A 57,671-nucleotide genomic window follows, 5' to 3' on the forward strand; every position below is an offset into this window, starting at 1 on the left:
AAATATTTTTATTGGAGCATTTATTGCCGGAGTAATTAGTACTATTTTAATTAATTTAATTAGGACGCGATCGCCAATCAAAGAAGATGCAGCAATGGGGATAGTTTTTTCTGCTTTCTTTGCACTAGGAATTACACTAATTACAATTATTCAGAAAGACAATAAAATTGACCTAAATCATTTTCTATTTGGCAATATTCTCGGCGTAACTATTGGGGATGTGCGAGATACATTAATTATTGCTTTGATTGTTTTATTAGTAGTAGTATTGCTGTACAAAGAACTATTATTTTACACATTTGATCCCCTCGGCGCTCAAGCAGTAGGTTTACCCGTAAATTTATTAAACTTGGGGCTAATGATGTTAATTGGTTTGACAATTGTAGCCAGTCTTAAAGCAGTAGGAGTAGTGTTAGTTTTGTCTTTATTAATTACACCAGCAGCCACAGCTTATCTATTAGTTAAAAGATTGTATCAAGTAATGATTTGGGGGGTAGGAATAGGGGTTTTATCGAGTATTAGTGGAATGTATATTAGCTACTTCTATAATTTACCATCAGGTCCAGCAATTGTATTAGTATCATTTGGGTTATTTATATTAGCTTTTTTATTCAGTCCGACTCAAGGAATTTTAACTTATCCAACATCAATTTCTAGTCAACCCTCTATTTGGCGGGAGTTGAAAAATTTAATTAAGTAAATTTGATTTCTCCTATAGCAAGGAACGAGTTGGTTAGGACATAGATTAATGATGAACTTTAGACACAGAAATACTTTTCCCACTATTGCCTCTCTTAGTCCGCTACTAGGTGCGTCTGTCGGCGACACGGGGTCGCACCGCTTTTGCCTGTTCCCTGCTATAACTACTGACTACTAAAAACATCTTAAGTATTTGTAGCAAACATTTATAAAAATGATATTATTCATAACATTTATTAGTGGCATTTTTATGGGAATGACCACAGCACCAGTAAACGCATGGTTTCTCGGATGGGTAGCTCTAGCTCCTCTGTGGGTGTTAGTAATTCAACAAGAAAAATACTTTGATAAATTTTTATTAGGTTTAGTTTGGGGAATAGGTTATCACGGTGTAGCTTTATTTTGGATAACCGGAATTCATCCCATGACCTGGTTAGGAGTTCCTTGGTTAGCTAGTTTAGCGATCGCTATATTTTGTTGGATTTTTATCACTCTTTGGGGAGCAATTTTAGTTGCTATTTGGGCTTATTTATTTGGAGTTTTAACTCCTACATCTTCCTCAGAGAAAATATTCTCATTCGCCAGAGTTTTATTAGGTATAACTTTATGGTGTTGTTTAGAGAAAATCTGGAGTTTAGGAAGTCTTTGGTGGACTTCTTTATCTTTGACTCAGAGCAACTATAATTTAGTAATTTTACACCTTAGTCAATTATCAGGACCAATTACAGTTACGGCAGCTATTATTACGGTAAATGCTTTATTTGGGGAAGCTTTTATTCAAGCAAAATCACAGGGAAACTCAGAAGTTTTTCAATCAATTAAATTTTGGAAAAAACAAAATAATTCAGATAAACTTAACCTATTTTTTAAACCTTCATTATTCATTATTAATTATTCATTATTAATTATTCATTATTCCTTCTTCCTTCCGATCGCAACCTTACTATTTTTCCACATCGTAGGATTTAGTCTATATAATATTCCTTTAAATCCCGATTCAGAAACAGCATTAAAAGTGGGAATTATTCAAGGAAATATTCCTAATGAAATTAAGTTTAATTCTACAGGTTGGTATCGTGCTGTGGAAGGTTATACCACAGGATATAAAAAGTTAGCAGACCAAAATGTTGATGCTGTATTAACACCAGAAACAGCTTTACCTTTTTTGTGGACAAATCAAAATAATCGTAGATTCCTTTCTTTTTATCAAGCAATTTTAGACAAAGAAGTAGTAGCTTGGGTCGGTGGTTATGGCAAACAAGATAATAATCTGACTAACAGTTTATTTACTATAGATAATACAGGAGAAATTTTTAGTCGTTACGACAAGATTAAATTAGTACCTTTAGGAGAATTTATTCCTTTCAATGAAGTCTTAGGAAAACTAATAGATAGACTCTCACCTTTAGACGCTCATTTAGTACCTGGAAAAACAGACCAAATATTTGAGACACCCTTTGGCAAAGCAATAGTTGGAATTTGTTATGATTCAGCTTTTTCCCAAGTATTTCAAAGACAAACCGCAGCAGGGGGAGAATTTATTTTAACAGCAGCGAATAACGCTCATTATAGTCCCACAATGCCAGCTCAACATCATGCTCAAGATGTAATGCGGGCAATTGAAAATGATAGATGGACGGTACGAGCAACTAATACAGGTTATTCTGCAATAGTAGACCCTCACGGTAGAACAATTTGGCTATCTGGAATTAATACTTATGAAACTTATTCAACCACAATTTATCGGCGAAATACCCAAACTTTATATGTAAAATGGGGTGATTTGTTAACACCAGTATTAGTGATGGCAGGAATTTTAATAAAAATAATTATCTGGTCAAAAATATAGCAGAAGTAAGAAGGAAGAAGACATTTAGTTATCTAGAAGAGAAGGAGGAAGGTTGATTATTGATATTCCGGTAGTGCGTCAAGGAAGTGTGGGGAGGGTGGGAAGTATGGGGAGGGTGGGAAGTAGAAGAAATAACTGTAGCTGTATCTTTTTGTGCAAGTCTGCCACTGATCATAGCTTTTATGGTCTGATCTCAAATCCGGTTAAACAGTTATAGATTGGTTAACTCAACCATGAGACAGTCCTCACTCCTCAGGAGGAGAAAGAATCACAAACATTTATTAGTGATGACGATTCGAGATTTTTTTGATGTCCAATTAAACGGATTTGATATTAAAGGCTGAAAAATTTGCACTTTTTTCCCGACAAAAATCCGAAAAACTCACTCCTGACAGTGCTTTTAGATGATTATTAGCCCTACTTACTTATCCCACACTTTACGCTCTGCACAACCGATATTCCGTTATTTTAGATATTCTATAGAACCTCCGATCGTATCTTCATAAATTTAGCAAGGAGTCAGGAGACAGGAGACAGGAGACAGGAGACAGGAGGTAAGAGGGAAGATGTGGGGAGAAATAATACAAAAAATTCAACACTCCTTGCTGATGATTTTTCCTCAAAATTGATGCGCGAAAAGACTTGACTACATAATTGTGTAGTTCTCAAATGGGTTCTATAAGTCAACAGCAGTAATGGCAGTTGCTTTAACGAAGTCAGAAGTCAGATAGGGGAGCTGTCGGATTGGCGACGTACAGAAGTTATATCATGTCCGTTGGTATCGTTTGTGTAAAAGTTAGCGTGGATATCTACAGGAAATTTAAGTTTTTTCTTGCCTGTTGCCTGTTGCCTGTTGCCTGTTGCCTATTTACTATACAAGACCGATGCTACCGGACATGATATTAACTCACCCCTAGACCCTCCCCCGACCGTGGAGGGGAAGTAGGGGATTTGAGCAACTCTCCAAAAACCCGATCGCCTTAAAAGGCGGGGTTGCGCGACCCATGTTATTTTGATAAAACAATAATTAATCAAAACAAATGAATAAAAAATTGTTGATATATATATTTTTTCTGGTCAGTTTATTCTTCGTAACCTGTGCCAAACAACCTTCTAAATTAGACTCTCAAAAAACACCTTTAACAGAAACAACTCCATTAACAATTTGGTGGACAAAAGGTTTCTATCCAGAAGAGGATGAAGCGATTCAACAAATAGTTAGTAATTGGGAGAAAAAAAACGGTTATCCCGCTCAACTTATTTTATTACAAGATGATAAAAATTTAGAAATGGCTCTTGAGTCTGTAGCAGCAGGAAATCCTCCAGACATTGTTTACAATCGTAGGGTGGAATTTGCCATGAGTCCCCGTCTTGCGTGGGAAGGTAAATTAGCAGATGTTTCTGATGTGATTGAACCTGTTAAATCTCTCTACAGTCAAGCGGCTCTTGCCTCTGTTTATCTCAATAATAATGTAACTAAAAAACGCAGTTATTATGCAGTGCCAATTCAGCAACAAGCTCTACACATTCATTACTGGCAAGACTTGCTCAAAGAGATTAATTTAAAAGCATCAGATATCCCTAATGAATGGGATGAATTTTGGCAGTTTTGGCAAAATGCTCAAGATATAATCCCCCATAAAAATCAATCACAAATATATGGTATTGGTTTAGCTATGTCTGCAGCTTCTAATGATACCTTTTACGAGTTTGAACAAATATTAGCAGCTTATGATATTAATTTATTAGATAAAAATGGAAAACTTCTAGTAAATGAACCCAAAGTTCGCCAAGGAATAATTAGAGCATTAAATTGGATTATTAATCTTTATAAAGATGGATATATACCGCCAGATGCAGTTAAATGGTTGCCAGTAGATAATAACGTTAATTTCCTCAATCGTAACTTGTTAATGGTAGTTAATCCTACTTTATCAATTCCTGCTTCTCAAAAAGAAGATAGAGAAATTTATCATAATCAAATTAAAACAATAAAAATTCCTAATGATCCGGATGGAGAACCACCAGAATATCTTGTATCTATTAAACAAATACTTACTTTTGTATCATCTCCTAATTTACAGAAAGCAAAGAATTTTTTATCCTTTTTAATTCTCCCAGAAAACATAGGTAAATATCTGAAACTTTCAGGAGGAAGATATTTTCCAGTAATGCCACAATTATTATCAGATAAATTTTGGCAAGACAAAAAAGATCCTCATATTTCTGTAGCAGTTAAACAATACCAAGAAGGCGGAAATCGACCATTGAATTATGTACTTAATCCGGCTTACTCTCAAGTATTCTCAGAAAATGTTTGGGGTCAGGCAATTGAAAGAGTAATTGTTGATGGATTATCAACAACAGATGCCGCCAATGAAGCAATTGCTAAAATACAAAAAATATTTGCTCAATGGTAAAGCAGTCAATAAGTTTAGAGTGAGAATTTTAATTGAAGTATCTGAGAAAAGAATAATAATTATGAGACGTAAATTATTTTCTGTAATTTGGCTATTTATACTCAGTTTAATATTAGTTACTTGTAGTGTAAATCAACCTCAAAATTCTCTCCAACCAGAGCCATCAGAGGCAGTTTTAAGCATTTGGTGGAACCGGGGATACTACCTAGAGGAAGATGAGGCTTTACAAAAAGTTGTTACTGAGTGGCAAGAAAAAACTAACCACAAAGTTGAACTTCTATTTTTTTGTGAGGATGATATTTTACAAGTAGGTATTGATGCCTTAGCAAAAGGTAAACCACCTGATATTTTTTTCTCTGAAAGAGCAGAGTATACTTTAATTCCCCAATGGGCATCAGAAGGAAAATTATTAGATGTTTCAGATGTAATTAAACCTATAAAAAATTTGTACGGAGATGCTGCTCTAAACTCTGTTTATTTATACAATAATTTTGAGTCTAAATCTTCTTATTATGCTGTACCAATAATGCAAGGAAGTGTCCATATTCACTACTGGCATGATTTAATTAGTGATGCTGGTCTAGGTGAAGAAATACCAAAACAATGGGATGATTTTTGGCAATTTTGGCAGAATGCACAAAAAATTTTGCGTCAACAAAATGACAGTAATATTTATGCTTTGGGTTTGCCCATGTCTATCGATGCTTCAGATACTTATATTATATTTGAACAAATTTTGGAGGCTAACAATGTACAGATAGTAGATAAACAGGGAAAATTACAAATAGATAAACCAGCTATAAGACAAAAAATCATTGAGATTTTAGACTGGTATACTAGCTTTTATAAAAATGGATATGTGCCACCTAACGCAATGAATTGGCTAAATTCTGATAATAATACTAATTTCCTCAATCGTGAAACTTTAATGGCAATTAATCCAACTATGTCAATTCCTGGTTCTCAACAAGAAGATGAAGAAATTTACTTAAATCAAATGAGAACTATAGAATTTCCCAATAATCCAAATGGAGACAAACCTAGATATTTAGTATCTATTAAACAACCTATAGTTTTTACATCTTCTGCTCATCCCCACCTCGCGAAAGAATTTTTATCATTTTTAATACAACCAGAAAATTTAGGACCTTACATTAAAGGTAGTAAAGGTCGCTATTTTCCAATTATGCCTCAACTATGGGAAGACCCATTTTTGCATGATACAAAAAACCCTCATATTTCCGTCGCATCTCAACAATTTACAGAACATCAAACCCACTTATTTGATAGTTCTATAAACCATGTTTATGCTCAGGTCTATATAGAACATATTTGGAGTAAGGCGATGCAGCAAATTTTAATTGATGGTTTATCACCAACTGAGGCAACAGATCGAGCTATTAAACGAATTAAAGAAATATTCGAGCAGTGAGAAACTAAAGAAACATAATAATTTTATAAGCAGATGATCATTGTGAAACATAAATTTTTGGCTATAATTTTGTTGTTTATAATCAGTTTTATCTTAGTTACTTGTAGTGTAAATAAACCTAACAATTATCTCCAACAATTTCCGTCAGAGGCAGTTTTAACAATTTGGTGGAATCGGGGATATTACCTAGAGCAGGATGAGGCTTTGAAAGAAATTATTACTAAGTGGCAAGAAAAAACTAATAACAAAGTTGAACTTTTATTTTTTAGTGAGGATAATATATTACAAGCCACTATTGATGCTTTAGCAAAAGGTAAACCACCCGATATTCTCTTCTCTGAAAGAGCAGAATATACTTTAACTCCCCAATGGGCGTGGGAAGGAAAATTAGTAGATGTTTCAGACATAATTGAATATGTAAATAATTTATACAGCGATACTGCTCTGAAATCTGCTTATTTGTACAATAATATTGAGTCTAAATCTTCTTATTATGCTGTACCAATAATGCAGCAAAGTATTCATATTCACTACTGGCATGATTTAATTCGTGATGCAGGTTTAGGTGAAGAAATACCAAAACAATGGGATGATTTTTGGCAATTTTGGCAGAATGCACAAAAAGTTTTATCTCAACAAAATAATAGTGAGATTTACGCTTTGGGTTTGCCTATGTCTATTTATAGTACAGATACTTATGTTATATTTGAACAAATATTGGAGGCCAACAATGTACAAATATTAGATAAACAAGGCAAATTACAAATAGATAAACCAGCTATAAGACAAAAAATAATTGAGATTTTAGACTGGTATACTAGCTTTTATAAAAATGGATATGTACCACCTAATGCAGTTAATTGGCTAAATTCTGATAATAATACTAATTTCCTCAATCGCAAAACTTTAATGACAATTAATGTAACTATGTCAATTCCTGGTTCTCAACAAGAAGACGAAGAAATTTACTTAAATCAAATGAGAACTATTAAGTTTCCAAATAATCCAAATGGAGCAGAACCTAGATATTTAGTATCTGTCAAAAAACCTTTAATTTTTACATCTTCTGCTCATCCAAAGCTGGCGAAAGAATTTTTATCATATTTAATACAACCAGAGAATTTAGGAGCTTATATTAAAGGTAGTAAAGGTCGCTATTTTCCGATTATGTCTCAACTATGGGAAGACCCATTTTGGCATGATACAAAAGATCCCCATATTTCTGTAGCATCTCAACAATTTACTAAATATAAGACTCACTTATTTGAGAATTCGATTAACCCTGCTTATTCTCAAGTAGATTCAGAAAATATTTGGACTAAAGCTATGCAAAAAGTGTTAATTGATGGTTTATCATCAACTGAGGCAACAGATCGAGCTATTCAACTAATTAAAGAAATATTTGATCGGTGGAAAACTAGAGAAGCATTCATTAATGGATAATGGATAATTGATAATTGATAATTACCTCTGGTTAAAACCGTCCTTGATTGAATATCAGGAGATATTATTTATTTTCTTGGTCAATTGGATATGGCGAGGAGACCCGTTCTTGCAGACCCGCTCCGAAGATCGCCATCCCACCCTTCGGGAAGCTGCGAAGATCGACCGCTTTTTCCCCTTTTAAGGGGATAATAAAAAAAAATTTTCATGAATTTGTCAATCCTCTTCTTTTCAAGGAGAGGTAATTATTCATTATTCATTATTCATTATTAATTGTTGAAGATAAGCATAATAATTTTAGAACCAGATGATAATGATGAGAAATAAATTTTTGGCTATAATTTTGTTGCCGATAATCAGTACATTAAAGGCTTCAAAGATCGCTATTTTTAGATAATTTATCAACTATGGGAAGACATTGTTTGGAGCGAGATAAAAGACCTCTCTATTTCTCTAGCATCTCAACAGTTTACTGAAGGTCATTTCAGTTATAAGTATTTCCTGCAATAGGGAGGCGAGAAAATGCCTGATTTTCTTTTTTACCCCCTTAAAATGGGAAGCTTGAGAGCTTATTTTTTTTGTAAAACTCGTTGATTTAATAATTCGATTAATCATGCTCATTCTCAAATATATTCAGAAAACATTTGGGGTCAAGCAATGCAAAAAATTTTAATTGAAGATTTATCCCCAACTTAAATAATTAATGTAGCTATTAACCAAATTAAAGAAATATTCGATCTTTTACCTTATGGGTTTAATACCCCACCGTCTACAGGCCGTTAATACAGTTAGTGGAGTTTAAATCCCCATTAACCCTATTCTCAGTCCTACTTTCAGCAAATGGCAATTTGCGATGTTAGAGCTTCTGCTAATGCTCTGTATGTAGCCCTATCGACAGCTCCCCTAACTAATACCATTTCTCAAAAACTTTTCTACATTTTCTTGAGTAGAGGAGTAGAGTAGTAGGGGAGTGGAGGAGAAGTAAACATAAGAATAATTAACATTAACTTGACTCAAATTAACAAAAAAAATATTTTACCTGTGTTAATTACTTAATGGCTGAAATATTACCTAAGTATAGCATTACTTTTAGGAATTGGTATAACTACTTCTTGAAACAGAGAAAAATTTTAGATGAAAAAATGAGGATCTAGAATCATGTATTTCTGGAAAAAAAGCCTCCTAATTCAGATTGTAGGTTCTTTTTTAATATTGTCGCTAATGACAATATCAATTGTCGGATATACAACCTTTAGTCAAGCAAGAGCATCTTTAAAAGAATCAGTATTTGAACGCCTTAGCTTTGCTGCCAAACTTAAAGAAAATGAACTTAATCGTTGGATTTTAGACCAACGTAAAAATATCTTAGCGATTGCCGAATTACCAGAAATTAGTAACCGAGCAAAAATCCTACTAACAACCAAAAAATCTACATCAGAATATAAATATGCTCAAACCTCACTGCAAACTTCTTTAACATCTTTTACCACTAATATTGGTAGTTTACAAGAAATTTTTATCTTAACCAGAGGTGGTAGAATTTTAGTTTCTAGTAATCCTAATAAAATCGGCAAATATCAACCTCTAGTACAATATAGCGAAGTTACAAAAACTCCCAAAGATAACTTAATATCAAATTTTTACCCCTCTGTTGAAATAGGTCAACCAATGATTACTTTTGCTACTCCTATTCTCAGTAAAAATGGTAAGCAATTAGGAATGTTAGCTAGCCACCTTAACTTGGAAAGAATTGATAGTATTATTCGCAAACAATCAGAGTTAGGAGAGACAGTTGAAACCTATTTAGTGGGGAATATTGGTAGTAGTTTATCGAGGAGATATGCATTAGTTTCAGCCACAAAATTTGGTTCTGAAGAATTTCCTGATAGTATTGAAAGTGATGCTATTAATGCTGCGATGAATGGCAATAATGGCAAAGGGTTATATAGAAATTATAAAGGTGTGCCAGTTATTGGTGTTTATCGGTGGCTAAAAGAACACAATTTAGCATTACTAGCAGAAATACATCAAACAGAAGCATTTGCACCTGCTCGTCATCTAGCTACTTCGATTTTATTAGTAGGTTTGATATTAGCTTTAGTAATGGCAGTGGTTATGTTGTTATTAGGCCATCAAATTGTACGACCAATTTTAGCGATCGCTCAGACAGCTAAATTAGTAAGTGCAGGGGATCTAACCCAGAAAGTACCAGTAATAACTAAAAATGAAATTGGTTTCCTTGCCCAAACTTTTAATCAAATGATTCAACAGTTAAAAAATTCATATCAACAATTATCTGATTACAGTCATGTTTTAGAAACTAAAGTTGAGGAAAGAACCCAAGAATTAACAGAAAAAAATGCCGATCTAGAACAAACTCTTCAAAAATTAAAAGAAACTCAAGCTCAATTAATTCAGAATGAAAAAATGGTGAGTTTAGGTCAGTTAGTTGCTGGAGTTGCCCATGAAATAAATAACCCTGTTAACTTTATTTACGGCAATATTCAACCTGCTAAAAATTATGCTGAAAATTTACTAGATTTACTCAAGCTTTATCATCAATATTATCCAGAACCAGGAGATGAAATTACAGAGAAACAAGATATAATAGACCTGGAATTTATCCAAGAAGACTTTCCTGATTTGCTTATTTCCATGGAAGAAGGTTCTAAAAGGATTAAACAAATAGTTTTATCCCTACGAAAATTTTCCCGTCACGATGAATCTCAGCAAAAACAAGTTGATATTCACGAAGGTATTGATAGTACTTTACTAATTTTGCAAAGTCGCCTCAAGCCCAAGGTAGGATTTCCCAGAATTAATATTATTAAAGAATATGGTTATTTGCCATTATTCAGATGTTTGGCAGGTCAAGTAAATCAAGTTTTTATGAATATTATAGCTAATGGTATTGATGCTTTAGAAATGTCTTGGGAACAATCAAATTCTCTATTTTGTAATATTCAACCCTATATTAAAATTAAGACTAAAGTTATCAATAAAGATTGGATAGCTATCCATATTACTGATAATGGAATGGGAATACCAGAAGAAGAGAAAAACCGAATATTTGACCCTTTTTATACAACAAAACCTGTGGGTAAAGGCACGGGTTTAGGATTATCTTTAAGTTATCAAATTATAGTGGAAAAACACCAGGGAAAACTTTACTGTAATTCCGTAGTCGGTCAGGGGATAGGATTTGTGATAGAGTTGGAGGGTGTGGATTGTAGGGGAAAGGGAGTGTGGGAAGGGTGGGGGGTGGGGGGAGTGTGGGGAGTGTGTGGAGTGTGGGGAGTGTGGGGAGGGTGGGGAGGGTGGGGAGTGTGGGAAGGGTGGGGAGTGTGGGAAGGGTGGGGAGATGGGGAGATCAAGAAATATTTGGTAATGGTTGAAGATGGAACATTTTTTTATACCGAATTAAACAGATTTGATATAATTAGTGATAAAAAAACTTTCTCCTTCTCCTCCTCTTTGTTCTTCTTTATTTTCTCCTAACTTCCACTCCTGGGAGGGGGAAGGGCGAGGGGTGGGTTGACTCCTAAGAAATATCCTAGCTATTTGTAGCAAAAATTTATCAATTTGATATAACTTTGTACTATCCAGCTACAATAAAAAAAATTATAAATTCCATAAACTCTAAAAATTTAACTTTTTTCCATCTTTTTTATTATGTTTTTCTTTCCCTGTTCCCTATTCCCTATTCCCTGTTGCCTATAACATGACAAAACAAAAACGAGTGCTGATTTTGGGAGGCACTGGAAATGGATGGAAACTCGCAGCTTTAGCTACTACAATACCGGGGTTAGAGGTAATCAATTCTCTAGCTGGTCGCACTCGTCAACCTTCAATAAAATCTACCCATACGCGAATAGGGAATTTTGGTGGTGTACCAGGGTTAACAGAATATCTACGGGTACAACAAATAGACTTGCTAATTGATGCAACTCATCCTTTTGCAGTACAAATTTCTTGGAATGCAGCGATCGCCACTTCAGAATTGAATATTCCTCATTTGATGCTCATCTCCCCACCATGGAAAAAAACAGAAGGCGACCGCTGGGTGGAAGTTGAAAATAATGAAACTGTTGTCGAAATTTTACCAAAGTTAGCTCAAAGAATATTTCTGAGCATCGGTCGTCAAGAATTAGCAAGTTATGCTCATCTCCAAAACCTTTGGTTTTTAATGCGGACGATAGACCTACCTCCACTGAATACCTCAATACCCCCAGGAAAACTATTGACCAGACGTGGACCTTTTTCCTTATTAGAAGAGCGATCGCTTTTACAAAAATATAAGATTGAGGCGATCGTCAGTAAAAATAGTGGTGGCGATGCTACATATCCCAAAATTATAGCGGCGCGGGAATTAGGTATTCCAGTAGTAATGATCCAACGCCCTCCTCTTCCTGATGGAAAACAGGTAACTGATGTAGAAAGTGCAGTTTCTTGGCTCAGAAGTTATAGTGATTGAGTCTTTTCTGCTTCATTAAACTGATACAAAACGTCATTTTTTAATATCTTCTCAAACTAGAATTAAGGGCGTTGGTGAATTTAGCTATGATTTTCGTGGCTGTAGGAATAGGGAATAGGTAGGGACGTTGCATGCAACGTCCCTACATATCTTGATTACGGCTCGCCCAAATATCTTAATTCATAGTTTGATTCACCAACCCCGAATTAAGCATCCCTTTTGCTCTGACTAAAATGGTGAAAAGTAAACTTAGTATCATAAATTCAAAGCGTCCATCCCCGTGTCTGGTGTGTCTGGTGCGCCCCGTGTCTATCGAGAATGAAATATCCCTGCCTTTCACTCAGGGGGTAGGGGGGATACATAGCTGCTTTCCTTCCACCAAAGTCTAATTATTCAACCGGAAATGATATAAGTCCTGATATATTGGAAAATTATCAAAATAATATGAGTCGCGCAACCCCGCTTTGACTGGCGAAATATTTTTGGAGTGAAGCTCAAATCCCCGTTACAAAAATAACTTCTGTACCTCGCCAATCCGGCGGCTCCCCTATCTGACTTCTGACTTCTGACTTCGTTAAGCTGCATCTTTTGATGAAGATGTTTTTCTATTTTTCAAAACACCACTGCAACCCGCCGCACTTAAAGCTAATAAACTGAAAACAGCAGTTGGTTCAGGTGTAGATACTGGGGTATCTTGACGTAAAGTGTATGTGATATCTCCTGTACCAACTCCTTCTGGAGAATCGTATGCAAACCAAGCTTCACCAAGGTCAGAGAAACCTGCTATAAAAGAGAATTCCTCTGCGGAAAAACTCAGCCCTAAGAAGTCACCATCAAAAAATACAGCTTCAGGATCGGCTAAAACATTAGTTTCAGTGTAGTCAACACCCAGAAAATTGAAACCGAGTTCTGATACAGATAAAAATTCTTCATCACTTCCAATTAATGCAGAATCATCAAATTCAAAAAATCCAGAGTATGTTTCACCTACTAAAGGACCAAAATCTGGAGTAACTTCAAAATCATAAATAATTGAAGTTGCATTAACAGGATTAGTATTAATGACTGATAAGCTGAGAACTGTACTTGTAGCAACGAAAGATAATTTTTGAAAGATGTTAGTCATGGTTTTATTTAGTAAAAAGGAGCAAATATTTGTTGGTTGGGTAAATTTAAAAGTTCTTATGCACTCTATAGCTTCTAGACTGTGGCAGAAAAATTACAGGACTTACGCACAGACACGCTTATCGAGTGATATCCGAATGACGCCCCTACATATGGCGTTTTCAAAGGTTTTGCATGCGTAAGTCCTGAATTACTTGCTTTTTTACTATTGAGGGCGAATGGCATTTGCGTTCCGCATAGCTGCCGAATTGCGCCCCTACATATGGCGTTTTCAAGGGTTTTGCACGCGTAAGTCCTGAATTATATCATGTCCGGATAATTAGTTATAAAAAAACTTTCTCCTTCAACTCCAGTTCTTCTTCTTTCTTCCCTCTTTCCTCCTGACTCCTGACTCCTGACTCCTGAGGACTCCGTAGTTATTTATTTATCACTGTTCAACCGGACATGATATTACTTGCTTTTTTACTATTGTGGAAAACTTTACTAGCAATGGCAAGAGCGATCGTACTGATGTTTGAAAGAAAATTAAGATGCAGTAATTGAGTAAAACCACTTAAACTTTGAGTTTTTTTCCATAGTCTGAATATGTAAAGATTCAGGTGAGAACGATCACTTACCCAGGCGATCCGCATCATATTCACTAATCAATAAAACTGGAAAAAATGAAATTATCTGGATTATTCAATTCCGCAGGATTAACATCTTGCACTAACAAGAAAGAGCGAGCGCGACCATTACCAGCAGTACCATCAGGATCGATAGTCAGGATAGTATTTCCACGACGAGAACGGAAACCAACATAACCATCAGCAATGGGATCGAATCCAGCAAAACCAACACCATCCAATAATTCAGCTAGGTCAATTTTATCGCTGCCAACTTCAAAGTCAGTAATGATATCCCTTGCATCTATGATGCTAGTGTAGACAAATGTATCGTCACCACCGCCACCAGTGAGAACATCTCGACGTCGGAAACCAGTAATAGTATCATCGCCATCGGTTCCAATCAAATTATCCCGACGCCGAGTACCCTCAATCACCTCTCCAGGAGTAGAACTTTCCAAATTCAAACCAACTATTATCGGATCGTGGTCGCTTGCTCGCTGATTGGTTTCAGCAAATTCACTGTTCACATGAACAATGTCAAAATCAGCACCTTCATTCAAGCGATCGCTCACCAAAATATGATCCAGAGACTGAGAATTTCCTTGGAAGATGAAACTATAACGCTCATTCTCAGGTAGTGTTTCCGTTAAGTTTGTCAGATTTTGTTCCAGGGTATTCAGGGGAGAAACAAACTCAAACTCATTAAAATCTCCTAGCACTACAACATTTGCATTGGAGTCAGCAGTTAGAGTATCTGCAACAAATCCCTGGACTGCGTTTGCTTGAGCTTGTCGCTCATCAAGACTACCGTTAACGCTAGTGTCTTCCTGACGAGCATCAAAAGGTTGTTCGACACCCAGAATCGGCGCACTGCCTCCCTTGGAAGAGAAGTGGTTGCTAACAACACTGACTTCTTGACCATTAAACTCAAAGTCAGCAACCAGTGGTAGACGAGCGCCCTCGAAAGCACTACCAGAATCTTGGTCTCCAATAGTTTGAACAGAACCATCAACTAAACCAACACGATCGGGATTATACAGAAACGCAGTCCGGATATTTCCACCAGGTTGACCTCCGCTCGCACCATCTGTAATAAAAGTATTATCAATAAACTCGTAATCTGGACCACCAGCAGCAGCGATCGCATCGACCAAAGTCTGGAGAGTTTCGTCCGCAGCAATAGTACCATCATTTACAGAACCGCTATTATCCTGAACTTCTTGTAGTCCAATAATATCTGGTGTACTCAGGTTATTAATAATTTGGCTAGCAATAGTGTCAAAGCGACCATTGGCAACATCTGTATCCCCATCACTATCATTGGGGTCGAGATTGAGAACGTTGTAACTAGCAACTGTGAGTCGATCGTTTTCCGGTGTAATGTTGGTAACTTCAGCTTGAATAGTAGAACTACCAGCGGTAAATGACTGAGTGGGTTGAATTTGGAAATTACCAAAATCATAAGAAACCACCCCAGTAACATCTCCAAGTTCAGTGCCGACATCAACTTGAGGTAAGTTAAAACCTGGTAAAATTCCAGTATCTTCATCAATCTGGATTTTCTCTGGATTGAAGTCGTCAGGACTGATATTGAGCGTACCACGATCGCTAATTCCTGTAGCACCTACACCATTATCAACAACAGTAAAAATTTCACCGAAGCGGTTTGTAGGAGCAGTCGCAACTACATTTTGAGCAGTGACTCGCATTCCTTCTAAAGACTCGAAGAAGTCAATGCCATCGGTTGTCGGGTCAAAGCTGGCAAAAGCATCATCATCAATATTTTCCGTTGGAGGTACGCGACCACCTGAACCTATTATCACTGCATCAGGAAGAGTATTACCACTGGAAAGATTCGTGATTGTAGGACTACTAATTTGAGTAGTTGATAGGTTGCGAGTAGAAGTACCACCAGGAGTAAACTCAGAGACTGTACCATCAACTTGTAGTTCATCACCTACACTAACTCCAGGCGCTGAACCAGTGAAGACAAATATACCATCAGAGGTGGCATCATTACCATCTCCTGTTGGATCTTGTAGGTAGAAACCAATAGTATCTACTGCTGTGACAATACCTGTAGTAGTAACTGTTTGACCTTCTAAAGCGGAGGTGTGAGCTGCACCTTGAATTTCGTAGATAGGAGTTAAAGTTGGTTCTTCACCACCACCATTATCAAAAGTTCCAGCAGTAGGAGTATTATCAGGACCTAGGAAGAAGTCACTAATTACGAAGTCGCTAACTGTATCAGTATCGACTCCATCGGTGACTCGACGGGCACCTGCAGGTAAAAATGGACCATCTGGACCAATAACAGGAGCATCAAAAAAGAAAGTATCTCCTGCATCACCATCTGTAAGAGCAACAGTATCGAGAACAACTTCGCTACCTGTAACAGAAGTACCAGAAATACTACTGGTTTCAACTAAAGCAACAGTCGAACTACTATTTTCTAGGAAGTTATTACTAATATCAGCATTCGGAGCAACTGCATAGTTATTTGCTAAACCTGTAGGGTTTCCGACTAAGAAAAAGCCGTTGTCGCCGATAATATGGGTTGAGTCAAAATCAAATTGAGCGTCAATTCTACCAATTGCAGACCCACTATCTCCTTCGACACCAATAATACTTAAGCCATCCAATGATGTACCAGGGGTGCCAAATATTTCTATAAATTCAGTGTCGTCTGTTCCAGTATGGCTAACGTATACTTCATTAATGACTGGGTTGGAGGCGCTACTACCAATACTAGGGTTGATAGTTCCAAAGGTATCAGTACCAATAGTGGGGTCAGTATCAAAAATTGCTGGAGTTACGTCAGTTCCATTAACATCAAAAACTTGACCGTTGTCTGGATCGTTAATGGCATAAAGGTCTCCTACACTCCCATCCCGGAATATCAATCTGGGTTCATCACCTGTATAGGTAAAGTCTGTTCCACCGAGGTCTGTACCATAGAGGAAAGCTTCATCACCTGTTGTATCAGGTACGCCAATAGCATCAAAAACTGTACCAAAAGTTGATAGGTTATCTGGTACTCCGTCATTGTCAGTATCAATGTCAGTAGAGGTATCTCCTGTGAAATCAGACAAAAGCGCTACTGTAAATGAAGGGTTTTCCAAATCAGGAATATCGACAGTTAACAAACCATTAGCATCAAAAATTCCTGAAACTGACTCAAAATTATTGATGTCTCCTGGATTGGCATTGCCAGGGTCACTCTCAATACTGACAATTACGCCATCAAAGGAATCTCCCGGTGTCCCACTGAGTTCAAAGGTTGTCTGAGCAGGATCGGTACTTATTGGGTTGGGTTGGAATTCACTGATTAAAGGGGTTGTTGCTCCATCACCACCACTTACGCTGAAAGGGTTTGTTGGCATAGTCTGTCTGGGACTATTGCTGCCAGACCAATTGGAATTATCGCCGATCGCTGCTAATAATTCTGCTTGTGTTCCAGAAGTAATACCTGTATAAATGGCATTGTCAATTTCGTCTAAAGCTACTGCTGTTTCACCATTAACTAAACCTGTGGGTAAGGCGGAAGTATTGGAACTGGTGGAGTCAGACTGCCATATTCCGGGGTTGCCTTCACTATTGAGAGCGTAAATAAAGGTGGGGTTGTGACTATCCCCTTGGTAAGCAATAATTTGGTCGCCACTGGCTGAAAATAAAATACTACTTATAGTAGGATTAATTATTGTTCCGGCAGCAATATCTGTGGGTGCTGTCCAAGTAAAATCTCCTTCAGTATCTCTGAAAGTACCAGCAGCTTGCCAACCGTTATCGGTAAAATTAATTTCTGTACCTGCACCAATATCTACTAATGGTGTAAAGGCAAATTCATCTGGGTCATCAAAGTTAAAGCCAATAATGGCTATATCTCCTGACGATAATGTTGTTGCAGCCATTTCTATTTCCTAATTAATTTGACTATTGGTTAATGTATTTGACTAATTAGTATTGGTTTGATAATTCTTTGTGATTTATTCTCATATGTGAGTGATATTACACACAAAATCAAGATATTATCGGCGAGCTGATGCTCAACTTCTTGGTAATTTGTAAATTACTTAATTAATCTAAACAAATGTCATCCAATCTTGGGTTAAGTCTAAGTTAAAAACTCAATATCTTTGTAGAAACTTTATATTACCTATCAGTTTTGTGAAGATTGTGTGAAGTCAATCAATTTTGAACCATAGAAATTTAATGCAAGTTCGGATATTAAACTCTCTGGTAGTTGTACATTGTAATGGTATTATATCAAATCCGGTAGCATCGGTGTAATTAGATGGGGAGATGGGGAGATGGGGAGATGGGGAGATGGGGAGATGGGGAGATGGGGAGATGGGGAGATGGGGAGATGGGGAGATGGGGAGTGAGAGAAATATTTGGTAATGGTTGAAGATGGAACATTTTTGTATACCGAATTAAACGGATTTGATATTAGTATCTAATATAGAATCCGGGTAATTAGTTATCGTATTACTGAGGAGTAATGAGTAATGAGTAATGAGTAATGAGTTAGGAGTAATGAGTAATGAGTAATGAGTAATGAGTTAGGAGTAATGAGTAATATCAAATCCGGTTGAATACTTAATTGTATTGTTGGGGGAGATGGGGAGATTGAATAATGAACATATACTATATAACCGGATTCTATATAATATCATGTCCGGATAATTAGCGATAAAAAAATTTTCTCCTTCTCCTGCTGTTTCTTATTCTTTCTTCCCTCCTGACTCCTCTGTCATTTATTTATAACTCTTTAACCGGACATGATATAATTATTTTTGTCACGGTATAGACAGTGGGAACAAGATGCTCCCGTTCTAAGTTTTCCTGATCTCCATCTACTATGCAGGACGATGCAGGACGACCAACTCTCCGACCTCCAGAGAAAAAAAAACTAGGCATAGACGATCAAATATTAACTACTTGAAACTTTGGGAAACTGCATAAGTGCCTAGTTGTACAGAGATATAATTTAATCGACGATATTAAGGGTGAATTTTATGAAGACAATAGTTATATTATGTCCGGATAATTAGTGAGAAAAAAACTTTCTCTTTGTTGTGGGTTAACAGTGGGGATGGCTAAACCAGTTTTTCGACAGACTGCTCAGTTGTCAAAACAGGGAAAATATAGTGAAATCAGGGACGGAAAAACTCAAAACTAATGTCAAAAACAGCACAATTTGAAATTCTTGGTTCTCAAAAAATCATTGACTGGTTGAACTTTGAGAAAGTAAGTTTAGCATTTACTACCTATCAATCTAATCGACTTTTTTTCATTGGGGTTAAGTCTGATGGTAGTTTAGGAGTAACCATGCGGACTTTCGATCGCCCTATGGGACTTTATGCTACTTCCTCTGACAGCTTAACTTTGGCTACTCGCTACCAGATATGGCAGTTAGAAAATATGGTGGAAAAAGACCAGTTATTTAAAGGGCGCGATAAAATGTATGTTCCTCGTCGCAGTTGGTTAATTGGCCAATTAGATGCACATGATATTGCCATTGCCCGATGGGGAAGCGACAACCAACAAATTATTTTTGTTAATACCTTATTTAACTGTTTGGCGACATTGAGCGATCGCTACAGTTTTGTCCCGCTCTGGAAACCACCTTTTATATCTAAACTTGTCCCTGAAGACCGATGCCACTTAAATGGATTAGCGATCGTTGATGGACAACCAAGCTACGTTACTGCTTGCAGTCAGTCGGATGTGGTAGACGGGTGGAGAGAGCAACGGCGTAATGGAGGCTGCATTATCCATGTTCCCAGTAAAGAAATTATTGCCACTGGACTCTCGATGCCCCACTCTCCCCGTTTTTACCAGAATAAACTGTGGTTGCTCAATTCAGGAAAAGGAGAATTTGGCTATATAGAACAGAAAACGGGCAAATTTCAACCTATTGCGTTTTTTGATGGGTATTTACGCGGATTGACATTTTGGCAAGATTATGCAATTGTCGGTTTATCCAAACTAAGGGAACAAACTTTTTCTGGTTTAGCTCTTGAGGAGAAATTGACACAAAAGGGAGTAGAAGCTTTTTGTGGCTTGCAAGTCATAAATTGGAAGACTGGCAATATTGTTCATTGGTTGCGTGTAGAAGGGATTATTACTGAATTGTACGATGTAGCAGTATTGCCGAGAGTGCGATATCCAGGTTGTATTGGTTTGCAAGAGTCAGAGGAGTTGAGACGAGTAGCTACCCGGGATCTTAGTGTAGAGATTTAATTAGGGTTTGCTGAAAAAGTCTTTTTGCTGGGGTAGGAGACAGGAGACAGGAGACAGGAGACAGGAGAAATGGGAATGTAGAGGAGGTAGGAGCGGGCGTTTTGTCCCAAAATTGTTCTGCCCAACTCTTGCACAAAATGCTAGTGTTTTGAGCAATCTTTACCGAAAACAGGCGCACTTTTTTCAACCTAAAACAGCTAAAGTCTTTATCTATCAATGCTTTGACATTTAATCAGCAAACCCTAATTAGTTATGTTGCGATCGCTTGATTTTACAAAACTTGATAAATAATCTCTAAATAAATAAGTAGGTCGGCATTAAAATTTAAGGAGATAAAATTATGACTTTTACCTTTACTCGTATTGCTAATACCGATACTCAAATTCCAGATGGTACAGAAAATTTTGCAAATTTTGGCTATTATATAGAAGATGGAGAAACTAATTTTAGCGATCTAATTTGGCCTGCTATTAATGAAGCAGGAAATCTTGCATTTTTAGGAAGAAATTCTGCAAATCAAATTGGTATCTATACAGATATTAGTGGCTTAAATGTTGTTGCCGACACAAATACTTTAATTCCAGATAATCCAATTCCTGACGAAACAGATACTTTTATGAGTTTTCTTCCCCCCATAATTAATAATAATGGAAATGTAGCTTTTAGAGGAGTTTTAGCATTAAACGATCCTTTGGAAGGGATTTTATTTGATACAGGAATTTATACAAATATTGGTGGGTTAAACAAAGTTGCTGATATTAACACTACTATTCCAGGCAACACAGAAACCTTTGAAGAAGTTGATGCTTTTCCTTTCCTAAATGACAATGGAAATGTAGCTTTTGCAGGTTTTTTATATGATGATTTTGGTTTTATAATACCAGAACTTGAGGGAATTTATACTAATATCGGAGACATAAATATAATTGCCGATACAAATACTATTATACCAGGAGAAACAGACAATTTTGAAGGTTTTGGTAGTCCATCTTTTAATAATAATGAAACTGTAGCATTTTTAGGTTATGCTGCCACAAACTTTGACGAACCAGGAATTTATTATAGTAATTCCGAAGGTATTTTAAGTCTTATAGCTGATAGAAATACCCCTATTCCTAGTAGCACTGAAAATTTTTTCTCCTTCGGTAGACCTATCCTCAATAACAATAATGAAATAGTATTTGCTGCTAGCCAAGATATAAGTGGAAGTCTTGGCATATATACAAATATCGGTGGAATTAATTTAGTAGTAGATACAAATACATCCATTCCAGACGGTACTGGTAACTTTACGGGATTTACCTCTGAAGACCCTGATAATCTATTTGATAGTTTTCCATCTGACTTATATTCAATTAACGATAATGGAAAAGTCGCATTTATTGGAGTGGGAACAGATGAACAACAAGGAATATATACAAATCTCAACAATGTATTAGAAAAAGTTGTTGATGGTAATACATCCCTAGAAGGAAAAACCATCAGTGATTTAGCTTTTGGTTGGTATGGTTTAAGTGAAAATCAAATTGCCTTTACAGCTCAGTTTACGGATGGTACAGAAGGAATTTATGTTGCTACTAACGCCCCAGTTTCCCTCAGTTTAAGTATAGATATTGATAACATTTCCGAAGCAGACGGAGAAAATGCAGCAACTGTCACAGTCACTCGTACAGGTGGCACTGCTGCCTCCCTAGAAGTAAATCTCGCTAGTAGCGACACCACAGAAGCAACTGTTCCATCTACAGTAACTATTCCAGTAGACGAAACTTCAGTAACTTTTAGTGTTGATGCTGTTGACGACTTAATAGATGATGGCGATCGGACGGTAAATTTGACTGCAACTGCTACTGGTTATACAGAAGATAGTATAGAATTTGTTGTTACTGATAATGACGAGCCACCTGTTGTCAGCATCACTGCCACAGGAGAACCCGCAGAAGCAGGGGCAGTTCCAGGAACTTTCACCATTGATAGAGGTACAGAAACTAACGGTGACATTACAGTCTTTTTCACCATCTCTGGCAGTGCTACCCAAAATATTGACTATGACATTCAAGGCAGTCACACCGTAGACAACACAGTTCCCACAGTGACTTTTGACGGAGAAAAAGGTAGCGTAGTCATTCCCGACGGACAAACCAGCGTTGATATACAAATAGTTCCCAGGGACGATACCGTTGTCGATGCAGCAGAAACAGTCACTCTTACTCTCACCGAAGAACCTACCAACGCACCAGAACAATATACTGTAACAACTATTCCTGGAAATGAAACAGCAACCCTAACTATTACAGATAACCCCGAACCAACCTCTAAAGTAGTGGGAGCGAATGAGAATATTATTTCAACTAATGTAGATAGTCCTACTTCAGTATTTGCTGCTGACATAGATAATGATGGAGATGTCGATGTTTTAAGTGCATCAACTGATGATGACAAAATTGCCCTTTACCTCAACGATGGCAATAATAACTTTACCGAGCAGGTTATTTCTACTAACGCAGATGGTGCAACATCAGTATTTGCCATAGATTTAGATTCTGATGGAGATGTAGATATATTAAGTACTTCCGACGGTGATAGTAAAATTGCTGCCTACCTCAATGATGGCAGTAATAACTTCACCGAACAGATTATTTCTGATACTGCTTATGGTACTGTGTCAGTATTTGCCGTTGATATAGACAATGACGGGGATATAGATATTTTAGATACTTCTATTGCTACAAATGCTGGAGTAATACCAGGAGATCCACTTCTTGTAGAGAGTGATGTCCGCCTTTATGTCAACGATGGCAACAACAACTTTACCGAGCAGGGAGTATCTACTCATGCACATGGTGCTTTGTCAGTATTTGCTGTAGATGTAGACTCAGACGGAGATATTGATGTCTTAAGTGCTTCTTACATTGGAAATACAATCTCCCTTTATGTCAATGATGGTAGTAACAATTTTACCGAGCAGGTGATTTTTACTACTAATGGAGCTGAAGATGGTGAACTGATAACTGAGTTTGGTGCGACTTCTGTATTTGCAGCAGATATTGACAATGATGGGGATGTTGATATCTTAAGTTCTTCTAATCGTGACAATAAAATCTCCCTTTACGTCAACGATGGCAGCAACAACTTTACCGAACAAGTCATCTCGACTAATACTGACTTTCCATTATCTGTATTTGCTACGGATATAAACTCAGATGGAAATTTGGATGTCTTAGCTTCTTCTCCTCTTGACAATAAAATCGTCGTTTACCTCAATGACGGTAGTAATAACTTTACAGAACAAATCATTCCTACCGATACTTATGCTGCTATTTCAGTTTTTGCAGCAGATATAGACTCGGATGGAGATGTAGATATCTTAAGCGGATTAGATATAGAAGATGGAGATAGTAAAATAGTCTGGTATGAAACAGTTTCCCTACCTGTTGTCAGTATCAACGCCACAGGAGAACCCGCAGAAGCAGGAGCAATTCCAGGAACTTTCACTATTGACAGAGGTACGGAAACTAACGGTGACATTACAGTATTTTTCACCATCTCTGGTACTGCTACCCAAAATATTGACTTTGATATTCAAGGCAGTCACACTGTAGACAACACAGTTCCCACAGTAACTTTTGACGGAGAAAAAGGTAGCGTAGTTATTCCCGACGGACAAACCAGCGTTGACATACAAATAGTTCCCAGGGACGATACCGTTGTCGATGCAGCAGAAACAGTCACTCTTACTCTTGCAGAAGAACCCACCGACGCACCAGAACAATATGCTGTAACAACTATTCCTGGAAATGAAACAGCAACCCTAACTATTACAGATAACCCCGAACCAACATCTAAAATAATAGGGGCAAATGAAAAGATTATTTCTACTAATGCAGATGGTGCTGTTTCAGTATTTGCTGCTGACATAGATAATGATGGAGATGTCGATGTTTTAAGTGCATCAACTGATGATGACAAAATTGCCCTTTACCTCAACGATGGCAATAATAACTTCACCGAACAGGTTATTTCTACTAATGCAGACAATGCTATTTCAGTATTTGCTATAGATTTAGATTCTGATGGAGATGTAGATATTTTAAGTGCTTCCGACGGTGACAGTAAAATTGCTGCCTACCTCAATGATGGTAGTAACAACTTCACAGAACAGATTATTTCTGATACTGCTTATGGTACTGTGTCAGTATTTGCTACTGATATAGACAATGATGGGGATATAGATATTTTAGATACTTCTATCGCTGACAATTCTGCAATAGTACTACCAGACGATCCACTTCTTGTAGAAAACGATGTCCGTCTTTATGTCAACGATGGTAACAATAATTTTACCGAACAGGGAGTATCCGCTGAGGCAAAATTTGCTCTCTCAGTATTTGCTGTGGATATTGATAATGATGGTGATATAGATGTTTTAAGGACATCGCCTTACTCTTTCGGTACCTCTCCATTACCAGGGGAACCCCCAATACCTAATGACAAAACATTAGCTCTTTTCTTGAATGACGGCAACAATAATTTCACCGAACAAGTTATATCTAATAATAGTGAATTTCCTTTCTCAGTATTTGCAGCAGATATTGATAGTGATGGTGACGTAGATATTTTAAGTTCATTAATTGATGGCGATGATGGCAAAATATTAGTTTACCTGAATGATGGTAGCAATAATTTCACCGAACAAGTAATTTCTACTAATGCTGATGGTGCATTTTCTGTATTTGCTGCGGATGTGGATGGTGATGGAGATGTGGATATTCTTAGTGCATCAGTTTATGATGATAAAATAGCAGTTTACCTCAACGATGGCAGTAATAATTTTACCGAACAAGTGATTTCTACTAATGCTGATGGTGCATCTTCTGTATTTGCCGTTGATATAGACTATGATGGAGATGTGGATATTTTAAGTGCATCAGGTGAGGACGATAAAATTGCTCTCTACGAAACAATATCTGCTCCAGTTTTAAGTAACCTAGACTCTGTTGCATTTGCAGAAAATGCCCTCAATATAGCAGCAGAAATAATAGATAATGATGTCACTCTTGCTGCCGAAAACGACAACCTCAATGGTGGTAACATCACTATCAACTATACAGTTGGCAATACTACCGCAGACCAACTTACAGTGGCAAACATTGGTACGGGAACAGGTGAAATAGGATTCGATGGCACGAATATTAGCTATGAAAGCAACACCATAGGTAGCATAGATGGAACTAATAATGCTGTAGATGGTTCCGAGCTAATAATCAATTTTACCACTAATGATGCCACTGTTGCAGCAGTCGAAGCTTTAATAGAAGCTATCAGTTACCAAAATACCTCCGATAACCCTACCGCTAGTCGCACTATATCTATAACAGTCAACGATGGCATCCTAGAAAGCAACCCTCAAACAGCAGAAATAACAGTTACTGCTGAAAATGATGCTCCAGTATTAGACAACACTTTAGATGCTACGGGTACAACCGCCGACATAGAATTAACAGTAGATGAAGATACCATCCTTACCGGAACAGTAGGCAACCTAGTCAGCGAAATAGTCGCCCTGACAACAGGCAACGTCACCGACTCCGATACCGATGCAGTTACAGGTATTGCTATTACTACAATAGACGAAACCAATGGTACTTGGCATTATAGCATAGATGGAGGTATAACTTGGACAGAAGTAGGAGCAGTTTCAGACACCAGTGCCTTGTTATTAGCAGCAGATGATAACACCAGACTATTATTTGCACCAAATGAAAACTATAACGGTAGTACAGTTGATGCCATAACCTTCCGAGCTTGGGATAGAACATCAGGTACGACAGGAAATAAAGTAGATGTCAGCAGCAACGGTAATGAAACAGCATTTAGTAGCGATACTGATACAGCCAATATAACAATCACTCCAGTCAACGATCCTCCTATTATTACTAGCGATAGTACAGCAACAGTAGTCGAAAACACTACCATAGTAACCACTGTAATCGCCGAAGATGTTGATGAGGATACAATAACTTATTCTATTACGGGAGGAGCAGACTCTGGCTTATTTGAAATAGACGAAAATAGTGGAGAAATAACATTCAAGACAGCTCCCGACTTTGAGTTACCAACAGATGAAAATCAAGATAACGTTTACGAAATAGAAGTAACTGCATCAGACAGCAATGGTGCAACCGATATCCAAACCATTACAGTTAACGTCACAGACGAAAATGAAGGTACGCCAGGAATAACTGTTTCTCCTACAAATCTGAGTACAAGCGAAGATGAGACAACAGCAAGCTTTGAAATATTATTAAACAGTCAACCTACTGATGATGTAGTAGTAGCAGTTGCTTCAAATGACACAACAGAAGGCACAGTAGATATTAGCAACGTCACATTTACTCCAGAAAATTGGGATATTCCGCAAATATTGACAGTTACAGGAGTAGATGATGCAGAAGTAGATGGAGATATCAACTTCACATTAGAGACAACTACAACAAGCAGCGATGTTGAGTATGATGGTATTGCCGTTACTGATATTACTGTTACTAACGCTGACAACGACACTGAACCAGAGCCGACTCCAGAACCACAACCAACTCCAGAACCAACTCCAGAGTCACAACCAACACCGGAGCCACAACCCACACCGGAGCCAGAACCAACTCCAGAACCACAACCCACACCGGAGCCAACTCCAGAACCAACTCCAGAACCACAACCCACACCGGAGCCAACTCCAGAACCAACTCCAGAACCAGAACCAACTCCAGAACCACAACCCACACCGGAGCCAACTCCAGCACCGGAACCAACACCGGAGCCAACTCCAGCACCAACACCGGAGCCAACTCCAGAGCCACAACCCACACCGGAGCCACAACCAACTCCAGAACCACAACCCACACCGGAGCCACAACCAACTCCAGAGCCACAACCAACTCCAGAACCAACTCCAGAACCACAACCAACTCCAGAACCAACTCCAGCACCGGAACCAACACCGGAGCTAACTCCAGCACCAGAACCACAACCAACACCGGAGCCAACTCCAGAGCCACAACCAACACCGGAGCCAACTCCAGCACCAACTCCAGAGCCACAACCAACTCCAGCACCAACTCCAGCACCAACTCCAGCACCAGAGGCAACTCCAGCACCAACTCCAGAGCCACAACCAACTCCAGAACCAACTCCAGAGCCACAACCCACACCGGAACCAACTCCGGAGCCAACTCCAGCACCAGCACCCACACCGGAGCCAACACCGGAACCCACACCGGAACCCACTCCAGCACCAGCACCCACTCCAGCACCAGAAGCAACACCGGAGCCAACTCCAGCACCAACTCCAGAGCCACAACCCACACCGGAACCCACTCCAGCACCAGAACCACAACCAACTCCGGAGCCAACTCCAGCACCAGAAGCAACACCGGAGCCAACTCCAGCACCAACTCCAGAGCCACAACCCACACCGGAACCAACTCCAGCACCAGAACCACAACCAACTCCGGAGCCAACTCCAGCACCAGAACCACAACCAACTCCAGAGCCACAACCAACTCCAGAACCAACTCCAGAACCAACTCCGGAGCCAACTCCAGCACCAGAACCACAACCAACTCCAGAGCCACAACCAACTCCAGAACCAACTCCAGAACCAACTCCGGAACCCACACCGGAACCAACTCCGGAACCAACTCCGGAGCCAACTCCAGCACCAGAACCACAACCAACTCCAGAGCCACAACCCACACCGGAACCAACTCCAGCACCCACACCACAACCGACTCCAGAACCAACTCCAACTCCAGAACCACAACCGACTCCAGAACCACAACCGACTCCAGAGCCACAACCAACACCGGAACCAACTCCAACTCCAGCACTGGAACCCACACCGGAGCAAACTCCAGAGCAAACTCCAGAGCCACAACCCACACCGGAGCCAACTCCAGAGCAAACACTAGAACCAACACCAGAACCACAATCTGTACCCGAACCAACCTCGGTATCAGAACCAGAAATTATTTCTGGTTTAGATCCCATTTTTGAACTACAGCCAACTCCCGAAGTAGAAGCAGAATTAACTACCGTTTTAGCCCCAGAAGAAACAATTCTGTTGATACCCGCCGAACCGATACCACCAATAGTAGATTTTAATGCTGCCACCAGTACGATCCCAGAAGAAAATACCTTTATGGGAACTTCAGACACCGACAACTACATTGGCACCGAAAATGCTGATGCCATCTACGGTAATGATGGCAACGATCGCCTCATGGGTATGGATGGTAGTGATATTATTATTGGTGGTACAGGTAGTGCAGAATTACTTCAAGTAAGTCAGACTAACAGTCCTACTAATGATAATGATAACGATATAATCTTTGGTGGACGTCAAGAAGATTTAATCAATGCAACTCAAGGTGAAGATATTGTCTATGCAGGGAAAAACAAAGATACTGTCTATGCAGGTAAAGGTAATGATTCTATATTTGGAGACAACGATGATGATATTTTGATGGGAGACAAAGGAGACGATAGTATCTACGGTGGTAGTAGTGATGCCAGCCAAGATAGTAATGGAAATGACCAACTCCACGGTGGTGAAGGAGATGACTACCTCAATGGAAGCCGAGGTAATGACAAACTTTCAGGAGGTACAGGTAACGATAGCATCAATGGCGGTAAGGGTGACGATATTGTCCACGGAGGAATAGGTAACGATAGCATCAATGGTGACAAAGGAAAAGATACCCTTATTGGTGGGGAAGGCGATGACTTACTAAATGGTGGTCAGGGTGACGACCTACTCTATGGTGGTCAGGGTAATAATACTCTCAGTGGTGGTGAAGATGGCGATCGCTTTGTATTAACTGCTTTTGAAGGAGTTAATACCATAACTGACTTTAGTAATGAGGATACTTTAGCTTTAGTCGGTTTTAGTTTTGAAGAAATAGAGTTTGTTCCCAATATTGATGAAAATATGACAGCTCTTGTTCTCAATGGTGAAATGATCGCTATTCTCGAAAATACTCAAATTATTGATACGACTGGCTTAGACTTCATAGAATATCAATCTATTGAGGAGATATGATATTATAGCAAATCTATAGAACCCCTGAGTGGGATATTTGCACGCGGTATGTGCTTTTGGCTTCCGTCTTCAGTCTGAGCAAGTTCTGGAAATTCAGGAACGAGAATAGGGGAAAAAGCGGATGAGACCCCGCGCCGCCCGATAGCTCACCTGGTAGCGCACCAAGCAGGTAAAAAAATGCTCTCATCTCCCCATCTCCCCATCTCCCCATCTCCCCATCTCCCCATCTCCCCATCTCCCCATCTCCCCATCTCCCCATCTCCCCATCTCCCCATCTCCCCATCTCCTCCTCTATTTAACAAATTACAAGTCCAATACCCATCTGGGTTTGATGATTCTGGCAGTCATTTTTCATAATTTTTCGGTTTCCTGAACCCTTATAGTTTTTAGGCTCCTTAAAACGGCTTTCCTGAAACTTTTGTATTTCAAGAAAAGATACCAAATGGTTTCTATAGACCCAATTTGGTATCTTTTGAGGATCGCGGGGTGCCAAGCTCTTTGAAAGCTATACATAGAAAGGGATTTTCCCAGGGTAAACGCATCTAGATTTTTTTTTGATTCAAGTTTTGTGCCAAAAGCATTACTATATCTAGTTTAGAGCTTACTTGTAACCCCATGGTAGTGTCAACTTTTTTAACTTTTCAGCAAGCCCTAAGTTATTAATTATGTCATTTACGATAAGACATTTGTCATAAAAAACTCAGCAATTTTCTATAAAATTTCTCAATTAAAGATAAATGCACAACTACTTGACAAATATATTTAATTATGAGATAAAAAAAAGTTTGTGAGTAAAACTTAAATAGTGTCTGGAAACAATTTATACATTGTGAAAGTCACTACTTATTACAGATAAAATTAGGTTAAATTATCGCAAGTTTTCAAGGGTGATTAACTGTTGAATGAAAATTGTAGAAAGTAGTTGCTATTTGTAACAAATGTGTTGTAATATTAAACAGGTATAGGACTTAAGATGAATTATAGTGGGTGAATGCGACTTGTTGACAGACATATTATTAACCGAACACATCAATATTGGCGGGTGTGTGATGAGTTAGCCTTTAAATCAAAAAACTTGTACAACCTGGCTAACTATTATTGTCGTCAGCATTTTTTTAAGTGCTCAAAAAGTCTAGATTTAACTAAACTGTACCACGCCACCAAAAATAGCGATGCCTATAGAGCATTACCAACTAAAGTATCAAAACAAATAATAAAATGCTTGGTTGCAACTTGGCGTGGTTATTTTCAGGCAATCAAAGAATGGTCAAAACATCCAGAGAAGTTTTTAGGTAAACCTAAAATACCAAAGTATAAGGACAAAACCAAAGGTCGAAATGTAGTTATATATTCAAAGGAATCAGTCTATAAAGCCCCTCTTTTAGATGGTATTTGTCACTTATCTATGAGTGATATCAAAATACCTGTAGTTGTGGAAACTGTAATCGAAGTCAGGATAGTACCTGCTACTAGCTGCTATATAATTGAAGTAGTGTATGAAAAAGCTCTTCAGCCACAAATACACTCAACATATGTAGCCGGAATTGACTTAGGAATTGACAGATTAGTTGCTCTATCTACAAACAAGCCTGGTGTTAAGCCTATGCTTGTTAACGGGAAGCCACTAAAAAGTGTTAATCAGCTTTACAACAAGCGTAAAGCCAAGTACCAAAGTTATCTCAAAGGCAACAGAAAAACCAGTCGTAAAATTGAAGCATTAAGTTATCACCGAAATCGTTTTGTGGAGAATTATCTGCATAACACCAGCAAATTAGTTGTCAATTATTTAGTAACTAATAATATTGGTACTGTAGTCATAGGAAAAAATGATAACTGGAAACAAGGAACAAATATCGGCAAAAAAAACAACCAAAATTTCACCCAAATACCACATGATAAGTTACTCAAGCAAATTACTTATAAATGTCAGCTAGCAGGAATAAAGGTGATTGAAACAGAGGAAAGCTATACAAGCAAAACATCTGCCGTTGACCTTGAGCAACCAATAAAACATGAAACTTATAGGGGTAAACGAGTCAAACGTGGTTTATTCAGGAGTGGAACTGGTATAGTCATTAATGCTGATATTAATGGCAGTCTTCAAATTATTAGAAAGAAATTCCCAGGGGTATTTACTGCCGAGGGAATAGTGAGCTGTGCCGTACAGCCAGTATTGGTTAATCCAATATCAAGATAAAAGCTCAGATCGATTTTCTACAGTTTTTTTCGTACGGTAGAGATCTGATTTTCTATCAATTAATTCCGATGAAATATGAAAATTATCAAGAATTAATTGCAATATTATTAAAATTAATCAGGGAAAATTAAGTGATTAGCCATACCTAATTTATCAAACAAAAACAAGGAAAAAATTGAAAATGAAAATTACTAGACGTATATTTTTAGCAACAGGCACAGCAATGGCGAGTGTAGCGATCGCCGAACTTGGTAAAAGTAATCGAGGATTAGCCCAAAGTGAGGCGATAAATCTCTATTCTTCTCGCCACTACGACACTGACCAAGTTCTCTATGACAGTTTCACCAAAAAAACTGGCCTCAAAGTTAATCTAATAGAAGGCAAAGGAGATGAGTTAATTGAACGTATCAAAAGCGAAGGTGCTAACAGTCCTGCAGATGTTTTTATTACAGTAGATGCAGGTCGTCTGGGACGAGCCGAAGAAGCAGGCATTTTGCAGCCCATTTCTTCATCTACTCTCAACAGTAAAATTCCAGCCAACCTCCGCAGTCCGGAAAACCTATGGTTTGGTTTCTCCAAACGGGCACGGGTAATAGTTTATAACAAAGATAAAATTCAACCATCTGAGCTATCAACTTATGAAGACTTAGCCACAGATAAATGGAAAGGCAAAATTCTGATTCGTTCCTCCAATAACATTTATAATCAATCCTTAATAGCATCTTTAATTGAAATTCATGGAATGTCAGACACAGAAAATTGGGCAAAAGGCTTTGTTAGCAACTTTGCCAGACCCCCAGAAGGAAATGATACTGCTCAAATAAAAGGTGTTGCTGCAGGTATCGGTGATATTGGTATTGCTAATAGTTACTATGTAGGCCGTTTAGCAAAATCTGACAAAGCAGAAGACAAAGCAGTTGTTCAGAAAATAGGAATGTTTTTCCCTAACCAAAATGGCCGCGGTACTCACATTAATATTAGTGGTGGTGGCGTAGTTAAAACTGCCCCAAATAAAGAAGGTGCAATTAAGTTTCTCGAACATTTGGCCAGCCCAGAAGCTCAAAAAATCTTCTCTGAGGGTAACAATGAATATCCTGTAGTTGAAGGTGTACCTGTTCCTAGCGTTTTGACAACCTATGGAAACTTCAAGAGCGATGCTGTAAATGTTGCTGTTTATGGCAAGTTGAATGCTGAAGCGATTAAATTAATGGATCGTGTGGGCTGGAAATAGTAACGATAATATCATCAGGACTTACGCACGAAGCATGAAAAAGTAGCGTTTGAGATTGCAAGTCACAGGGAAGCAATGACGGAAATACGTTTGACTGCGTAAGTCCTAGATTATATCAAATCCGGTAGCATTGGTATCATTAGATAGTTAATTAGGAGTCAGGAGTCAGGAGTCAGAAGGGAAGAGAATTTAGAAAGATTTGTTAATGGGTGAAGATGAAAAATTTTTTTATACCGAATTAAACGGATTGGATATTATTTAATGGATAAAAACAATGACTCGTCAGCCATTACTTGATCCTAATCGTTCTTATACTTTCAGCAATTATTTTGAGTTGGGATTTACGACAGATGATTTGGTTGCTGAATTTGGTTATTCATTTGAGCGAAAATTTCTCACTTTACCACAATATCCTGATGAATTAGACCGGATCGCCGATCTAAAGGAGGGCATTGAGGAGATATTACCTTATGTAGATTTAGAGAATGAGGCTACCCGTAGGGAAATGCTCATTGCGCCCATTATCTCAGATTTAATTCATTATTCCCACGCTAAGTTAAGAATAGAATATTCCATTCAAGTTGACAACAGATTGCAAGGAAAATTAGATTACTTGTTACGTTCGACAACGAATTTGATTGTTATTGAAGCAAAACAAGCAGATATTAATCGAGGTTTTACCCAATTAGCGACGGAAATGATTGCCCTCGACTGATGGATCGACTCTTCACAAACTGAAATTTTAGGGGCTTGTAACTGTTGGCTAAAATCTGGTTTTATCTATAAAAATCTGGGATTATCTGTTTATGCTACTTGGATTCAAAACTGAACTACATCCGAATAACCAGCAAAAAACATTGCTGGTTTTTCCGACAAAAACACCATATATACAATAGTGCTATAGTTTTTATCTACTATATGTAGCGCCTTTGCGTAAGTCCTGATGAACTTAAAAATTTGGCATTGCATAATTCGGGATTATTTTGTCACCAGAGCAGAAACCATCATCCCCGTGTATCCGTGTCCCCGTGTCCTCGTGGAGCAACGACCGCTTTTTCCTTTGAAAAGGGAGGCTTTTAACCAGAATTATTTAATTAATAATTATTAATTATTAATTATTCGGTAAAGAAATGTTGCGTCAACGGTTTTTTATTACTATATATATAGTTATTGAGTTTTTCTATTTTCCCCTTTAATAAGTAAATTTATCAAGCTAACGAGGTAAAAAATGATTGACGACTTAAATTTTACTTTTACGCAGATTCAACCAGGCTTGACCATAAGTGGAATTGTAGCTGGCTTCGTAGATAATGGAGAAGACTTTACCCTAAATTTTAGCGGTGGTAGCGCTACTGTAGACACCTCACCTTTGAACGCTAATCAATTAAGTTTAAATATTGGGGAGCCTGTAAATGTCTTAGTTGCTGAATTTGACGGCCTCGAAATTGATACTATATTTATCACTAGACCAGATAATTCAATTATTTTAGGCAGTCAAACTAGTCCGGTCTCACCGCCCCCACCGCCCCCACTGCCCCCACCGCCCCCACAAGCGGCATTAGACCCCATTACAGGAGGAATAGCTAATCCCCCTTCCCCAGCATCTAACCCTGTTATCCCTCCCCAAGGAAATCCGATTTTCGGTACAGTGGTAGGGATAGTTGATAATGATGAGTTTCTCCTACAGGATGCTAACGGTACTCAAATCTTAGTGGATACAAATTTACCAAATAATCAATTCTTGAGTTTAGTACCAGGGGAACAAGTAAATGTAAGGGGAATCTTTGATGATAATGATTTTGAGGCTTTCTCTGTCACCCGTCCAGACGGTTCCCCTGTGTTTACCGCTCCCCCAGCAAACCGACTTTTCGGTACGGTGGTAGGGATAGTTGATAATGATGAATTTCTCCTACAGGATGCTAACGGTACTCAAATCTTAGTCGATACAGATTTACCAAATAGTCAATTCTTAAGTTTAGTACCAGGGGAACAAGTAAATGTAGTGGGAAACTTTGATGATGATGATTTTGATGCTTTCTCTGTTACTCGTCCAGATGGTTCACCTGTGTTTACTAATACACCTGTATTGCCTCCACCTCCAGTTAACCCTGTATTGCCTCCACCTCCAGTTAACCCTGTATTGCCCCCACCTCCAGCATTTAACCCTGTCATCCCTCCCCAAGGAAATCCGATTTTCGGTACGGTGGTAGGGATAGTTGATAATGATGAATTTCTCCTACAGGATGCTAACGGTACTCAAATCTTAGTGGATACAGAACTGCCAGATAATCAATTCTTAAATTTAGTACCAGGGGAACAAGTAAATGTAGTGGGCATTTTTGATGGTGATGATTTTGATGCTTTCTCTGTTACTCGTCCAGATGGTTCACCTGTGTTTACTAATACACCTGTATTGCCCCCACCTCCAGTTAACCCTGTATTGCCCCCACCTCCAGCATTTAACCCTGTCATCCCTCCCCAAGGAAATCCGATTTTCGGTACGGTGGTAGGGATAGTTGATAATGATGAATTTCTCCTACAGGATGCTAACGGTACTCAAATCTTAGTGGATACAGAACTGCCAGATAATCAATTCTTAAATTTAGCACCAGGGGAACAAGTAAATGTAGTGGGCATTTTTGATGATGATAATTTTGATGCTTTCTCTGTTACTCGTCCAGATGGTTCTGTTGTCTTTAGCAATACACCTGTATTGCCACCACCTCCAGCATTTAATGTATTGCCACCACCACCTCCAGCATTTAACCCTGTTATCCCTCCCCAAGGAAACCCTTTCGGTACAGTGGTAGGGATAGTTGATAATGATGAGTTTTTCCGAGATGATGACAATGATGATGATGATCGCGATGACGACTAAGATTAGGACTTAGGCATCTGGAACGTATTTTCGTCTGAAGCAACCGACAGGGTTTATGCAGCAGTCCGGAACAGATAACAATCTCAAATCCTAGTTTTTCGTACCTTATGAGTCAGTCCCGATCTTAGTTATTCAATCCTCTTCCTTTTAGGGCTATGCTTTATAAACATCTTTCTTAACATAAAACGTAGACATTATAGACAAGTTATGAGCAAGCCTCTCAAAGGCTTTTTTGGGAGAAAAGTGTGTTGAAAAACACATTTTTTTGATAACTGTAGACAGAAATTTTCCTCCCCCTCCTCCCCACCCTCCCACAAGGGTTTCAGGAATTCCTTATCAGGGATAGCTTTTAGGGAGAGGTAATTATCAATTATCCATTATTGAACCGCATTCTATCTATATCACAACGATACATAACAAACTCTTAATGATATAAATAATGACCATTGTGTAAAAATAAATAGATTACTTACATTAAGAGGTTATTCATGGCAATTCAACTCCAACAAGCTCTAGAAGTAGGAAAATATCTCCTGACTCAACGTCTTAAAGGGCGTAAACGTTTTCCCCTAGTTTTAATGCTGGAACCTCTATTCAGATGTAATTTAGCCTGTCCTGGTTGTGGAAAAATTCAGCATCCGAAGGAAATACTCAAGCAAAACCTCACACCTCAAGAATGTTTTGCTGCTGTAGAAGAATGTGGCGCTCCCGTGGTTTCTATTCCTGGAGGCGAACCTTTATTGCATCCACAAATTGCTGAAATTGTGCAGGGGTTAGTCCAGCGCCAAAAATTTGTTTATTTATGTACTAATGGTTTGTTACTTGAAAAGAATTTTGATAAATTTAAACCTTCTCCTTATCTAACTTTTAGTATTCATCTTGATGGTTTACAAGCAACTCATGATAAATGTGTTGACCAACAAGGAGTGTTTGAAATAGCAGTTAAAGCAATTCGCGCTGCTAAAGCAAAAGGATTTCGAGTTACTACCAATACTACTGTATTTGAGGGAACAGACCCGAAAAAAATGCAGGATTTTTTTGATTTTTTGGAAAGTTTAAATATTGATGGGATGATGATTTCTCCTGGTTATAGTTATGAGTGGGCACCAGACCAGGAACATTTTCTTAAACGTCAACAAACACAGTTATTATTCAGAGAAATTCTTGCTCCTTTTAAAGCTGGTAAAAAGAATTGGAATTTTAACCATAATCCTTTATTTTTAGATTTTTTGATGGGAGATAAAAATTATGATTGTACTCCCTGGGGTAGCCCTAGTTATAGTGTGCTTGGTTGGCAAAAACCTTGTTATTTAATGAATGAAGGATATTATGCTACTTTTAAAGAACTTTTAGAAGCAACTAATTGGGATAATTATGGTTATAAAAGTGGTAATCCTAAATGTGCTGATTGTATGGTTCATTGTGGTTATGAACCGACAGCAGCAATAGCAGCAATGGAGTTAGAAAATATTCCTCAAGTTTTGGGTTCTTTGTTGAAAATTGGGGGTTAAATGAAAGTTATTGTGCCTACGCTCCGATTTTTTGGCAGCTGTAGGGATTAGGGTAGGCTTTTTTCGGCTACCACTGACAACTTTGTTCAAAAGAGTAGTGACAACATATCACAGGCTTTTTCAAAGACTACTAAGGAGAGAGATAGAGTACCACTTAAATGTCCTCTATCTTTCATAAAATAAGACTTAGCAATATCACCCATTTTTGAGGGTAAAACCATATTCAAAACACTAGCACCTAAAATCAAACGATTTGCTTCTAGAAAATCTAAATCGCTGCCTTTAGGCATTAATTGTTGTAATCGCCATGAGGTAAATAAAGTAATGGGAATTACCATGGCTAAGGACAAAAACATTATTAAACCATCACAATTAGCAAAAACTTTAGCTAAGTTTTGTAGGTCAATTTTAGAGTAAATAATTAATAGAATAGCAACACTTACGGCAATAGAAATATATTTTTTCATTGGATTTATTTAGATGATTAATTAGGGTTTGCTCAAAAAGTATGAGTGGTAAGAGTAGGAGTCAGGAGCCAGAATCAGTTAATCCAGGAGGAATGGGAATTATAGAATAGGTAATTGGAAGAATCCTCCCTTAATTTTTCTGCCATAATCTACCCAAAATACGCTCCTAAATTGAACCGGAACTACCTAAAAGCTAGAACTTTTTGATACCTAAAAATCTTCAAACCTTTATGTGTAAAGACTTTGAGATTTAATCATCAAGCCCTAATTATTGCTATTTAGTTACCGAAAAATTCAGGTATAAAGCCTCTCCATTCCTCTTATTTATAAGAAGAGGTAATTCTAAATTCTAAATTCTTAATTCTAAATTCTTGAATTATAATTTTCTTTCTAATGTTAAGTTTTGCTTGGGTTCAAGTTGTTTTATTTGTGGAGTAAGATCGAGCCAACGTTGTAGTTGTCCTTCTTGAAAAGTTCGACTCATAACTACATATATAGAAGTTTGATCGCAACCTATTCCCCCTGCAATAACAGAATTCCATGATTCTGCTGTTAATTGATCGTAAACAACCCAATTGCCATTATTCCATTGTAAAGAACGATAGAATACAAAAGGAGCATTTTTCTTACCAGTAATCAGTATTTTTTGCAGAATTTTACGGATTAAATTTGGGAAAAAACGTCCTAATGTAAACATAACTATTCTTAAAACAATTAAATTAAAGCTAGTCATTTGTTTTTGTTTTGCCCAACCTAAAGAACCTTGAATAATAATTTCATTTTCCCCTAGTTCAATTTTGTAACGAGAGCTAACTAAATGAGCTACTGCATTTTTGACTTTATTGCTTTCTTTGATTAACAGAGAAAATTGAGTATCAGAAACAATTAATTTATTGTCACGAAATAGTTTGAATACTCCTCCTTTATTAAGAGCAAGATAAAGTTCAGTATTTTCCCTCCTATCTATTAAAATACCTCCTTCTTTTAAATGAAATCTTCCCTTAGGACGAGGGGATAAATTAGGTCTAACTTCAACAAAATCACGCCAAGCTAAAAGGTAATTCCAAGTATGATGTCCTACTATATGATCGTCTGCATAACAAGGATTTAATCCTTTTTCTAAACCCTTTAAAAAGCGATCGTTAATATTCAATGCTTCTGGCATCCATTTGCCCACTAATTCAAAGCCATAAGGAAAGAAATTATAAGTATTACGACTCGTATATTCTCCACCATAAGAACCATCTGGATGAACAAAATGACTAGCAAGAGCAACAGCTTTCGCTAAAGCACCTTTTAGATCGATATTAGGATTAAGTTCATAAATCCATGCTAAACAAGAAATAGTTAAAGTATGATAACCTGGGTCACATCCTTCATACTCTTGAAACCAACCTTCATGGTTTTGCCATGATAAAACTTGTTCTAAACGCTCTTGTTTACTTTGATTCCATTTATCAGTTTTTAATAAATCAGAAAGTAACTCTAAGCATAAAACAATTAATGCTTGATGATTTGTCAGTCTGCCACTTTCTTGATGATGTGCTAACCAATTAGCTCTTTTTTCAAAAAATTTTAAAGCATTTGGATTATCTAATTCCATTAACTTATAACTTTCAATACAAGCTAATAAAGAAAATGCTGCTGCTCCTCCTGCTCTTTCAAAAGGAAAATAATCATCACAAGAACCATCTTTATGAGCACTTTTGGCGGCAAATAAAATTCCCGCTTCTACCCAATATCTAATAATTTCTTGACCATAAAAATGATTTTCAGGAATGTTGGTTTTATAAGCTAAGGCTAAAGGAAAAACAAATTCTTGGCTCATTCCACTGGGAAAATCTATAATTTTATACTGCCAAAAATTTCGATCAAAACAGCCATAGTTGTAGCTATGAACATTTCGATCCATTAAAGTTAATATTTTAGGTATTTGAGCGATCGCCTCTTGAGCAAATAAGTTACGATTCATAAATTTTTCTGCCTTTAAATTACCTTATAATTCTATATTTTCAACTTGATTCTTAAATATCTTAAAATTAGATAGACGCTTTTCTTCTGTTTCTTTAATTAATTGTTTTATCCCAGCAATTTCTTCTGGAAAATTTTTCTGATAAATTTTTGAATCATTACGGATTTTTGTTAAATGAGTCTCAATATTATCTTGATTAATTAAGACACCAAAATCTTGAGGATATTCATCTTCATCATCTTTAGGTAAATTTAAAATTTTCACCAAAATCTTTTCACCAACTATTTTCTTATAATGAGATGACTCTATAAAATATTTCATTTAATTTTCACTATCCAGAGGCGGAACAGTTTCCATAGTTATAGTATTATAGCCACTGAAATCCCATAAATTAATTGGTGGTTTATCCTGATTTTTTCTTGACTGTTCAGCAATAATTCTAACTAAGTCTCGCTTCCAGTCCTCAAATTGAGTAGATAATCCCATCAACCGAATTGTTTCTAGCTGTTGTGCATGAACAGGAGATATAAATAGATATAATTCAATATTATGTTTGTAGCAATACTCAATTAATTTGTTAAAATCTTCTAATCTTTCATTACTTAATTCAAACCCAGCATATAATGTTTCATAAATCATATACTGAGATAAAGTTCTCCTAAATAATTCTCGATGCTTGAGGTTTGGTAATTCCTTATTTCTTGTACCTAAATTGTCATAATAATTGGCTTGATTTCCTCTATAGTTGAATTTTAGAGTATCAATAGATGATTGTAAGGTTTCGAGAGATAGTAAATCAGGAATACTGGTAATAAAAACATTTTTATTAGCGAATCTTGATTCCTTAAAGTCACCACTAACAGTTATTTTATTATTAAAAGAGAAAAAATCTAACCCTAAGATAACAGTTTTCAAGCGGGAGTTTTTTCTGGTTCGAGCAAAATCTATAATTTGGTTAAGTTCATAAATTCCTCCTAAGGGTAATCCCACATTGTATGTTTTCTTAGAAGCAAAAACCGTAGAACGAGGATTTAATCCATTCTGTACCCTTGATGTTCCTAGTAAGAGAATTTCATAGTTACCTTGTTCAATATCAAGACTCTTAACTTTACGCATTCCTTGTTTTTCAATCAAAGGTTTTTCTCTATTAAAATATTCAATGTTGATAATCCGATAAATTTTATAAGGATCTACTAATAGATTGATAGTAAATACCACTGTTAATTGAGAAAGAACAAATGCACCAAATATTTTTAAAAAATTAGAATAAGCTTTCATTGAACTATCACCTTAAAAATTATGAATCAAATATAGCGATCCTAAATAGGTTGTGACAAATCAAAAAGTAGATAAAAAAACTGAAACTCCCACCAGTTAAGTGTTTCCTAAAAGCCGTAATATTTTTATACACAAATAAAATAGGATTGCTACAATAACTTTTTGTATAAGTAGGTAGGCGCGAATAAATGTCACTATGTAACAAAATGTTTATGCCGTCAAAACCCTTGAGATTGCTTCCTTCTACGGAGTAACCGTCGCAATGACGTAGTTGTAAATTTTCTCACCTACCTACTTATCCTCTTCATTATTAATTCTCTTAACTTTTTAATTTACTTCTATCTATATTGATAATACAATCATTATTTAAGCTTTCAAAATTAGAGTTAGAATTTTTCTTAACTAATATTTGAGATTCATTTGCTACATTTATATGTTGAACTTGTTTAGGGTAATTTTCATTTAATAAAACTAATAAAGGATACTCAAAAGAAGAATTTTTAAAAGTCAATCCTATATTTTTACATTGATTTGATTCTACTCTCACAACTTCATCTAAATAAAATTGTTGATATTTTTGTTGAGTGTTAAAATACTGTTCTACTCTTGAACTTTGAAAAATATTGTTCTCCCCAATTAATGGTCTAACTGAATTAAATAGAATCCATTTGTAAGAAAGACATAAAACAAGTATTGCCAAGAAATAGCTTACTTGTTTCGGAAAAGATTTAGAAAATACAATAGCTACAAAAGGAGAAAATAATATAAATAGAGGTAAATGTAATCGACAACGATAAGGAGACCATGTTAAAAGACTTGCGAATAAAACAAAACCTACAACTAGAACTATCCCATATTTAATTAAAAGTTTATTCGTCCATATTTTTTTATTCAAAGTCAATACAAACAATGACCCTATTATTAACAATAAATGCAAAGGATTACCAGCAGTATCTTCATAAATAGATAAGCCAGGAACATAAAATTTCCTTGCCTTAGGGCTAATTAAAGCTGGATCGTTTAAGTCCATTCCTAAGACTCCATGAATAATTTCTAATACTTTATTCGTTAAACCCGTAGTAGGAGAAATAATTTTTTCTAATTGTAGATTCCTGACAATATCAGCATGCAATGATAAATTTTTTAATATTCCTGAAATAGAAACCAAGACACCAAACTCTTTATTTTTTTCTCCCGTAGCTGCCAATCCTAATACCGAGTCAAAAAGAGCATAATTTCTTAAATAATGTCCTAAATTAATGGCTAATACTATTAATAAAATAATAACGATAGGTTTAATAGCTTGCCATTTTAAATTTTTAATCCCCCACAACAATAACCAAATACAAAATGGGAAAGCATAAATATAAGCCGTACCTTTTGTTAAAATAGCTAAACCTAAACTAAACCCTAAAAACAAAATATTACTTTTAGATATACCGTTTTCTAAGGTTGTAAATGTAAAATAAACAAAACAAATTAACCAAAAAGTAACTACAAGATCGTTATTAGTACCAGAAGCTTGTAGAATTCCCATAGGAATAGTTACAGCAAAAACACTAGCTAGAATTTGATCGCGAATATTACCACCTAACTGCTTGGTCAGAATAGAAACACCTAAGACACTCATTGCCATGCTACACCACTGAATCATATTCACAAAGCGATCGCTTTTGTTGAGAATTTGAAAGTGAGTCATGGCAAATTCTGACCAAGGATTTTGATAAAGATGAAATAAATTATAGGTAGGATAATGAGCTACAGTATGATTTTGAATCCAATAATATATACGGGGTAAATGATACTCCATTGAATCGGAGTGATTGGGTGCAGCGATTATTGCATTTATACCAATTAAGAACACAATAATTGTTATACAGGCAAGCAAAAGTATTAACATTGGTGATAACCCCAGTAAACTTTTGCCCCATATTTTGAGATTATCTATATGTTTTTTTAACGAATATTTTGTTAGTAAAAATACATATAAACAATTTATTAATAGCCAAGCTGCTATTACCCAAAAATACTGAAACAAACCAAATAAACTTAGTAATTCAGTTATTATTGTTAAAATTATTCCCCATAAAACAATTGCTTTAAAGAAACTATCACCCCAATCATTTTTTTGAGTTAATAATTGAGCAAAAATCAATACAAAGGATAAGATAGGAAGAATTATCATTTTTAATATTTCAATATTCAAGAAGGAAGAAGGAAGAAGGCAGAAGGCAGAAGGGAAAAATTTTTGAGGAGAGAAGTCCCATTTGCTATATTCAAGCCCCCTAAATCCCCCAAAACTGGGGGACTTTTAGAAGCAAATTGACTCTTGTTCCCCCCAAATTTGGGGGGTTAGGGGGGCAAAATTCAGTATCAAAAAAATTTTCATATATCCTCTAATCAAAATTAGATTTTTTAAGATTATTTTCTAATGAATTATCCAAAAAATTACGACGTAATTTTAACTGAATATCTTCTAAAAGCTTACGATTAACTGACATTAAATCAGCAATTAGACCAAAAATAAATAGCTGAAATCCTATTAAAATTAAAATTGCAGCTAAGACTAAACTAGGAACATGAGACCTCGTAGTACCACTCCAGTATAGAATTAACCAACGTACACATAATATGAAACCAAAACTAAAGGGAATAGTCCCTAAAATTGTGAAAAACTTTAGGGGTTTATAAGTCATAAAAATCCGCACGATCGTAAAAATCGATCTTTGGATATAAGCTGGAATGCTTTTAACTAATCTAGATGGTCGTAAATAACCATTAGTTCTAATGGGGACAGAAATAATTGTCATTCCTTTTTGCCCAGCTTGGATAATAGTTTCTAGTGTGTAAGTATATTCATTAAAAACATTTAATTGTAGTGCTGCATTACGACTAATAGCACGAAAACCACTAGGAGCATCAGCAATATTTGTTTCACTAGCAATACGGACAACTAAACTACCTATTTTTTGTAAAAATTTCTTGATTGGTGAAAAATGTTTAATCTCTTGAATTGGTCTAGCACCAATTACTATTTCTGCTCTGCCATCTAAAATTGGTTCAATTAGTTTAGGTATATCTGCTGCACAATATTGATTATCAGCATCCGTATTAACAATAATATCAGCTCCATTTTGTAAACAAGCTTCTATTCCTGCCATAAAACCTTTTGCTAATCCTTGATTATATTCAAAATTAACAATATGATCGACTCCAGACGCTTTAGCTACTTCTACGGTTTTGTCAATACTACCATCATTAATAATCAACCATTCTATCTTATCTATACCAGGAAGTTGTCGAGGTAATTCAATCAGAGTCATTCCTAAAGTAGCTTCTTCGTTATAACAGGGGATTTGTATAATTAGTTTAGTCATTAATCTTTTTTCCCTTTATTTCTTTTGGGTACTGGCGTAGTTTGTCCGCTTTCAGTAGTCCACTTGCTCGACTGATCTATGGCTATCTTATACCATTTCATGGAAGTCAAAAATCAACCTCCCCCTTTATCCCCAAGGAGGGAAGTAAAAAGCCAAAAGTAAGATTTTATCAGCTCAAAACTTTGACTATACAGTAATTTTAGGAAATTATTTGACATTTAAAGTTGGAAACTATTTGTGATCTCAAATCCGTTTAATTAGACATAAAAAAAATCTCGAATCGTCATAACTAATAAATGTTTGTGATTCTCTCTCCTCCTGACTCCTGACTCCTGTCTCCTAAAGACTTAACCAATCTATAACTGTTTAACCGGATTTGATATGACATCTTTAAACTGATTACATATAAACAGGACTTACGCATAGACACTATATTGACTGAGAGCGAATACCATTCACCCCTACATATGGTGTTTTCAAGCTGATTCTGCGTAAGTCCTGATAAATTTACTATTTTTTCTGCTTTTTATCAACTTCTCTACCTGAAATCCTTGTGACATCACCTCCCGCTGTTATGAGGTACATATGGCGCGTAAGATAAAAATGAAAACTGCTGTCACCTATCCTAAACTATCCAGAATTTGCGGTTGTCAGAGATTCTAACCCCGATCTGGATTCTCTAATTTTTACAACAAAGCCCTTTTCAAACGATATAACTTAGTCTCAAAAACAGATTCTAGCTCCGCTCCTTGTTCCTGTTCAACAAATGATTTGAACTGCTTATCTGGAAGGTATATGAACACTTCTTCATACTTTTGTGCTAGCTCCGGTATATTAAAATAACTTGAAAATTCACTTGCCTCAACATCATTTATCACTTGGAAGTCAACATCTTTATTGACCAAATGACTCAAACCTAAAACAAAACTGTGCGTAGCTTCACTCATAACAACCGGACGATTTGCAACATTAATCAGTGGAGCCATCTTTAAATTTAATGCATTTGCTGTTCTGCCTTGTTCTAGGTAATCCCAACCTGGTGTTTTGGCGATCATGATGGCTGATATAACTCCAACGAAAACCATTGTTAGATATGCAAATCTCCAAAATACTTTTTCCCAAGCGTAGAATGAAAAGATAATACATTTAGTCAGGAAATAGGCGACAGAAATTTGCACGAATAATAGAGAAGGAAGTAGATATCTAGATTGCAAAGAGCGTCCGCCACCCAAAATTAGATCGGCAGTTACCAGAACTAGAGGTGTCAATACAATTGAGATCACTACTAATGACCAAACTCTCCTGGGTGTAAATCGAATCAGAAAGTATAAAGATATAACAACAAGACCAAAGATTAAATAACTAGAATAAGGCTCTATTCTAGGAACGGAATTATTCCAATTTAAAAAGCAACTACCTAAGCTATTGAGCAAACCTCTGATCAAAATAGAAATATTGGAGTTTCGACTACTTACCCATTGTGTCTTTTCTTGAATTTCATTGATACTTGTCAAGATCACAATTATCCAAGGGAGAAATGCTACGAAAGCAACTGACATACTGACAATAAAAGGAACTAAGTAAGAACGAATTTGCTTGAGGCCAAGAGAAAGTATATACAAGCAGTAACCAAAAGCAACAAATACAAAAAACAGGTGTGAATAGAAACCGAAGATGAAAGTCAGCGTGCAAATTACCCAACTTAGTTTATCATTTTTCCTCATAGCACGTAGAAGTGCTATAGTACAGATTAAAGTAGAAATTCCAAAAAGACTATACTGACGGGCTCCCTGAGATAGTAGAATTTGATAAGGTGATACACTAATTAGTCCAACTGCAATCCACCCTACCGATCGCGAACCGAAAAGCTCATAGCAAAGCCAATAAACAGCAGGCAAACAAGCAAATCCAAATATTACAGATAAAACTCTGGCAGCAAAAGGGTCTTTGAAAATTGAAATTACAAAACGACATAAGACGTAGTAGAGAGGAGTATGTTCTGAATTACCCGCTAATGCAGACATAGTATCTGGTAAACCTTTAGCGGATGTTGGAACTTGATAAGTGAGGATTTTCTCTGCACTAATAATTTCCCCATTAAAAACTTCTTCAACAATTTGAGTTCTGGTATAACCTGCTATTCTATAAAAGCCTCTAACTTCATCAGCATTATAAGGCTTTTGATCTAAGTTGGCGAAAGATAAAAAGATGCGCAATAGCAGTATCACAACGATCAAAACTTTCCAACTGTTCGGTATAGAGGGTTCAGTTTGCTGATACTGATGAACTTCACGTCTAAAGAGCGATAGAATAAGATTTTTGTTTTGCTTTCCTGTTTCCATATCAGGTGTTCCCTTTCCCAAAATTAAGATATATAGTTTAAATGCTAAACATTTATATCATACTTTACCTCGACTCTTGAGTGTTCTAGACGTTAGATAGATAACAATCCCTACTATAATGACGACGGCCAACAAGACTAAAGCTTTTTTAAATAAACTTTGATAGACATATAAAAATAGCCGAATATTGCTGATAAGATTTGGTTCTCCCATTGACTCAGAATTTTGAATAACTAAAGTTTCCTTGGTCTTTCCATCATCTGTTAACTTGAATATTTCTAAACTAGCTGAACCAAAGGTGTAGATAGTTCTATCATTAATATAGTTTGGTGAAAAAACAATCGGCTTTCCTGATGAAGGCACATTACCTATTCTTGATAGGGGTAATGAAGCATCTGCAATTTGTTTGAATGATTGCCCTCCATCTTCACTTTTGTATAACCCAAGACCTAGCACACCCAACACAAGTGTTTTATCGTTCTCATAGTTTGGTGAAATAGCAATAGCTTCCAATTCAGGCGATTCAGTACCTACTCCAGGTATAGTGAGCTGCTGGTTCCAAGTTTTTCCTCCATCCCGTGATTGAAAAAGACCTTTATTCCTGGTACTAACAAATAAAGTTTGATCCTGTGCAAAGTCTGGAGAAATAACTATCTGCATTTTTCCTGCTTCTGCTAAAGCTGTATTTTCACTTATTGCTTCCCAGTTTTTCCCAGCGTCAGTACTCTTGTAGATTCCCTTTTCTCCAGTTACATAGAGAGTACGATCGCTAGCAAAATTAGGAGATATGGCAATAGAGGGACCAGTGTTGCCTTGAAGAGATGGAACCTGACCAACTTTCTGATAGTCTTTACCTCCATTTTGAGACCGATAGATATTACCCTTTTGAGCTAGGATGTAAACAGTCTTATCCTTTGAGAAGTCTGGAGAAACACCTATTGTGAGTCCACGTTCTTCCTTAGACATAGAACTAATTGACCAGGAGATACCCCCATCCTGACTTCTTGCTACCTTAGTCCAGAGTAGTGATGCCCATAGTGTTTTATCTCGATCGTAGTTTGGAGAAAAAGCAACATCAAAGTAGCGACGAGGATCGTAGTTGGGTGGTAGTGATTCCCACTTTCTAGTAAACCAAGGTTCTTGGAGACCTCTTTGAGCAATCTTCCAAGTTTGACCGCCATCGCTACTGATATTAATGTTGCCAACGTAGTCCACAGTTGCCAAAGTTGAATCATTAGAAACTGCCATTGCAACCACCGTACTCCTGAGTAAGGTTTCTAAGTCTTGCCAATTTTCCCCCCGGTCTTCAGACTTGAAGAGACCATCAAAACCTGCTAAGAAACTCACGCTGCCATCTGCAGAGAACTCCAGTTCAGTAAAGCTAGGTTCCTTCATATCTTGAGCTTGGGGATCAATTATGAGTCCCTGAGTTTTTGCTTGCCATTCTTGGCCATCCCAGTAAAATAACCCAGTATTTGCTGTGGAAACAAACAGTTGTGGCTCATTTTGGGAACCTGGAATAATTTTGATATCTTTAACAACCTCATTGGCGATCACAATTGCCTGTTTTGTCCAAGTTTTGCCTTGGTCAGTGGTTTGAAAAATACCCTGGGTTTCAGTCGCCAGCCACATTGAACCGACTGGTCCACCTAGCATAGACTCAATAGCAACAATTGGACTATCAAGTGGCAGGCTAGATGTTGCGCGATCGCTAGCTTGCCAAGTTGCTCCACTGTCGCGAGATACTAAGAGTTCCTTTGTATTGGCAGCAATAACTAATTTGCCATCATTAGAAAAACCTACAGCTTCAATAGGACTTTTACTTTGGAATACCTGTTGCCAACTCTCCCCAGAATTTTGAGTTAAGTAGAGTCGATCAGATATACTTGCTAGAACAATCTTTGATGAAGTTGGTGAAACGATTATATGGTCTATAGTAAGTTCATCTAAACCTTCGCTGGTCTTTTGCCAGGTAAGTCCTTTGTCTGATGAGCGGTAGATTCCATCTCCAAGTGTTCCCAGAAATGCCAAACCATCATTTTGCTGACTTAACTCCAGATCTGTGATAAACAAACTAGAATAATCTAAACCCTGAATAATACGCTGCCATGAAACGCCTCCATCAGATGAACGATACAGGTTATTTCTAACAACAATTAATACTGTCTGGTCTTGTTGATAATTTGGTGATACTTCAATGTGTGTGACAACATCATGTGGACGATGCGCCACTGAGATACCCATATTCACAAGTATTGCCATTAGGAAGGCAACTAATACTAATCTGGCAAATTGTGTGATTCGCGAAAGCCTTTGAGTCATAAAAATTATCTGCTCAAAAATACAGTTATTTTTAGAACATTATCTTAACATATTATGGATCATACCATTTCGATCAAAGACTCTTATCTGCTTGCGGAATGGCAGAAATCAGAAGTAGGTAAACCTGATAATTCTGCTCGTTACAATTCCATACTGCGGATATTTAGCAAACTTTTTTCCAATTGGTATAATTGATTATTTGCATCCTTACCTGACTATGGACTCTTACCTCCTGAATTCTGTCTCAATCGATAACGACTTTTGCTTTGTTAATTGCTCGAAAATATTATTTGAGTTTTGTTCAATAAAAAAGCTTTGTCAATTTCCGTATAAAAAATCTCAGGCTTTAAGTTTAACTGTTCCTTGGGAAATTTCCTGAACCGAAAAATATTTTTGCCAACCAGAATATAAATAAGTTTAATTATTAAAATATTCTCTGACACTAGATATCGGCATCCTTTGATTAATTAACTTAAATATTATTGCGTCACCCAGAGAGTTTTCATAAGTTAAAATTACTCCATCAGCAACTTCGCCTTTTTCTGGTAATATTGCCCAACCATTAGCAATATAAGTCTGATTATCAATTTGATTTGCTGTATTAAAATGACCATAAACTAAATCTTATTTTGGCTGTTGTACAATATATTGAATATTTTTACTCTTGAGTAAACCAGATTGCAAAAAACCTAATTTATCTAAAATATTAGCTGTCTTCCTCAAAGGTTCAGGACTTCTTTTCATTACCAAAAATTCATCGTTATGGATAACATTTATCATCAATAAATAAGCTTTACTTTGAAGCAATATAACTCGGCGATCGCTCATCTATTGTCTGTAGTTGTTAGATTGCTAAAGCTGCTGAGAAGGAAAAATTAAAAAAATATTAGAGAAAAAGGTCTTGATCTGAGGGAGAGGTAAAAATGGTCTGGAATTCTTTTTTGAAAAACACCCAATATAATCTAACGCCAGCTCTTGCAGACATGGGACTCTTGTTCCCGTATTTCTCACAAACTGATTTAAGAACCCGATTAACAAATTGAAACTTGTGGTTTTTCCCAACAAGAGAAATTTTGAAAGTTGCTCAGCTATAATTTCAGAAAAATCCTCAAAAACTTGATAAATTATCTGATTGAATTGAGTTGATTCACAAAACTTTGCACCCTAAAATAGACTATATTTATTATTGTCTGAGGTTTTCATCCCTGGGATGGGGTGAAGCTTTGCTATTGTCATGGTATGCTGTGGCACAGAATCTTTACGAGGTGGTATGATTGGTTTTACACCTCTGTTTTTGGCCTCCTAGTAGCAATTGCGCTTTTGGTGGAGCAAGCGCGGCAGCTATATCATAGGCAGCATCACCAGATACTACGCCCTTTCTTTGCTACCCACCTGCTGCTTTTGAAGCTCTACAGTGATCCCCTGTACTTTTTCATCTAATTCTCTGTAACTGATACTTTCTATTTCTTTTTCACCATTCTTAAGGAAAGTGTAAGAGCTGATTTATCAAGTAAATATTAAGAGGCTGAATTTGTTGCAATACAAGGGTTTTGGGAGTTATAGCCCAACAATACTTAAATCCCTGAGAGTTAGATTACATAAGGGTTTTAGCTAAGTTTACTGGAGTTTAGACTAAATTTTGGAATCTTCAAATAATCTACCCAGAAGCAATGAAGACTTGGAGCTCACTACCCTTGGGTAATATCAGGGATGCGAATGTTCTCGATGCTCTTTATGATTTGTATTTTTGAGGGAGTTTGAGTCAGGAGTTGGTTATTCGCTCCTCTTCAAAAAGTCTTGCCATGGCACAATTAACCCATAGCACAAGCGGGCGGATAATTAACTTAAAAGTTGTTGCAATGGTGATACAGAAATAGTTTCAGCCTAGGTTCGACTATCTGACTATTCTCCCTCGGCAAGTTTTTGGCCTGCTGTAATTAGTCTAAACTCCAGTAAGTTTACAAATCAGCTCTAAGCTTTTTGATCGGATTGATTTAGGGAGCGATACTGGAGAAGGTCAATTAATTTAGAAAATTCGGCGTTGCTGATTTGAGGTATGAAATTCAACTAGTGGTAAAATTTTTAGCCAAAACAATAGTGCAAATTATACCTATTTCTTCCTATTTAATCACCGAAAAACTCCTTTCTACCTACTGACTCCTGGCTTAGTCCTACTGAATCCTGACTCTTGACTCCTGTGAAATCATACATTTATTCAGCAACGCCGAAAATTCTTGCTCATTTTTCATACATTAATGTGCAGCTATTGCTTTTAGTTTTATGTTTACCAATACCTATGAAAATCAGACTAAGCTAAGAAATATTTAGGGTTTGCGCTCATAAAGTCTTTTTGCTGAGGTAGGAGACAGGAGACAGGAGACAGGAGACAGAAGAAATGGCTTGGGAGCGAGGAGGTAGGAGCTAAGTTTTGTCAATTTGGGATTTTTCTACCATAGTCAGCCGAAAATACTAGCATGCATGAGCTTTTTGCACCGAAAAGCTGGCACCCCCTTGAACCCCAAAAAGGCTTTAGCCTTTATTTATCAATACTTTGAGAATTAATCAGCAAGCCCTATTTAGACTTTATATTCTTTTTTTCCTTTCACAAAATGCGGATAAATTTAGATTTATCCTGCTTCCTTAGTTTCTTTTATGTCTTGTAGCGTTTCTACCGAAATTGATGTTGAGTCATTAATAATACTCAAAATATCCCAAGCTACTCTTGACCAACTGTAATATAATTCTGCTAGATCACGTGCTGTTCTTCCCATTTTTTCACTCTTCTTTGGTTTTGACAATAAGTAGTCGATCTCAGTAGCAAAGGCATCAGGATTGTCGTAGTCTGAGATGACAATACCATTTTTTCCGGGAACAATTACTTCAGGATTTCCCCCCCTAGCAGTAGTAATAGTGCATAGTCCTGTTGCCATAGCTTCATAATGCACCCTAGCTAGAGGCTCTTCCCATTGAGATGCACACACGAATATATCCCCTAACAAAAAGTAATCTGCTACTTCTGATGGTGGGATAAAACCAGTCAGCTGAACTGCTTGTCCTAACTTTTCTGCTTCTGCTTTAATTTCACGGACATAATCATTTTCATTGTTATTGCCGTACCATTTACTCCCTACTAGCAATAATACAGCAGATGGATGTTTTTCGATTACTTTGGCGATCGCAGATATTAACAGATGAGGTCCTTTTTTATCTGTCAACCTTCCCACGCAGAGGACTACTTTTTTGCCCTCCAAACCGTAAGTCGCTAGCATTGTTTCTCGTTTCTCTTTTACTCCTTCTGCCCACCTTGGCTGAAAGCGCTTGAGGTCTACTCCAGCATATACTGGTTGCAGTTTGTGTTTATATTCTGGAAATAATTTGGCAATACCATCAGCAATAAATTTACTGACTGTGACTACTTTTTCTACTCGTTCCAGGCATTTAATTGCCTCTTGTGGTTCAATTTTTTTCGCATGGAACATTTCGTTGTGCATACTAAGAAGAAAGCGACTATTGGGAGCTGCTTTGGCAACCAAGGACACATACTTGGGACGGTTGTAAATTATGATCCAATCAAAATTTTTCCTTTCTACAAATTTGGCTACTATTTGATAGTATTCTTCTGAAGTGTTGGCAGTAGTGCGCTCGTAACGAATATTGTCTCTAATTTCTCTATCTGGTAAATCTGGGTCTGCTATGGAGAATACTGTGATTTCATGCTCTCGTTTTAGGTAAGGTAGAATACCGTCTATGTATGTCTGGATAGCCCCACCTCGGACATTAGGCACTGGTAACTTTTCTGTGCAGACTAATAGTATCTTCACGTTATCAACTTGAACTTATAATTTCTCTTGAAGTATACGGGATTTTGATACACCTTGAATCAAATACATAAAAAAATTATTTACTCTTAGTTAATAAGTACAAAAATATCAAGCCCTCACTATACAAGCAGGGCTTGATTTAATTGTTGTTGGACTTAAAGCGCAACTCTATCTCTAAGATACGTTACTATCAGCTTGAAAGCAAAATTAGTACATTGCGTAGGTTTTAATTTTTCTAGTCTAAGAGTCCCTTTTTATCTTTCTTTTTCTGGACTAGGGCAATTACAGGCTGTGCATTCTCATCAACTGCACCTTCTTCTTTTAATTGTTCTATAGCATCCCGTACTCTTCTGAAGATCTTACCTTGACCCCTCCGAAAATCATAGATATCGTCTTTATCTGCACCACTCATTTCAAAAATAATTGTGTTGGCCTGTTGTGTCATTTTTTTTGTTCTCCTTAAATTTTTACTACTTAATTTAACTTATGTTGCTAGGGAAAATTCGATCATTTTTGGGTTTCATGCCCTTCTCGAAATTTATCATAACTAGGAGATAAGACTGCTATTTCAGCTAACATATATAACTTCGAGCATAATGCTCGAAGTCGAGCGAAAGATTATTGTATCAGTCATAACTTAAGTTATGAAACTTTTAAAGGAAGTTACAACACTTAGACTATTTATAACTAAAGCCAGAAAATATTCTTAGTCTAAAAGTCCTTTCTTACTTTTCTTTTTCTTGAGAATAACAATTATGGGTTGTATGTTATCTGAAACTTCGCCTGATTCTTGTAGTTGTTCAATTGTTTGGCCTATTCTTTTGAATACCTTACCCTCACCTCTGCGTAAATCATCGATATCGTCACTCTTAGCTCCTCCAAACTCTAAAATAACTGTGTTTGGTTGTTGCTTCACGCTTTTTTCACTAGTATCAGATGACATTACCATTTTTTTGACCTCCTTAATTTTTACTAATTATTTTGCTTGGGGAAATTTTACCAAAAGCCTGCAATTATTTTTTTCTTGCATCTGTTATTGGTTGTGTATTTCCTATTCTTATTCCTATTAGTCTGAGAAAGTCCTTTTCAAACCTACCCTTCACCAATAGAAGCATTCACCAACAGAAATATGAGGAGTATGATACCAATCAATTCTTACTTTTAACATACTCCTCATACTTACTAATAACAGGGCTAAATTACACTCTAAGCTTCTTACCCCATTTGTCGAGCATCTAGCAAATCAAGATTTTGCTTGAGTCCTACTCTTTTTTCAAAGGTATCACTCATCGTAATGTAAAAAGTACATTGCACTTAAAATCTTGTATGAATCAAAGCTAGTACTCAGACTTATCCCCATTAGCCTAAAGCTGATATGAAAGTTTTCAGTAAAACTTTCTCTGTTAGTTGGGCTTTTTGCTAATCAGTATTAACATTTTAATTATTCAAACAATTTAATACCCATGTAGCCGTAGCCTAACCCACCCATTTTTGATATAGCCTTGCTATAGTTTTTGGGGAAATCTTTAATCCAACCGTTTTTCTTCTTCCGGTTAGATCTTTCGTGACGATCGCGATATTCTTTACTCGCTTTGTCATATTTTTTGGCCATTGAAAACACCATTTTTTCATAAGGCTTCAAAGCACGTGACTGCTTTTTCTTTTTCTTTTTTTTCCTTTTAGCTGATTTACCATAGAGTGTTTCTGGTGCGCCACCAAAGTCATCATCACTTTGCAACACTGTAACACTTTTTACGTCTTCTTTAGCCACTTTATTCCTCCTATGAATACTTTCTACTAAACGATATATGTCAGTAGATATTTATCTTTCGGAACTTAATAACTTGGGTTTTCTGCTAAGAGAGTGTTAATATTTGAATTATTCAAACAATTTAATACCCATGTAGCCCATTCCACCCATCTTAGACATAGCCTTGCTATAGTTTTTGGGTAAATCTTTAATCCAACCGTTTTTCTTCTTTTTGTTAGATTTTTCGTGACGATCGCGATATTCTTTACTGGCTTTGTCATATTTTTTGGCCATTGAAAACACCATTTTTTCATAAGGCTTCAAAGAACGTGACTGTTTTTTCTTTTTCTTTTTCTTACTGCTGGGGGACTTTCCATAGAGGGTTTCTGGAGAGCCACCAAAGTCATCATCACTTTGCAGTACGGTAACGCTTTTCACATCTTCTTTGGCCATTTTTTTGCTCCTTGTATGGTTTCTACTTTAGTATATTGATATCTATCATAATCATAGCAGATTATTCTCGAAAAGATTTAATCTTTATATACAGTTACCAATATTAACTGGCCGGAAAGTAAGTGTTCTTATTATCAATTAAATAATTTGCAGAGATACTGGACAATACAAAATTAACTCATTTAAAAGGGATTGATTGGACTTTTACCCAATATCTGGAGAAATTTGATAGAGTTAATGTGTACTAAGAAACATACAACTTTCAACTAAATCAGGATTAAAATTGTTCCAAAGTTTTACTTAATATATATTTATCGTATAATTAGGTCAAAGTTAAAATTGCTATCAACGTATTTTTTAGTATCTCATGGTAGTCGTGACCCACGATCGCTCCTTGAATTACACATACTAGCTGGACTTTTATCTAGGCAAATAAATTTAACTGGAAATTTGACAAGTAATGATATTCTCAAATGTCCTTTGATTGGTACAGGAGTTTTAGAACTGGGACTTAAATCTTTGCACGAACAAATTGAAGATTTTTGGGAAAAAAGGCGATCGCTCTACATTAATCAAGTTAAAATTATACCTTTATTTTTATTACCAGGAGTTCATGTCACAGAGGATATTCCAGCAGAAGTAGAGGTATTCAGGCACAAGGTTAAAGCAAAGGAAAAAAGTAAGCCAAAATCTGAATTTAACTCAGAAACTGATAGCCAAACGAACATCACTCTATGTCCATATATTGGTTCCCATCCAGAAATGGCACGTTTACTTGCAGCCAAAGTAACTTCTGTGACTGCTGATGCTTGGGTACTTATTTCTCATGGTAGTCGCCGTCCTGGTGGCAATGAACCTGTGGAAAAAATAGCCCAGTCTCTTGCAAGTAGTTGTCAAGTTTTGGTTTGTACTGCTTATTGGTCTGTTTGTCCCGACCTGAAATCAAGAGTTGAAATATTAATCAGACAAGGGTACCAAAAAATTGGAATTTTGCCTTATTTTCTGTTTAATGGGGGTATTACTGATGCGATCGCTGATACAGTTAATCAATTTACTCAAATATACCCTGCTATTAAATTCTGCCTGAGTGAACCTCTTGGGGCAACTAATGAATTAGCTAAATTAGTTTTGGACTTGATTAGCGAAACTGAATAGAAGGGAGTCGGAGGAATTTTGAAAGATTCTCTTGAGAATTGACAAGAGTTTTGATTAAGTCTAATGAATAAGACTTGATACTATAAAAAAATACCTCCCTAAGTTATACTTTGGAGGCATTAAAAATGTAGATTTTGGGAAAGTTTTGGATTTCTTATATAGAACCCATTTGGTCTCTTTGCACGGGGTATGTGCTTTTGGCTGCCGTCTTCAGAACTCAGTCGGTGGTGAAGTCAGGAGATTCAGGAACGAGAATAGGGCAAAAAGCGGATGATACCCCAGGCCTTTCGGGTATCTCTTTCCTCCTCCGGAGGAGCTACGCTCACAGAGACGCTTTCCGTAGGGCAGTTGCTTCAATTCGGCGGGGCGCCTATGGGGGGGGGAGGCAGGTTCCGCCCACAGACGGGAACCCGAAGGGCGTACTGCACTCACCGATCTTAGGCGCACCAGGTAGTGCTCCAAGCAGGTTGAAATTTGCTTCCATCTCCCCATCTCCCCATCTCCCTACCTCCCCACATTCCCCTCCTGGGAGGGGTTAGGGGTGGGTCCCCATCTCTTTTTAAATAGACCTCAAATGGGTTCTATAAAGGTTAAAGGTTATGAGTTATAGAAAAGCCATCTAAAAATTAACCTTCTACCTTCTACCTTTTGCAAATAACTACCCAGAAGTTTCAGTTACTTCTTCTGCTTCTCCTTCTCCGAACACAACTCGCAGCAAGGGAGGCGCTAAGAATGTTGTAATGATAACCATGAGAATAATTGCTACATCCAAAGCAGGGGATAAAGCGCCACTAGCAGAACCAACTGAGGCAAAAACCAAACCAACTTCACCCCGTGGCACCATACCAACACCAACAGCTAAACGATTAATGTTATCTAAACCAAAGACACTAAAACCGCAGGCAACCTTACCCACAATAGCAACAACTATTAAGAAGATCGCAATAACTAAACCTTCACGGTTAGTCGGAATAGCTGGGTTGAGAACTCCAAGATTGGTTTTTGTCCCCACTGTGACAAAGAAAATGGGAACGACGACATCAGAAATAGGACGAATTAGTTCTTCTAATTCTCTACCTACCTCTGTTTGATCCAAGTTATCTAAAACCAATCCGGCGGCAAAAGCTCCCAATATCGCTTCCAAATGGATCGCTGTACCAATGTAGGACATAAATAATGCGATCGTCAAAGCTGGAATGACTGCTCGTCCACGAGTTTTAAATTTTTCACCAAAGAAGACAAAGGTATCATTAAAGAAGCGACCTAACAATATTGCACCTACCAAAAATACGCTGGCACTAACGATCAGATATACGGCATTGACTACATCAACTTCGCCAGTTTTTGCTAAACTTGCTACTACTGCCAGGATAATAATACCCAAAACATCATCTATAACAGCAGCACCCAAAATAATTTGACCTTCTTGAGTATTGAGGCGGTTAATTTCTGCTAGTACCCTGGAAGTAATGCCAATACTGGTTGCTGTAAGAGCTGCTCCTGCAAAAATTGCTGGTACTGCTG

Annotated in this window: 33 protein-coding genes and 1 pseudogene (2 of these 34 running past the window's edge); 15 read left to right on the plus strand and 19 right to left on the minus strand. The window is 37.0% G+C overall.

All coding sequences use genetic code 11. The features are described 5' to 3' along the window. From F6K23_RS05135 to F6K23_RS05165, 7 genes are all read left to right on the plus strand, one after another. Positions 1-700, plus strand: the 3' portion of a protein-coding gene (locus F6K23_RS05135) for a metal ABC transporter permease (protein WP_293151494.1). 188 nt of this gene lie to the left of the window's left edge; the window shows 700 of its 888 coding nt (coding positions 189-888); its start codon lies beyond the left edge, outside the window; it ends in the stop codon at positions 698-700. A gap of 213 nt (positions 701-913) precedes the next feature. After that, positions 914-2,548 carry an apolipoprotein N-acyltransferase gene (gene lnt, locus F6K23_RS05140; RefSeq protein ID WP_293151497.1) on the plus strand — a complete coding sequence of 545 codons (1,635 nt, stop codon included), beginning with the start codon at positions 914-916 and terminating at the stop codon, positions 2,546-2,548. A gap of 1,040 nt (positions 2,549-3,588) precedes the next feature. Then, a complete protein-coding gene (locus F6K23_RS05145) occupies positions 3,589-4,968 on the plus strand; it encodes an ABC transporter substrate-binding protein (RefSeq protein ID WP_293151500.1) in 1,380 nt (459 codons plus the stop codon). Next, positions 4,925-6,400, plus strand: a complete 1,476-nt coding sequence (locus F6K23_RS05150; RefSeq protein WP_293151503.1) for an ABC transporter substrate-binding protein — start codon at positions 4,925-4,927, stop codon at positions 6,398-6,400. Before F6K23_RS05145 ends, F6K23_RS05150 begins: the two co-directional genes overlap by 44 nt. 33 nt (positions 6,401-6,433) lie before the next feature. Continuing rightward, on the plus strand, positions 6,434-7,843 hold the full coding sequence (locus F6K23_RS05155) for an ABC transporter substrate-binding protein (RefSeq protein WP_375340734.1): 1,410 nt from the start codon (positions 6,434-6,436) through the stop codon (positions 7,841-7,843). Positions 7,844-9,064: 1,221 nt separating this feature from the next. Further along, entirely contained in the window at positions 9,065-11,341 is a 2,277-nt protein-coding gene (locus tag F6K23_RS05160; RefSeq protein WP_293151507.1) for an ATP-binding protein, read from the plus strand. A 223-nt stretch (positions 11,342-11,564) separates the two neighbouring features. Further along, positions 11,565-12,317, plus strand: a complete 753-nt coding sequence (locus F6K23_RS05165) for a cobalt-precorrin-6A reductase (RefSeq protein ID WP_293151510.1) — start codon at positions 11,565-11,567, stop codon at positions 12,315-12,317. 574 nt (positions 12,318-12,891) lie between these two features. On the opposite strand, the gene F6K23_RS05170 is transcribed toward F6K23_RS05165, so the two are convergent. From F6K23_RS05170 to F6K23_RS05180, 3 genes are all read right to left on the minus strand, one after another. Further along, entirely contained in the window at positions 12,892-13,443 is a 552-nt protein-coding gene (locus tag F6K23_RS05170) for a hypothetical protein (protein WP_293151513.1), read from the minus strand. 433 nt (positions 13,444-13,876) lie between these two features. Beyond that, positions 13,877-14,077, minus strand: coding sequence for a hypothetical protein (locus F6K23_RS05175; RefSeq protein ID WP_293151516.1), 201 nt, complete (start codon positions 14,075-14,077; stop codon positions 13,877-13,879). Between the two features lie 5 nt (positions 14,078-14,082). Next, entirely contained in the window at positions 14,083-17,961 is a 3,879-nt protein-coding gene (locus tag F6K23_RS05180; protein ID WP_293151519.1) for an endonuclease/exonuclease/phosphatase family protein, read from the minus strand. A gap of 1,270 nt (positions 17,962-19,231) precedes the next feature. Here F6K23_RS05180 and F6K23_RS05185 point away from each other — a divergent pair. Together F6K23_RS05185 and F6K23_RS05190 are read left to right on the plus strand one after the other, a co-directional pair. Further along, positions 19,232-20,296, plus strand: a complete 1,065-nt coding sequence (locus tag F6K23_RS05185; RefSeq protein WP_293151522.1) for a TIGR03032 family protein — start codon at positions 19,232-19,234, stop codon at positions 20,294-20,296. A gap of 340 nt (positions 20,297-20,636) precedes the next feature. Further along, positions 20,637-29,393, plus strand: coding sequence for an FG-GAP-like repeat-containing protein (locus F6K23_RS05190; protein ID WP_293151525.1), 8,757 nt, complete (start codon positions 20,637-20,639; stop codon positions 29,391-29,393). A 13-nt stretch (positions 29,394-29,406) separates the two neighbouring features. On the opposite strand, the gene F6K23_RS42805 is transcribed toward F6K23_RS05190, so the two are convergent. After that, positions 29,407-29,676, minus strand: a complete 270-nt coding sequence (locus tag F6K23_RS42805; protein WP_375340735.1) for a hypothetical protein — start codon at positions 29,674-29,676, stop codon at positions 29,407-29,409. A 708-nt stretch (positions 29,677-30,384) separates the two neighbouring features. Here F6K23_RS42805 and F6K23_RS05200 point away from each other — a divergent pair. The 5 genes from F6K23_RS05200 to hpnH all read left to right on the plus strand — a co-directional run bounded on the left by F6K23_RS05200 (position 30,385) and on the right by hpnH (position 37,210). Continuing rightward, positions 30,385-31,590 carry a transposase gene (locus tag F6K23_RS05200; RefSeq protein ID WP_293151532.1) on the plus strand — a complete coding sequence of 402 codons (1,206 nt, stop codon included), beginning with the start codon at positions 30,385-30,387 and terminating at the stop codon, positions 31,588-31,590. A gap of 181 nt (positions 31,591-31,771) precedes the next feature. After that, complete coding sequence (locus F6K23_RS05205; RefSeq protein ID WP_293151535.1) at positions 31,772-32,821, plus strand: Fe(3+) ABC transporter substrate-binding protein; 1,050 nt, start codon at positions 31,772-31,774, stop codon at positions 32,819-32,821. A gap of 274 nt (positions 32,822-33,095) precedes the next feature. Then, positions 33,096-33,536, plus strand: a complete 441-nt coding sequence (locus tag F6K23_RS05210) for a hypothetical protein (RefSeq protein WP_293151538.1) — start codon at positions 33,096-33,098, stop codon at positions 33,534-33,536. A 513-nt stretch (positions 33,537-34,049) separates the two neighbouring features. Further along, positions 34,050-35,699 (plus strand): hypothetical protein, encoded by a 1,650-nt coding sequence (locus F6K23_RS05215; protein WP_293151541.1) that lies wholly within the window; start codon positions 34,050-34,052, stop codon positions 35,697-35,699. Positions 35,700-36,187: 488 nt separating this feature from the next. Continuing rightward, complete coding sequence (hpnH, locus tag F6K23_RS05220; protein WP_293151544.1) at positions 36,188-37,210, plus strand: adenosyl-hopene transferase HpnH; 1,023 nt, start codon at positions 36,188-36,190, stop codon at positions 37,208-37,210. 92 nt (positions 37,211-37,302) lie between these two features. Here hpnH and F6K23_RS05225 read toward each other — a convergent pair. The 14 genes and pseudogenes from F6K23_RS05225 to F6K23_RS05290 form a co-directional block, all read right to left on the minus strand. Continuing rightward, positions 37,303-37,677: pseudogene (locus tag F6K23_RS05225) on the minus strand (lysylphosphatidylglycerol synthase domain-containing protein); the annotation flags it as partial. Between the two features lie 376 nt (positions 37,678-38,053). Continuing rightward, a complete protein-coding gene (locus tag F6K23_RS05230; protein WP_293151547.1) occupies positions 38,054-39,649 on the minus strand; it encodes a hypothetical protein in 1,596 nt (531 codons plus the stop codon). A 24-nt stretch (positions 39,650-39,673) separates the two neighbouring features. Beyond that, entirely contained in the window at positions 39,674-39,970 is a 297-nt protein-coding gene (locus tag F6K23_RS05235) for a hypothetical protein (protein WP_293151550.1), read from the minus strand. Continuing rightward, positions 39,971-40,927 (minus strand): hypothetical protein, encoded by a 957-nt coding sequence (locus tag F6K23_RS05240; protein WP_293151553.1) that lies wholly within the window; start codon positions 40,925-40,927, stop codon positions 39,971-39,973. A 319-nt stretch (positions 40,928-41,246) separates the two neighbouring features. Further along, positions 41,247-43,112, minus strand: a complete 1,866-nt coding sequence (locus F6K23_RS05245; protein ID WP_293151556.1) for a glycosyltransferase family 39 protein — start codon at positions 43,110-43,112, stop codon at positions 41,247-41,249. A gap of 211 nt (positions 43,113-43,323) precedes the next feature. After that, complete coding sequence (locus tag F6K23_RS05250; RefSeq protein WP_293151559.1) at positions 43,324-44,304, minus strand: glycosyltransferase family 2 protein; 981 nt, start codon at positions 44,302-44,304, stop codon at positions 43,324-43,326. A 686-nt stretch (positions 44,305-44,990) separates the two neighbouring features. Next, entirely contained in the window at positions 44,991-46,646 is a 1,656-nt protein-coding gene (locus F6K23_RS05255) for a glycosyltransferase family 39 protein (protein WP_293151562.1), read from the minus strand. A 57-nt stretch (positions 46,647-46,703) separates the two neighbouring features. Continuing rightward, complete coding sequence (locus F6K23_RS05260; protein WP_293151565.1) at positions 46,704-48,968, minus strand: YCF48-related protein; 2,265 nt, start codon at positions 48,966-48,968, stop codon at positions 46,704-46,706. 624 nt (positions 48,969-49,592) lie between these two features. Beyond that, complete coding sequence (locus F6K23_RS05265) at positions 49,593-49,796, minus strand: hypothetical protein (protein WP_293151567.1); 204 nt, start codon at positions 49,794-49,796, stop codon at positions 49,593-49,595. Positions 49,797-51,595: 1,799 nt separating this feature from the next. Next, positions 51,596-52,789, minus strand: coding sequence for a glycosyltransferase family 4 protein (locus F6K23_RS05270; RefSeq protein WP_293151569.1), 1,194 nt, complete (start codon positions 52,787-52,789; stop codon positions 51,596-51,598). Positions 52,790-53,024: 235 nt separating this feature from the next. Continuing rightward, a complete protein-coding gene (locus tag F6K23_RS05275) occupies positions 53,025-53,234 on the minus strand; it encodes a hypothetical protein (protein WP_287243877.1) in 210 nt (69 codons plus the stop codon). A 261-nt stretch (positions 53,235-53,495) separates the two neighbouring features. Beyond that, complete coding sequence (locus F6K23_RS05280; RefSeq protein WP_293151576.1) at positions 53,496-53,732, minus strand: hypothetical protein; 237 nt, start codon at positions 53,730-53,732, stop codon at positions 53,496-53,498. Between the two features lie 498 nt (positions 53,733-54,230). Beyond that, the gene (locus tag F6K23_RS05285) at positions 54,231-54,560 is read right to left on the minus strand and encodes a hypothetical protein (protein ID WP_293151579.1); all 330 of its coding nucleotides are present in this window, start codon (positions 54,558-54,560) and stop codon (positions 54,231-54,233) included. A gap of 108 nt (positions 54,561-54,668) precedes the next feature. After that, complete coding sequence (locus tag F6K23_RS05290) at positions 54,669-54,992, minus strand: hypothetical protein (protein ID WP_293151582.1); 324 nt, start codon at positions 54,990-54,992, stop codon at positions 54,669-54,671. 339 nt (positions 54,993-55,331) lie between these two features. On the opposite strand from F6K23_RS05290, the gene F6K23_RS05295 reads away from it, so the two are divergent. Continuing rightward, positions 55,332-56,147 (plus strand): sirohydrochlorin chelatase, encoded by an 816-nt coding sequence (locus tag F6K23_RS05295; protein WP_293151585.1) that lies wholly within the window; start codon positions 55,332-55,334, stop codon positions 56,145-56,147. Positions 56,148-56,805: 658 nt separating this feature from the next. On the opposite strand, the gene F6K23_RS05300 is transcribed toward F6K23_RS05295, so the two are convergent. Continuing rightward, positions 56,806-57,671 carry the 3' portion of a cation:proton antiporter gene (locus F6K23_RS05300; RefSeq protein WP_293151589.1) on the minus strand. 553 nt of this gene lie beyond the right edge of the window, so 866 of the gene's 1,419 nt are visible here — the last part of the coding sequence; its start codon lies off the right edge, out of view; it ends in the stop codon at positions 56,806-56,808.

It is taken from the genome of Okeania sp. SIO2C9 (assembly GCF_010672455.1).
Taxonomy (GTDB): domain Bacteria; phylum Cyanobacteriota; class Cyanobacteriia; order Cyanobacteriales; family Microcoleaceae; genus Okeania.

Coding starts and splice junctions, on each gene's coding strand:
- lnt (WP_293151497.1), top strand. CDS start 914: ATGATATTATTCATAACATTTATTAGTGGCATTTTTATGGGAATGACC.
- F6K23_RS05145 (WP_293151500.1), top strand. CDS start 3,589: ATGAATAAAAAATTGTTGATATATATATTTTTTCTGGTCAGTTTATTC.
- F6K23_RS05150 (WP_293151503.1), top strand. CDS start 4,925: ATGAAGCAATTGCTAAAATACAAAAAATATTTGCTCAATGGTAAAGCA.
- F6K23_RS05155 (WP_375340734.1), top strand. CDS start 6,434: ATGATCATTGTGAAACATAAATTTTTGGCTATAATTTTGTTGTTTATA.
- F6K23_RS05160 (WP_293151507.1), top strand. CDS start 9,065: ATGACAATATCAATTGTCGGATATACAACCTTTAGTCAAGCAAGAGCA.
- F6K23_RS05165 (WP_293151510.1), top strand. CDS start 11,565: ATGACAAAACAAAAACGAGTGCTGATTTTGGGAGGCACTGGAAATGGA.
- F6K23_RS05170 (WP_293151513.1), bottom strand. CDS start 13,443: ATGACTAACATCTTTCAAAAATTATCTTTCGTTGCTACAAGTACAGTT.
- F6K23_RS05175 (WP_293151516.1), bottom strand. CDS start 14,077: ATGATGCGGATCGCCTGGGTAAGTGATCGTTCTCACCTGAATCTTTAC.
- F6K23_RS05180 (WP_293151519.1), bottom strand. CDS start 17,961: ATGGCTGCAACAACATTATCGTCAGGAGATATAGCCATTATTGGCTTT.
- F6K23_RS05185 (WP_293151522.1), top strand. CDS start 19,232: ATGTCAAAAACAGCACAATTTGAAATTCTTGGTTCTCAAAAAATCATT.
- F6K23_RS05190 (WP_293151525.1), top strand. CDS start 20,637: ATGACTTTTACCTTTACTCGTATTGCTAATACCGATACTCAAATTCCA.
- F6K23_RS42805 (WP_375340735.1), bottom strand. CDS start 29,676: ATGGGGAGATGGGGAGATGGGGAGATGGGGAGATGGGGAGATGGGGAG.
- F6K23_RS05200 (WP_293151532.1), top strand. CDS start 30,385: ATGCGACTTGTTGACAGACATATTATTAACCGAACACATCAATATTGG.
- F6K23_RS05205 (WP_293151535.1), top strand. CDS start 31,772: ATGAAAATTACTAGACGTATATTTTTAGCAACAGGCACAGCAATGGCG.
- F6K23_RS05210 (WP_293151538.1), top strand. CDS start 33,096: ATGACTCGTCAGCCATTACTTGATCCTAATCGTTCTTATACTTTCAGC.
- F6K23_RS05215 (WP_293151541.1), top strand. CDS start 34,050: ATGATTGACGACTTAAATTTTACTTTTACGCAGATTCAACCAGGCTTG.
- hpnH (WP_293151544.1), top strand. CDS start 36,188: ATGGCAATTCAACTCCAACAAGCTCTAGAAGTAGGAAAATATCTCCTG.
- F6K23_RS05230 (WP_293151547.1), bottom strand. CDS start 39,649: ATGAATCGTAACTTATTTGCTCAAGAGGCGATCGCTCAAATACCTAAA.
- F6K23_RS05235 (WP_293151550.1), bottom strand. CDS start 39,970: ATGAAATATTTTATAGAGTCATCTCATTATAAGAAAATAGTTGGTGAA.
- F6K23_RS05240 (WP_293151553.1), bottom strand. CDS start 40,927: ATGAAAGCTTATTCTAATTTTTTAAAAATATTTGGTGCATTTGTTCTT.
- F6K23_RS05245 (WP_293151556.1), bottom strand. CDS start 43,112: ATGATAATTCTTCCTATCTTATCCTTTGTATTGATTTTTGCTCAATTA.
- F6K23_RS05250 (WP_293151559.1), bottom strand. CDS start 44,304: ATGACTAAACTAATTATACAAATCCCCTGTTATAACGAAGAAGCTACT.
- F6K23_RS05255 (WP_293151562.1), bottom strand. CDS start 46,646: ATGGAAACAGGAAAGCAAAACAAAAATCTTATTCTATCGCTCTTTAGA.
- F6K23_RS05260 (WP_293151565.1), bottom strand. CDS start 48,968: ATGACTCAAAGGCTTTCGCGAATCACACAATTTGCCAGATTAGTATTA.
- F6K23_RS05265 (WP_293151567.1), bottom strand. CDS start 49,796: ATGAGCGATCGCCGAGTTATATTGCTTCAAAGTAAAGCTTATTTATTG.
- F6K23_RS05275 (WP_287243877.1), bottom strand. CDS start 53,234: ATGACACAACAGGCCAACACAATTATTTTTGAAATGAGTGGTGCAGAT.
- F6K23_RS05280 (WP_293151576.1), bottom strand. CDS start 53,732: ATGTCATCTGATACTAGTGAAAAAAGCGTGAAGCAACAACCAAACACA.
- F6K23_RS05290 (WP_293151582.1), bottom strand. CDS start 54,992: ATGGCCAAAGAAGATGTGAAAAGCGTTACCGTACTGCAAAGTGATGAT.